Annotated in this window: 53 protein-coding genes and 1 tRNA gene (2 of these 54 running past the window's edge); 22 read left to right on the top strand and 32 right to left on the bottom strand. The window is 61.9% G+C overall.

The genetic code is table 11. From position 1 onward, the window contains the following. From J1G37_RS15460 to deoR, 5 genes are all read right to left on the bottom strand, one after another. On the bottom strand, positions 1–483 hold the beginning of the coding sequence (locus J1G37_RS15460) for a sugar-binding domain-containing protein (protein ID WP_207043039.1). The gene continues 492 nt to the left of window position 1, outside the view; the window shows 483 of its 975 coding nt (coding positions 1–483); its start codon is at positions 481–483; its stop codon lies beyond the left edge, outside the window. Beyond that, positions 480–2,000: an FGGY-family carbohydrate kinase gene (locus J1G37_RS15455; RefSeq protein WP_207043038.1), complete on the bottom strand. Its 1,521-nt coding sequence runs from the start codon at positions 1,998–2,000 to the stop codon at positions 480–482. Before J1G37_RS15455 ends, J1G37_RS15460 begins: the two co-directional genes overlap by 4 nt. Before the next feature lie 91 nt (positions 2,001–2,091). After that, positions 2,092–3,108 (bottom strand): galactitol-1-phosphate 5-dehydrogenase, encoded by a 1,017-nt coding sequence (locus J1G37_RS15450; RefSeq protein ID WP_347402347.1) that lies wholly within the window; start codon positions 3,106–3,108, stop codon positions 2,092–2,094. Positions 3,109–3,153: 45 nt separating this feature from the next. Then, positions 3,154–4,128: a substrate-binding domain-containing protein gene (locus tag J1G37_RS15445; RefSeq protein WP_207043036.1), complete on the bottom strand. Its 975-nt coding sequence runs from the start codon at positions 4,126–4,128 to the stop codon at positions 3,154–3,156. Between the two features lie 154 nt (positions 4,129–4,282). Further along, positions 4,283–5,041, bottom strand: a complete 759-nt coding sequence (gene deoR / locus J1G37_RS15440) for a DNA-binding transcriptional repressor DeoR (protein WP_207043034.1) — start codon at positions 5,039–5,041, stop codon at positions 4,283–4,285. 142 nt (positions 5,042–5,183) lie between these two features. Here deoR and deoC point away from each other — a divergent pair, with 142 nt between their 5' ends. Next, on the top strand, positions 5,184–5,864 hold the full coding sequence (gene deoC / locus J1G37_RS15435) for a deoxyribose-phosphate aldolase (protein ID WP_207043032.1): 681 nt from the start codon (positions 5,184–5,186) through the stop codon (positions 5,862–5,864). Positions 5,865–5,902: 38 nt separating this feature from the next. Here deoC and J1G37_RS15430 read toward each other — a convergent pair whose 3' ends face one another. After that, positions 5,903–6,370 (bottom strand): hypothetical protein, encoded by a 468-nt coding sequence (locus J1G37_RS15430; RefSeq protein WP_242551600.1) that lies wholly within the window; start codon positions 6,368–6,370, stop codon positions 5,903–5,905. Positions 6,371–6,591: 221 nt separating this feature from the next. On the opposite strand from J1G37_RS15430, the gene J1G37_RS15425 reads away from it, so the two are divergent. The 3 genes from J1G37_RS15425 to J1G37_RS15415 all read left to right on the top strand — a co-directional run bounded on the left by J1G37_RS15425 (position 6,592) and on the right by J1G37_RS15415 (position 7,984). Next, positions 6,592–6,678: transfer RNA gene (locus tag J1G37_RS15425), tRNA-Leu, on the top strand. A 339-nt stretch (positions 6,679–7,017) separates the two neighbouring features. Then, positions 7,018–7,608 carry a hypothetical protein gene (locus J1G37_RS15420; RefSeq protein ID WP_207043030.1) on the top strand — a complete coding sequence of 197 codons (591 nt, stop codon included), beginning with the start codon at positions 7,018–7,020 and terminating at the stop codon, positions 7,606–7,608. Next, entirely contained in the window at positions 7,601–7,984 is a 384-nt protein-coding gene (locus J1G37_RS15415) for a fimbrial protein (protein WP_207043028.1), read from the top strand. Before J1G37_RS15420 ends, J1G37_RS15415 begins: the two co-directional genes overlap by 8 nt. Positions 7,985–8,066: 82 nt before the next feature. Here the strand turns inward: J1G37_RS15415 and J1G37_RS15410 are convergent, their stop codons facing one another. Beyond that, complete coding sequence (locus J1G37_RS15410; RefSeq protein WP_207043027.1) at positions 8,067–8,669, bottom strand: hypothetical protein; 603 nt, start codon at positions 8,667–8,669, stop codon at positions 8,067–8,069. Positions 8,670–8,741: 72 nt separating this feature from the next. Further along, positions 8,742–9,164 carry a homoprotocatechuate degradation operon regulator HpaR gene (hpaR, locus tag J1G37_RS15405; protein WP_207043026.1) on the bottom strand — a complete coding sequence of 141 codons (423 nt, stop codon included), beginning with the start codon at positions 9,162–9,164 and terminating at the stop codon, positions 8,742–8,744. A gap of 206 nt (positions 9,165–9,370) precedes the next feature. On the opposite strand from hpaR (J1G37_RS15405), the gene J1G37_RS15400 reads away from it, so the two are divergent. Next, positions 9,371–10,627, top strand: a complete 1,257-nt coding sequence (locus J1G37_RS15400; RefSeq protein ID WP_207043025.1) for an OprD family porin — start codon at positions 9,371–9,373, stop codon at positions 10,625–10,627. 147 nt (positions 10,628–10,774) lie between these two features. On the opposite strand, the gene hpaA is transcribed toward J1G37_RS15400, so the two are convergent. Beyond that, positions 10,775–11,677, bottom strand: a complete 903-nt coding sequence (gene hpaA / locus J1G37_RS15395) for a 4-hydroxyphenylacetate catabolism regulatory protein HpaA (RefSeq protein ID WP_207043024.1) — start codon at positions 11,675–11,677, stop codon at positions 10,775–10,777. A 176-nt stretch (positions 11,678–11,853) separates the two neighbouring features. Between hpaA and J1G37_RS15390 the strand changes: the two genes are divergently transcribed. From J1G37_RS15390 to hpaI, 8 genes are all read left to right on the top strand, one after another. Continuing rightward, a complete protein-coding gene (locus J1G37_RS15390) occupies positions 11,854–12,528 on the top strand; it encodes a fumarylacetoacetate hydrolase family protein (RefSeq protein ID WP_207043023.1) in 675 nt (224 codons plus the stop codon). Then, entirely contained in the window at positions 12,525–13,325 is an 801-nt protein-coding gene (locus J1G37_RS15385) for a fumarylacetoacetate hydrolase family protein (protein WP_207043019.1), read from the top strand. Before J1G37_RS15390 ends, J1G37_RS15385 begins: the two co-directional genes overlap by 4 nt. Positions 13,326–13,330: 5 nt before the next feature. Then, positions 13,331–14,791 (top strand): 5-carboxymethyl-2-hydroxymuconate semialdehyde dehydrogenase, encoded by a 1,461-nt coding sequence (gene hpaE, locus J1G37_RS15380; RefSeq protein ID WP_207043016.1) that lies wholly within the window; start codon positions 13,331–13,333, stop codon positions 14,789–14,791. Between the two features lie 84 nt (positions 14,792–14,875). Next, positions 14,876–15,799: a 3,4-dihydroxyphenylacetate 2,3-dioxygenase gene (gene hpaD, locus J1G37_RS15375; RefSeq protein ID WP_207043014.1), complete on the top strand. Its 924-nt coding sequence runs from the start codon at positions 14,876–14,878 to the stop codon at positions 15,797–15,799. A gap of 16 nt (positions 15,800–15,815) precedes the next feature. Beyond that, a complete protein-coding gene (locus J1G37_RS15370; RefSeq protein WP_207043013.1) occupies positions 15,816–16,226 on the top strand; it encodes a 5-carboxymethyl-2-hydroxymuconate Delta-isomerase in 411 nt (136 codons plus the stop codon). Positions 16,227–16,282: 56 nt separating this feature from the next. Further along, positions 16,283–17,587, top strand: coding sequence for an MFS transporter (locus J1G37_RS15365; RefSeq protein ID WP_207043011.1), 1,305 nt, complete (start codon positions 16,283–16,285; stop codon positions 17,585–17,587). Positions 17,588–17,599: 12 nt separating this feature from the next. Further along, positions 17,600–18,403 (top strand): 2-oxo-hept-4-ene-1,7-dioate hydratase, encoded by an 804-nt coding sequence (hpaH, locus tag J1G37_RS15360; protein ID WP_207043009.1) that lies wholly within the window; start codon positions 17,600–17,602, stop codon positions 18,401–18,403. Positions 18,404–18,416: 13 nt separating this feature from the next. Further along, positions 18,417–19,220 (top strand): 4-hydroxy-2-oxoheptanedioate aldolase, encoded by an 804-nt coding sequence (gene hpaI / locus J1G37_RS15355; RefSeq protein ID WP_207043007.1) that lies wholly within the window; start codon positions 18,417–18,419, stop codon positions 19,218–19,220. 56 nt (positions 19,221–19,276) lie between these two features. Here the strand turns inward: hpaI and hpaR (J1G37_RS15350) are convergent, their stop codons facing one another. After that, entirely contained in the window at positions 19,277–19,699 is a 423-nt protein-coding gene (gene hpaR / locus J1G37_RS15350) for a homoprotocatechuate degradation operon regulator HpaR (RefSeq protein WP_207043006.1), read from the bottom strand. A gap of 225 nt (positions 19,700–19,924) precedes the next feature. Here hpaR (J1G37_RS15350) and J1G37_RS15345 point away from each other — a divergent pair, with 225 nt between their 5' ends. Both J1G37_RS15345 and J1G37_RS15340 read left to right on the top strand, forming a co-directional pair. Next, on the top strand, positions 19,925–21,223 hold the full coding sequence (locus tag J1G37_RS15345; protein ID WP_207043005.1) for an FAD-binding oxidoreductase: 1,299 nt from the start codon (positions 19,925–19,927) through the stop codon (positions 21,221–21,223). Positions 21,224–21,257: 34 nt separating this feature from the next. Continuing rightward, positions 21,258–21,623 carry a cupin domain-containing protein gene (locus tag J1G37_RS15340; protein ID WP_207043003.1) on the top strand — a complete coding sequence of 122 codons (366 nt, stop codon included), beginning with the start codon at positions 21,258–21,260 and terminating at the stop codon, positions 21,621–21,623. Between the two features lie 53 nt (positions 21,624–21,676). Here J1G37_RS15340 and J1G37_RS15335 read toward each other — a convergent pair whose 3' ends face one another. The 5 genes from J1G37_RS15335 to J1G37_RS15315 all read right to left on the bottom strand — a co-directional run bounded on the left by J1G37_RS15335 (position 21,677) and on the right by J1G37_RS15315 (position 26,763). Further along, positions 21,677–22,273 (bottom strand): TetR/AcrR family transcriptional regulator, encoded by a 597-nt coding sequence (locus tag J1G37_RS15335; RefSeq protein ID WP_207043001.1) that lies wholly within the window; start codon positions 22,271–22,273, stop codon positions 21,677–21,679. Between the two features lie 27 nt (positions 22,274–22,300). After that, a complete protein-coding gene (locus J1G37_RS15330) occupies positions 22,301–23,521 on the bottom strand; it encodes a multidrug effflux MFS transporter (protein WP_207043000.1) in 1,221 nt (406 codons plus the stop codon). Positions 23,522–23,617: 96 nt separating this feature from the next. Further along, positions 23,618–24,583: a transcriptional regulator FeaR gene (gene feaR / locus J1G37_RS15325; protein WP_207042999.1), complete on the bottom strand. Its 966-nt coding sequence runs from the start codon at positions 24,581–24,583 to the stop codon at positions 23,618–23,620. A 115-nt stretch (positions 24,584–24,698) separates the two neighbouring features. Further along, complete coding sequence (locus J1G37_RS15320; RefSeq protein ID WP_207042998.1) at positions 24,699–25,283, bottom strand: DUF3156 family protein; 585 nt, start codon at positions 25,281–25,283, stop codon at positions 24,699–24,701. After that, a complete protein-coding gene (locus tag J1G37_RS15315; protein WP_207042997.1) occupies positions 25,264–26,763 on the bottom strand; it encodes an APC family permease in 1,500 nt (499 codons plus the stop codon). Before J1G37_RS15315 ends, J1G37_RS15320 begins: the two co-directional genes overlap by 20 nt. Before the next feature lie 273 nt (positions 26,764–27,036). Between J1G37_RS15315 and J1G37_RS15310 the strand changes: the two genes are divergently transcribed. Further along, positions 27,037–28,365: a hypothetical protein gene (locus J1G37_RS15310; protein WP_207042996.1), complete on the top strand. Its 1,329-nt coding sequence runs from the start codon at positions 27,037–27,039 to the stop codon at positions 28,363–28,365. 39 nt (positions 28,366–28,404) lie between these two features. Here J1G37_RS15310 and J1G37_RS15305 read toward each other — a convergent pair whose 3' ends face one another. Both J1G37_RS15305 and J1G37_RS15300 read right to left on the bottom strand, forming a co-directional pair. Continuing rightward, complete coding sequence (locus tag J1G37_RS15305) at positions 28,405–29,355, bottom strand: p-hydroxyphenylacetate 3-hydroxylase reductase component (RefSeq protein WP_207042995.1); 951 nt, start codon at positions 29,353–29,355, stop codon at positions 28,405–28,407. Positions 29,356–29,423: 68 nt separating this feature from the next. Beyond that, complete coding sequence (locus tag J1G37_RS15300) at positions 29,424–30,593, bottom strand: p-hydroxyphenylacetate 3-hydroxylase oxygenase component (RefSeq protein ID WP_207042985.1); 1,170 nt, start codon at positions 30,591–30,593, stop codon at positions 29,424–29,426. A 306-nt stretch (positions 30,594–30,899) separates the two neighbouring features. On the opposite strand from J1G37_RS15300, the gene J1G37_RS15295 reads away from it, so the two are divergent. Together J1G37_RS15295 and J1G37_RS15290 are read left to right on the top strand one after the other, a co-directional pair. Continuing rightward, positions 30,900–32,387, top strand: coding sequence for an aldehyde dehydrogenase family protein (locus tag J1G37_RS15295; RefSeq protein ID WP_207042982.1), 1,488 nt, complete (start codon positions 30,900–30,902; stop codon positions 32,385–32,387). 116 nt (positions 32,388–32,503) lie between these two features. Next, positions 32,504–32,740: a hypothetical protein gene (locus tag J1G37_RS15290; RefSeq protein WP_207042980.1), complete on the top strand. Its 237-nt coding sequence runs from the start codon at positions 32,504–32,506 to the stop codon at positions 32,738–32,740. Between the two features lie 19 nt (positions 32,741–32,759). Here J1G37_RS15290 and J1G37_RS15285 read toward each other — a convergent pair whose 3' ends face one another. From J1G37_RS15285 to J1G37_RS15245, 9 genes are all read right to left on the bottom strand, one after another. After that, the gene (locus J1G37_RS15285; protein WP_207042978.1) at positions 32,760–34,178 is read right to left on the bottom strand and encodes an aldehyde dehydrogenase family protein; all 1,419 of its coding nucleotides are present in this window, start codon (positions 34,176–34,178) and stop codon (positions 32,760–32,762) included. Positions 34,179–34,192: 14 nt separating this feature from the next. After that, positions 34,193–35,500, bottom strand: a complete 1,308-nt coding sequence (locus tag J1G37_RS15280) for an aminotransferase class III-fold pyridoxal phosphate-dependent enzyme (RefSeq protein ID WP_207042977.1) — start codon at positions 35,498–35,500, stop codon at positions 34,193–34,195. Further along, a complete protein-coding gene (locus tag J1G37_RS15275) occupies positions 35,497–37,014 on the bottom strand; it encodes a serine hydrolase domain-containing protein (RefSeq protein ID WP_207042976.1) in 1,518 nt (505 codons plus the stop codon). Before J1G37_RS15275 ends, J1G37_RS15280 begins: the two co-directional genes overlap by 4 nt. 67 nt (positions 37,015–37,081) lie before the next feature. Next, positions 37,082–38,362 (bottom strand): OprD family porin, encoded by a 1,281-nt coding sequence (locus tag J1G37_RS15270; protein ID WP_124524632.1) that lies wholly within the window; start codon positions 38,360–38,362, stop codon positions 37,082–37,084. A 128-nt stretch (positions 38,363–38,490) separates the two neighbouring features. Continuing rightward, entirely contained in the window at positions 38,491–40,122 is a 1,632-nt protein-coding gene (locus J1G37_RS15265; protein WP_207042975.1) for an ABC transporter ATP-binding protein, read from the bottom strand. Positions 40,123–40,124: 2 nt separating this feature from the next. Then, positions 40,125–40,994: an ABC transporter permease gene (locus J1G37_RS15260; RefSeq protein ID WP_207042974.1), complete on the bottom strand. Its 870-nt coding sequence runs from the start codon at positions 40,992–40,994 to the stop codon at positions 40,125–40,127. Further along, the gene (locus J1G37_RS15255; RefSeq protein ID WP_207042973.1) at positions 40,991–41,932 is read right to left on the bottom strand and encodes an ABC transporter permease; all 942 of its coding nucleotides are present in this window, start codon (positions 41,930–41,932) and stop codon (positions 40,991–40,993) included. The genes J1G37_RS15260 and J1G37_RS15255 overlap by 4 nt, the downstream gene beginning before the upstream one ends. An 11-nt stretch (positions 41,933–41,943) precedes the next feature. Further along, positions 41,944–43,512, bottom strand: coding sequence for an ABC transporter substrate-binding protein (locus J1G37_RS15250; protein ID WP_207042972.1), 1,569 nt, complete (start codon positions 43,510–43,512; stop codon positions 41,944–41,946). A gap of 126 nt (positions 43,513–43,638) precedes the next feature. After that, positions 43,639–44,505 (bottom strand): alpha/beta hydrolase, encoded by an 867-nt coding sequence (locus J1G37_RS15245; protein ID WP_207042971.1) that lies wholly within the window; start codon positions 44,503–44,505, stop codon positions 43,639–43,641. A 131-nt stretch (positions 44,506–44,636) separates the two neighbouring features. Here J1G37_RS15245 and J1G37_RS15240 point away from each other — a divergent pair, with 131 nt between their 5' ends. Then, on the top strand, positions 44,637–45,515 hold the full coding sequence (locus J1G37_RS15240) for a LysR family transcriptional regulator (RefSeq protein WP_017734261.1): 879 nt from the start codon (positions 44,637–44,639) through the stop codon (positions 45,513–45,515). 9 nt (positions 45,516–45,524) lie between these two features. Here the strand turns inward: J1G37_RS15240 and J1G37_RS15235 are convergent, their stop codons facing one another. Then, the gene (locus tag J1G37_RS15235) at positions 45,525–45,962 is read right to left on the bottom strand and encodes a hypothetical protein (RefSeq protein WP_207042969.1); all 438 of its coding nucleotides are present in this window, start codon (positions 45,960–45,962) and stop codon (positions 45,525–45,527) included. A gap of 137 nt (positions 45,963–46,099) precedes the next feature. On the opposite strand from J1G37_RS15235, the gene J1G37_RS15230 reads away from it, so the two are divergent. Continuing rightward, complete coding sequence (locus tag J1G37_RS15230) at positions 46,100–46,378, top strand: hypothetical protein (protein ID WP_207042966.1); 279 nt, start codon at positions 46,100–46,102, stop codon at positions 46,376–46,378. Here J1G37_RS15230 and J1G37_RS15225 read toward each other — a convergent pair whose 3' ends face one another. The 4 genes from J1G37_RS15225 to J1G37_RS15210 form a co-directional block, all read right to left on the bottom strand. Then, positions 46,379–46,750 (bottom strand): hypothetical protein, encoded by a 372-nt coding sequence (locus J1G37_RS15225; protein ID WP_207042964.1) that lies wholly within the window; start codon positions 46,748–46,750, stop codon positions 46,379–46,381. It lies immediately after the preceding gene. Between the two features lie 179 nt (positions 46,751–46,929). Beyond that, on the bottom strand, positions 46,930–48,315 hold the full coding sequence (locus tag J1G37_RS15220) for an efflux transporter outer membrane subunit (protein WP_207042962.1): 1,386 nt from the start codon (positions 48,313–48,315) through the stop codon (positions 46,930–46,932). Continuing rightward, the gene (locus tag J1G37_RS15215) at positions 48,312–51,428 is read right to left on the bottom strand and encodes an efflux RND transporter permease subunit (protein WP_207042961.1); all 3,117 of its coding nucleotides are present in this window, start codon (positions 51,426–51,428) and stop codon (positions 48,312–48,314) included. The genes J1G37_RS15220 and J1G37_RS15215 overlap by 4 nt, the downstream gene beginning before the upstream one ends. 2 nt (positions 51,429–51,430) lie before the next feature. Beyond that, complete coding sequence (locus J1G37_RS15210; RefSeq protein ID WP_207042960.1) at positions 51,431–52,600, bottom strand: efflux RND transporter periplasmic adaptor subunit; 1,170 nt, start codon at positions 52,598–52,600, stop codon at positions 51,431–51,433. Positions 52,601–52,714: 114 nt separating this feature from the next. Between J1G37_RS15210 and baeS the strand changes: the two genes are divergently transcribed. Together baeS and J1G37_RS15200 are read left to right on the top strand one after the other, a co-directional pair. Further along, positions 52,715–54,136, top strand: a complete 1,422-nt coding sequence (baeS, locus tag J1G37_RS15205; protein WP_207042958.1) for a sensor histidine kinase efflux regulator BaeS — start codon at positions 52,715–52,717, stop codon at positions 54,134–54,136. Positions 54,137–54,139: 3 nt separating this feature from the next. Beyond that, the gene (locus tag J1G37_RS15200; RefSeq protein WP_207042956.1) at positions 54,140–54,802 is read left to right on the top strand and encodes a response regulator; all 663 of its coding nucleotides are present in this window, start codon (positions 54,140–54,142) and stop codon (positions 54,800–54,802) included. 136 nt (positions 54,803–54,938) lie between these two features. Here J1G37_RS15200 and treS read toward each other — a convergent pair whose 3' ends face one another. After that, positions 54,939–56,742, bottom strand: partial view of a maltose alpha-D-glucosyltransferase gene (treS, locus tag J1G37_RS15195; protein WP_207042954.1) — the 3' portion only. It continues 263 nt past the right edge of the window; 1,804 of the gene's 2,067 nt are visible here — the last part of the coding sequence; its start codon lies beyond the right edge, outside the window; its stop codon occupies positions 54,939–54,941.

Genomic DNA, 56,742 nt, shown 5'->3' with positions numbered 1-56,742 from the left:
GTTGGGCTCGCCTGAGGAGCGCGTATTGATCGCGCCATTGAGCAACACCACATTGACCCCTTCGTTCCAGCGCGGCACCAGCCACTGGGCCATCTTGGTCAGGGTGCGGCCCCAGGAAACGCCGATCAGCGCGGGCTGGGGTTGCAGGTTGCACAGGTAGCGCGCCGCGGCTTGGGTAACCACGTTGAGGGCGTCGTCGTCCTCAACGTCCAGCACCAGGGTTTCCCGCAGGCCGAAGCGGCGCTGCAACGCCACCTCAAGCGCAGGCACACGCGCAGAATGGGCGACGATATCGATGCGCACCACGCCGCAATCCCGCGCCTCGCGCAGTAAGCGGCTGACTTGCCAGCGGGTCAGGCCGGTTTCTTTGGAAATCTCGCTCTGGGTCTTTTCCAGGTCGAAGTACAGCTTGGCGACCTGCACCATCAAGTCGTCGCGCTGGGAGTCGCCGGTGAGCTTGGGTGATAGCGATTCGGCGCTCATGCTGCCGGCCTTACGCCGAGCACACGGTTGGCGGGCGGCTTGCAGCTGATGGGCGCCACGCTGTCGGTGGCGGCGCGATAACGGCCGAGCAGTTCGATGTACTGCTCGTGGGCATAGGGGTCGGGTTCGATCAGGCGGCCGACGGTGGTAAAAGCGGTGGCGGCTTGCTGCAAGTCAGTGAACTCGCCGAGGGCGCATGCCGCCGCGGCGGCGGTGCCGATCAGCGTGAGGTTGTCGTGGGGCACCATCTCAAAGGGCACACCAGTAGCGTCGACGGTGGCCTGCAACCACAGCGGGTTCTTCTGGAACCCACCGGCGGCGACCACACGGGTGATCTCGATGCCTTCGCTGCGCCAAGTGTGAAAAATATTCGCCGAGCCCAGCGCGATGGCTTCCACCGAGGCGCGGTAGAGGTCGTGCCGGTCATGATTGAGGGACAAGCCCATGATCGCGCCGCGCATATCCGGTGAACGATAAGGCGTGCGGTTGCCCATCCAGTAATCGAGTACCAGCAGGCCGGTGGAGCCCGGTTGCAACGCACCCGCCTGGCGGATCAATTGCTGATGGCCGGCGTCATCCAGGCCGAACATCTTTTGTGCCAGCCAATTGAGGATCGAACCGGCCGAGACCTGCCCGCCTTCCATCAGCCATTGGCCGTCCAGCAACGCGTCGGGATAGGGCCCCCAGATACCGGGTACATCGATGCGCTTGGGGGTATGCATCAATTGCACCACCGACGTGCCACCGATAAACAGCAATTCGCCAGCGCCGGTGGTACCGGCACTGAGCATGGCCATATGGGCGTCAATGCCGCCTTGCGCCACCAGCGTGTCACGGCTCAGCCCCAGGTGATTGGCCGCATCAGAGGTCAGGGGGCCGATGCGCCCGCCGACCTTGATCACTTCCGGCGGCAGCTTTTGCGCCAGTTCCGGGATGCCCAATTCGGCATACAGCTCCACGGGAAAGCGTTGTTGCAGCGTGTCGTAGTTCCATTTGCAGCTGGCGTTGAGTTGGGAAGCCACCCAGCGCCCGGTGAGCTGGAAGTTGATCCAGTCCACCGCTTCGCAGATCCGCGCGGCACGCCGATACACCTCAGGCTCGTGCTCGGCCAGCCACATGGCCTTGGGCACCAGCCACTCCACCGCGTCGCCGCCCTGGTTCATCATCGGGTGGCTGATGTGCGCGGTGCGCGCCGACTCGACGGCGGCACGACAGTCCATCCATAACAGCGCCGGGGCCAGGGGTTGGCCATCCGCTTGTGCAGCGACCACCGTTGAAGCGGTGGTGGCGACGCACACCGCCGCCACTTGGGGATGCCCGGCCTGGCTCATCAGCTGCCGGCACGCCTTGCCCAATGCCGACCACCAGTCGGCGGGCGCCTGCTCGGCCCAGCCCAGCTGCGGGTATTGCGTGGTGTAGGGCGCCTCGGCCACCTGCACCAGTTTGTGGCTGTGCAGGTCGTATAACCCGGCCCGCACGCCACCTGTTCCGAAATCCAGTCCCAACAACAAGGTCATCGGTCGTCCTCCTGCGTCTTGTGCTGCCGACGCTTTTTGTTTTAAACCCTGCAACGGCGGGCGTTGCAGGGCGGGGCCAAGCAAGCGTGGGTCAAGGGCGGAAAATCACCTTGGCTGCCACTTCGCTACGGTCGGCGTAACGCTGGAACATCGACGGCAATTCGGTCAGCGGCAGGTCGTGGGTGATCATGAATTTCCACTGCAAGTCACCCGAGGCCAGCTTGTCGATGGAGGCGGTCCACTCATCCCCCGGGAACGGTGCAGAGAACGAGTTCCAGGCGCCGTGCAGGGAGATTTCCTGGCGCAGAAAGTGCGAGAAGGTCGCGGTGCTCAACGGCACTTCACCGGCAGGAATACCGATAAACACCACGTGGCCGCCGGCCTTGGTCAATTGCACCGCCTGGTTGATCGAGCTGGGATGGCCCGCCGCTTCGATCACCAACTGGCAACGTGGCAGGTCAGCATCCGCAGCGCCACTGAGCAAGGTGTGGGTCGCACCGGCCTCGCGGGCCATGGCGAGTTTTTCTTCGGCAATATCGATGGCGACGATGTCCTTGGCGCCCATGATGCGCAGCCACTGGATCACAAACAGGCCAATCGGCCCGCAACCGACCACTGCGCCGCTCTGCCCGGCCTTGAAGTCCGACTTCCAGATGGCATGCAGGGCAATCGCCGCCGGGTCCACCAGGGACGCGGCAATCGGGTCCATGCCCACCGGCACCTTGATCAGGTTGCTCAGCGGTACGTTGACGTATTCAGCGTAGGCGCCATCGCGGCGGCTGCCAAAGTAGTCGTAACGCTCGCAACGGGACGGGAAGCCACGGGCGTACTGGTCGCTGGTCACATCGGGAATCATCGGTGGCACGGTCACCAGTTCACCGAGGGTGTAACCCTCGACGCCGCTGCCGATCTCTTCGATAAAGCCTGCGAACTCATGGCCGCAGATCAGCGGCATCACGTGGGCGCCTTTGCTCAACATGCGTGGGATGTCCGAGCCGCACACGCCGCAGGCAGCGACACGCACCAGGGCATGGCCAGGTTTTACGCCAGGTTTTGGAACGTCTTCGACCCGGATATCACCCGGTTTGTACATGACGGCAGCTTTCACAGTGAATTCCCCTGTTGGATAGGCAATGTAGGTGTTCAGCGCGACTCAGAGTGCGCCGGGACGGTATTCGCCGAAGGTGGCGTCGTGCTTGATCTCGGCCGCATCGGCCTTGGTCACGACTTTGGTACCGGCATCGACAAACGCCGGGATGGTCTTGCCGCTGATCAAGCCACGCGCCGCTTCAATCGCAACCTCGCCGAGGTAGCGTGGGTCGTTGAGGGCAGTGGCGACGTATTGATCGCCGTTCTGGATGGCGTTGATGGCTTCCGACAGGCCATCCACACCGGCGACCAGTACGTTTTTCTTGCCGCTTTCGTTGAGCACTTGCAGGGCGCCCATGGCCATGTCGTCGTTGTGGGCGATCACCGCCTTGAGGTCGGGGTGGGCTTGCAGCAGATCCTGCATCGCGGTCACTGCGTTGGCGCGCATGTATTCGCTGTAGGGGCCGTCGATGATCTTGAAGTCGGTACCGGCCAGCGCCGTATGGAAGCCTTTGCGGCGCTCTTTCATCACCGTGCCGCCGGCATCGCCCTGGATCTCGATGATCTTGCCGTTGACCACGCCTTTTTGTTTGAGGGCCGCCACCAGCGCCTTGCCGGACAGCTCGCCCATCTCGGCGTTGTTGCGCCCGATGGTGGCGGCGACGGGCGCGTTGATGGCGCGGTCCACGGCAATGACTGGCACTTTGGCGCGCTTGGCCGCTTCGAGGGAGGCGCCCACGGCATCCGGGTTGACGGCGTTGATGATCAGCACGTCGACCTTGCGGGTGAGCAAGTCCTGGATATCGTTGTTCTGCTTGCTGATGTCGCCGTTGGCATCGAGGAAAATCAGCTCGTCGCCGTCCCTGGCGGCGGCGGCTTTGGCGCCATCGCGTAGTTGCACATAGAAAGGGGATTGGAGGGTCACTTGGCTGAAACCGATCTTCAGGTCCTTGGCCTGGGTGTTCAACGCCAGCACCGAGGCCGCGACAGCCAAAGCAAGGGACAGCACATGAACAGGTTTACGGGCTATCTGTAGCATGGTGATTCCTATTTTTATTGTTGTCTGGATTCGGGCGCGACCTTCAGGGAGGCCGTGCTCACAAATGTGAACCGCGATCACATTTGAAAAACTATGCCTTGTGCCCGAAGGTGTCAAGGCTATTTTGTTAGAATCCAAACATACGATATAAAAATCACACCATCAGTGTTGCTCCGCCCTCCTGGATGATTTGCTGGTGGGCCTGGGACAAAGCCGGGTCGCTGACGACCCGCTGAAAATCCGCCAGCTCTGCAAAATGCGCCGCACGCACCTGATCGAATTTGCTGTGGTCGGCCACCAGCACACAGGTCTGCGCCCGCGCCATCACCCGCTGCTTCACGTCGACTTCATTGAGGTTGTAGCAGGTCACGCCATGGGCCGCGCTGACCCCGGCGGCGGAGATAAACGCCCAGGCGACGCGGATGCCATCGACAATCCCGGCCTCGGCGCGGCTTTCGAAGACGAGGTTGCGCCGATCGAGCATGCCGCCGCACACAATCACCGTGCACAGCGGCTTTTGCTGGAGCTTGAGCAGCACGTTCAGGGAGTTGCACAGCGCGGTGAACTCCAGGTCGTCGGGCAATGCATCGACGATAAACGGCGTGGTCGTGCCGCAATCGATGAAGATCGTATCGCCTGGGCGCACCAGGCTGGCGGCACGTTGGCCGATCTGGCGCTTCTCGGCGATATTGCGCAGGTCCTGCTCAGCCACCTGATAATCCGGCTCAGGCGCACCGCTGCGCGTGACGTGGCCACCCAGCAGGCGCAGGCCCTGGGCGTTGTCCACGAGGTCGCGGCGCAGGGTCATTTCCGACACCCCCAGCAACGCCGCCATATCCCGCAGGTGTACCGCGGCCTCGCCTTGCAGGGCGCGGTGCATGGCTTTGAATCGTTCGGTTTTCTTTGAATCCACTGCGCTTTCACCCTGATCGATTGCGGCCGAATGACAAAACGGCTCACAAAATCCATTTACAATGTTATTTATTTCACATTTAATGCATTCAACTTAACACAAACCGGCTTTTGCCAGCACCCTCTCCCACAGGACTTCTGCCATGCCCCAAGACGCCTCCTCCCTCGCCGCCTACATCGACCACACCTTATTAGCCGCCGACGCCTCCCAGGCGAGCATTCGCCTGCTGTGCGACGAGGCCCGTCAATATGGCTTCAAGTCCGTGTGCGTCAATAGTGCCAATGTGCCGCTGGCGGCCGAGTGCCTGGCGGGCGCGCCGTCGTTGGTGTGCGCCGTTGTGGGCTTCCCGCTTGGGGCAGGCCTCGGTGCCGCCAAGGCCCATGAAGCCCACCTGGCGATCCAGGCCGGTGCGCGGGAAATCGACATGGTGCTGAACATCGGCTGGTTAAAGGACGGCCTGCTGGACCTGGTGCGCGATGACATTGCCCAAGTGCTCAAGGCCTGTGGCGAAGTACCACTCAAAGTGATCCTGGAAACCGGCCTGCTCAACGATGAACAGAAGACCCAGGCCTGTGTGATCTGCCGGGAGTTGAACGTCGCCTTCGTCAAGACCTCCACCGGCTTCGGCCATGGTGGCGCGACATTGGCCGATGTGCGCCTGATGCGCGAAGTGGTTGGCCCGGTGATCGGCGTGAAAGCCTCCGGCGGCGTACGCGACGTGGCGACCGCCCACGCGATGATCGAAGCGGGCGCGACGCGACTGGGCAGCAGCTCCGGGATCGCGATTGTCAGCGGCGCGACGGCGGTGGCAGGCGCCTACTAAGACCTGGCTTGGAGCGAGCAGGCTCGCTCCAGCACGCGTTACTTCACCTTGCTGCTCAAGGTATCTACACTGCGCTTCAAGTCGTCCAGGCTGCGCTTGAGGCTGTCGATATCACTCTTTTGTCGCTCGATCGTGCTTTTTTGATCTGCCACCGTGCGCTTGAGATCCGATAACTGACTGTCACTGGCGTTGGAACTGGAGCCGTTCTTGCGCTTGAACTCGTCGAACTCGCGGCCTTGGGCATCCAGTTTGCTTTTCACGTTTTGCAGGTCGGTATCAGTACGCTTTTGGCTGGCTAGCAGGCCTTCGATGTCACCCACGGAGATGGCCGAGGTCTTCAGGACATACCCGTTCCCGCCCTCCTGCGAGGCGCCGGTCAGCCGGTCGCCGCTTGACGCACCAAACACCCCCCACTGCACCGTATCTGCCGCTTGCGCCGCACCCGCCAACATCCCCACAACACTTGCAGCAATCATCCAGGCACGCTTGCGAACACTGAGCATCATTGATTCCTTTCCAGACTGCCGAGATGGCATATCGCTATGACTGCACGATATGAATCTTGTTCCCGCACCGTAGGAATCCTCTGTTTCCCCTCGGAATATCCGCGTAGATCACTGATCTATCGAGGTTTTTCTTCTGCGCCTTGGTGCAATAAAGCTGCCCCTCGGCCTTGCACCGAAGCGCCTGGGCCTATATATTCCCAACCCTGCAACAACGCGCTACCGCCCGAATGGCGAAACTGGTAGACGCATGGGACTTAAAATCCCCCGCTCGTAAGGGCGTCCCGGTTCGATTCCGGGTTCGGGCACCATCTATATCAAGGGCTTGCGTGATTAACTTCATGCAGGCCCTTTGTGTTTCTGTTCCGCAATTTATGAATCTGTTCCGCAATTCCAGCCTTCCGGCGTCCTGCCGACTGAATACCAGACAAGCTGCAAACGGGAAAACCGGAGCGTCTCAGCGATCAAGGTAAATCTCTTTCAAACCATCGTACGTCGCGTTCTCGAGTGCTAATAGGCGAGTTGGATTCTTGCCGCCTTAACCCCAAAAACCAGTCACCCAGCAACAGATGCGCACGAACTCAGGATTGTCTGATGTTCGCGACCCCGAACGACTGTCAATCTTGGAAAAATCATCAAAACGAGCAGTTATGATTCCCTCGAAAATTTCAGCATTCGTAATGCACAACATCGCGATTACAACACTCTTGTGTTCGTCAGGCGCAATGGCGGCTTGCAAGTTCGATTATGGTCATAGCGAGCAGACGTTGAATTTCGGTGCCAGTTTGGGCAGTGAAAGTATGCCCGTCCCCCGAGATGCGCCCATTGGCACCGTTATCTTCACGCAGCGTCTCAGCGCGAGAGATCCGTATTTCAAATGCAATGCGACAACCAAGTATGGCCTCACCATGAACCCCGCCTTGGGCACACCTGCCTCCGACACTACTTACCCTCTGGGTAAAACAGGGCTTTCATTTCGTATAGGAACGGGTAAACCAGAATTGCCATACCTGCCTAATTCGGTGGATCTACTTCCAGGCGACTACCGCACCGGGATGGAAGCCTTCACACTTGAGATCATAAAAACCGAAGAACTAATATCAGAAACCCCAGTTCCAGCAGGCCTCCTCGGCAATTTTCAAACCACCGACCTGGTATTCATTAAATTTAACCTGATCAATCCTATCAATCTAAATGCCGCATCCTGTAAATCCCCTAATGTGTCAGTCCAAAATGGGTGATGACTATCGCATAATGGATTTCGACAATGCGGGTGATGCACCTCGCTCGGTTAAATTCAATATTGACCTCAACGAGTGCCAAACTGGAATCAAGAAAGTCAACTATGCCATCAAAGCCAATACCCATGTCATCGATGCTGGAACGGGCATGGTAGCACTTGACTCCAGCTCAACAGCCAAAGGGATAGGACTAAAACTAATGGATGAGACCGGGCAACCTATTGCGCTAGACACCCCTTATTCATTTAATGGATTCAACACCTCTGCCACTGGCTTTAAAATCCCGCTAGCCGCTGCTTACTATCGATTACCCAATGCCTATGTTGAGGCAGGGACCGCAAACTCATCAGTCACTTTCATAATGAGCTACCTATAGTGAGCAGTGCTTGAGGTCCAGCGCACTGTGAAAGTAGAAGCTCAACCCTATGGAGACTTCTATCAGGGGCATAAACGCAAGGCTAGAAAAGCTGCTTCATAAATTCCTGAGTCGTTACATCCAGCCCATAATCTTCACCGAATGCAACTTTAACCCCCTCATTTGCCCTTAGCAGCATCTCACTGTGCATACCAAGAGCAGCCTCTTGATGGTAATACTCGTACCGTTCCTGCACGTACTTATCCTTGTAGGCTTGCAGGCGTTCAGCTGCCAGGGCCTTGAGGTTCGGATCCGTCTCTTGGGCTAGCGCGCGCTCATCCTCTTGCAGACGCCGTGCAGTTATACCGAGCCGCAAATTTGCCTTACGAAAGCGCGTCTGGGTGCGTATGACGTTCAAGGCGCGAGTGGTGAACTCTATTGCCGCCTCTCTTTTCGTCTCGGCGCCCGACCAATCGGCAGATTGCATCTCAAGCAGGTCGGCCGTCAGCTCCTTCTCAGCATCTTCACCGCGCGCCAAGTAGCTGGACAGGTCTAGTTTCGGTTCCCGTTTAAACGCAAGCAAATGCCTGGACACCAGTGATGACGCTTTTGCCACGTTATCCCGGCTATGCAGTTCGCTCCATCTATAAGCGGCTGCTCCACATCCGAGAATGACCAGTAAAAGCATGACGATAGTTTTTTTCATGGATCCCTCCACGGCCCCCTTTAAAACCCGCCTCCTGGCGGTTTTTTCGTTTGATCGTCCCACACTGCCACATCAAGGCTTGATCTTTTTCAGCTCGCCCAGCAACTCAAGCAACTGCTGCATGTTGTCTTCGCCGAACTGACGCTGGATTTCCAGATAGCCGCGCTCCATGCCCTCGCTCATCGACAGGAAGCACTGATGCCCCTGCACCGTCAGGCTGAGAAAGATACGCCGCTGATCCTCGCTGGATTTGCGCCGTGTTACCAGACCATCGCGCTCAAGGCGTTTCAGGACGCCGCTCATGCTGGGTTTGAGAATGCACGCCTGGTTGGCCAGCTGATGGCTTTCCAGTTCGCCCTGCTGACGCAAGATGCGGATCACCCTCCATTGCTGCTCGGTCAGGTCGTGTTCGTTGAGCCCTGGACGGAAGAAGGCCATTGCGGCCTCGCGTGCCTGGAGCAATGTGAGGGTCAGAGAAGGTCTGGGATTGGCCATTTCGTGTGCGCGCTGTGGAAGAGCGGCCAGATTAAGGTCGACGGCCCTCGGGTGCAACAGCGCGGCAGATGGCATGTCGCTTCGACCCACACGAAGTGTCGCAGGAAGGCTTTGCTTTTTTGCATTATCGATAATATGTTAACGACACAAAAGGGCATCCATAGTCCCTGCCAACGATCCCAATAAAAACAACAAGGAATCACCCCATGCGCGTCAGCACCCGCAGTGCTTTGGCCTCATTGAGCCTGTGCACCACCGCCCTCCCGTTCCAGGCCTTTGCCGACTTTATCCAGGACAGCAAGGCCACGCTGGAAACCCGCAATTACTACTTCAACCGCGACTATCGCCAAGCCAACGCGCCGCAAAGCCAAGCCACCGAATGGGCCCAGGGCCTGGTGTTGCGTTACGAGTCCGGCTTTACCGACGGCACACTGGGGTTCGGCCTGGATGCGTTGGGCCAGTTGGGGCTCAAGCTTGACTCAAGCCCGGACCGCCATGGCACCGGCCTGTTGCCTTACGGCGCCAGTGGCCGGGCGCCCGACAGCTACAGCGAGCTGGGGCTGACCGGCAAAGTGCGCTTGTCGCAGACCGTGTTGAAAGTGGGCACCCTGCAACCGCAACTGCCGGTGGCCGCGTTCAACGACACGCGCCTGCTGCCCTCCACCTACAGCGGCGAACTCATCACCTCCAAGGAATTCGACGGTTTGACCGTGAACCTGGGCCGCCTGGAACAACAGAACCTGCGCGACTCCAGCAGCAACGATTCCATGAGTTACGCCGGCGTCAACACCCGCTATCTGGACCTTGCCGGCGGCAGTTATGCGCTGACCCCGACGCTCACCGCGAGCTATTACCATGCGCGCATGAAGGACATCTACAGCCAGGATTTCGCCGGTTTCACCCACGATATGCCCTTGGGCGGTGGGGTCAGCTTGCGCTCGGACCTACGCTATTTCGTCACCCGTGAAGACGGCGACCACCGCCTGCGCGCCGCCACCCGCGTGGATGGCGGGCGGATCAACAACCGGTTTTTCAACGGCATGGAAAGCTTGAGCATCGGCGGTCATCGACTCGGCGTGGGGTATCAGAACCTGTCGGGCCAAGGTGATTTCGCCTACCCGGGCCTTGACCCCTACTCCGTCAACCTGGTCACGATCAACGTCTTCACCAAAGCCGAAACCGACGCCTGGCAGCTGCGGTATGACTACAACTTCGCCGCCATGGGCCTGCCGGGGCTGACCTTCATGACCCGTTACGTCAGCGGCTCCCACATCGACACCAACCGCGTCAGTGGCGGCACCGAGCGCGAGCGCGACACGGACCTGAGCTACGTGGTGCAGAGTGGAACCTTCAAGAACCTGAACATCCGCCTGCGCAATGCGACGTTGCGCTCCGGCGGCGGCTTGACCACCGACATCGACGAAACCCGGCTGATCGTGGGCTACAACCTGTCGCTGTTCTAAAGACGTGGAAAGTGCAATCGATCCACCGTAAAGCGCATGTTCGTGCCGCATAAAATCCATCAGCATGGGTCTCTCTTTCTTCAGCCGCGCTCTGCGCGGTTTTTTTTCGCAGCCGTTGGATGAAGACGGAACAGACCGATGCTGACGCTAGCGCAAACCCGCCTGACGTTGCCGATACTCCCCCGGGGTCATGTGGGCGTAGCGCTGGAAAAAACGGCTGAAGTAAGCGGGGTCCTTGAAGCCCAGCTGGTAGCAGATTTCGTTGGCCGAACCCCGTGTAAACAGCAACAAACGCTTGGCTTCCTGCATGACGCGCTCAAGCACCAGGCGCTTGGAGGGCAAGTCGGCGATACGCCGGCACACGTCATTAAGCCTTGCCTCCGTAACACCTGCGGCCTGCGCATAACGCGCCAATGCCCAGTGCTCAAGGTAGTGGGCTTCGATCAGCTCATTGAAGCGATGGAATATCTGCAAATCCTCATGGCGCGCGGGCGTTGCCTCCAGGGAATTGGCGCACAGCCGCAACAGGCTGATCATGATCAAGCGCGTCAGGCTCAACAGCGCCGCGCTGTGACCTGCCGCCGTGTTGTTCATCTCGACGCGCAACTCTTCGAACAAAAACGCCAAGCGCCGCGCTTCGCCCTGATATTCGGGGGCCAGCCGATCCAGCGCAACACAGGCCGCCGCCAATTGCGGGCCCGGTGCCAATTGCGGGTCACTCTCGATCAATTGCCAGACCAGTTGCTGGCGCACCGTCAACACATGCCCGTCGCTGTCGGCTTCGGTGACGAACGAATGGGGGATCGTCGGCGGCGTGAGGAAAAACATCGGCCCCGACTCCAGGTATTGCTGGTCGTCAAGGTAGACACGCACCGCGCCGCTTTTGACGTAGTGCACCTGGAAAAATCGATCGTGCCGATGCACCGGCATATTGCGCCCGAAAAAGCCGGCGAGGTTGCCCAGCTTGTCGTAGTGCACCTCGCTGTCGCTGTAGCGCTGGTCGTAGACCTGCCCGATGTTGATGTTGGGGATCGGGTGACGATCATTCATCTGTCTGTACTCATTATTTTTATCGGTATCGCCTGCAGCGCCGCTCATGGTGCGCCTGCGAAAAGACTTTCGCCACCAGCGCAGGCCTTGACGATCGTTAACATCTTAATTATAACGTTAACACATTAACAATTGAGGCGAGGCCAACCGCGCCCCGTCCCTGCCAGGAGAAAAGCATGAGCCGTGCCTTGCATGACGCTGCGACCGGCACCCTGTTCGGTGTTGCACTGAACTACCAGGGTCTGGTTGATCAGCATCTCGCTCAATTCCACGAAGCGCCGTACAAGCAGCCGCCGGTCAAACCGGTGCTGTTCATCAAGACGCCCAATACGCGCAACGGCCATGATCAGGCAGTGATTTACCCTGCGGGTATCCAACACCTGCAACCCGGCCCGGCGCTGGGCGTGGTGATCGGCAAAGACGCCAGCCGCGTCAGTGAGGCGCAGGCCCTGGACTACGTGGCCGGCTACACCATCGTCAACGAGTTCAGCCTGCCGGAAGACAGCTACTACCGCCCGGCGGTCAAGGCCAAATGCCGTGATGGTTTTTGCGCGATTGGCCCGGAGCTGATTCCCCGCGACCAAGTTAAAAACCCCCACGACCTGAGCCTGAAGCTGTGGGTCAACGGCGAACTGCGCCAGGAAAACTCCACGGCAAACTTCGTGCGCAGCCTCCCGCAACTGATTGCCGAAATCACTGAATTCATGACCCTGCACGCCGGTGACGTATTGATCACCGGCACGCCGGAAGGCCGCGTCGACGTGCTGCCGGGTGACCGGGTCGAAGTGCAGATCAGCGGCCTGGGTAGCCTGGTCAATCACATCGTCGCCGAGCAGGAGGCCACTGTATGAGACACGCACGTATCCGTTTTGAAGGCGCCATTCATGCCGCAACCGTGGAAGGCGACGACAACACCCTGCACCTCGCCGACGGCCGCCGCATCCCGGCCAGCGCCGTCGAATGGTTGCCGCCTGCCACTGGCAGCATGTTCGCCCTGGGCTTGAACTACGCCGACCACGCAGCGGAACTGGCCTTCGCGCCGCCGACCGAACCCCTCGCCTTTGTGAAATCCGTGGGCACCTACACCGGCCACGAACAGATCACCTGGCGCCCGGACAACGTCGCCTACATGCACTACGAGTGCGAGTTGGTGGCAGTCATCGGTAAAGCCGCCCGCAACGTCAAGCGTGAGGATGCGCTGGACTACCTGGCCGGCTACACCCTATGCAACGACTACGCGATCCGCGATTACCTGGAAAACTACTACCGCCCCAACCTGCGCGTGAAAAACCGCGACGCCACCACCCCGGTCGGTCCGTGGATCGTTGACGTGGCCGACGTGCCCGACGCCTCCAACCTGAAGCTGCGCACCTGGATCAACGGCGAGCTGCGCCAGGAAGGCAGCACCAAAGACATGATTTTCGACATCCCCTACTTGATCGAATACCTGTCCAGCTTCATGACCCTGCAACCGGGCGACATGATCGCCACCGGCACCCCGGAAGGGCTCGCCGATGTGGTGCCGGGCGATGAAGTGATCGTGGAAGTCGAGGGCGTCGGCCGCCTGGTCAACCGGATTGTCAGCGAAGCCGAATTCTTCAAGCAGCAAACTCTCAAGAACAAAAAACTCGCTGAGCAAGAGGCGTGAACAGCATGATCAAGCACTGGATTAACGGCCGCGAAGTCGAAAGCAAAGACGTCTTCATCAACTACAACCCCGCCACCGGCGAGGCGATTGGTGAGGTGGCCAGCGGCGGTGCCGAAGAAGTCGCACAAGCCGTGGCCGCCGCCAAGGAAGCCTTCCCCAAGTGGGCCAATACCCCGGCGGCGCAACGCGCCAAGCTGATGCGCAAACTCGGCGAACTGATTGAGCAGAACGTGCCGCACCTGGCCGAACTGGAAACCCTGGACACCGGCTTGCCGATCCACCAGACCAAGAACGTGTTGATCCCACGCGCTTCCCACAACTTCGATTTCTTCGCCGAAGTGTGCACCCGCATGGACGGTCACACCTACCCGGTCGATGACCAGATGCTCAACTACACCCTGTACCAGCCGGTGGGTGTATGCGCCCTGGTGTCGCCGTGGAACGTGCCGTTCATGACGGCCACCTGGAAGACGGCGCCGTGCCTGGCGCTGGGCAATACCGCCGTGTTGAAAATGTCCGAGCTGTCACCGCTGACCGCCAATGAACTGGGGCGCCTGGCCGTCGAGGCCGGCATCCCCAATGGCGTGCTCAACATTATCCAGGGCTACGGCGCGACCGCCGGTGACGCGCTGGTGCGGCATCCCGATGTGCGCGCCATTTCCTTCACCGGTGGTACGGCCACCGGCAAGAAGATCATGCAGACCGCCGGGCTGAAAAAGTATTCGATGGAACTGGGCGGCAAATCGCCGGTAGTGATCTTCGAAGATGCCGACCTGGAGCGCGCGCTGGACGCGGCGCTGTTCACGATTTTCTCGTTGAATGGCGAACGCTGCACCGCCGGCAGCAGGGTGTTCATCCAGGAAAGCGTGTACCCGGCCTTTGTCGCCGAGTTCGCCGCGCGGGCCAAGCGCCTGATCGTCGGTGACCCGCAAGATCCGAAGACCCAAGTGGGCTCGATGATCACCCAGGCCCACTACGACAAGGTCACCGGCTATATCAAGATCGGCATCGAAGAAGGCGCCACCCTGCTGGCGGGCGGCCTTGAGCGCCCGGCCAACCTGCCCGCGCACCTGGCCAAGGGGCAGTTCATCCAGCCCACCGTGTTCGCTGATGTGAACAACAAGATGCGCATCGCCCAGGAAGAAATCTTCGGGCCAGTGGTGTGCCTGATCCCCTTCAAGGACGAAGCCGAAGCCTTGCAGCTGGCCAACGACACCGAATACGGCCTGGCCTCCTACATCTGGACCCAGGACATCGGCAAGGCCCATCGCCTGGCGCGTGGCATCGAGGCCGGCATGGTGTTCATCAACAGCCAGAACGTGCGTGACCTGCGTCAACCGTTCGGTGGCGTGAAAGGCTCGGGTACCGGTCGCGAAGGCGGCCAATACAGCTTCGAGGTGTTCGCCGAGATCAAGAACGTGTGCATCTCGATGGGCAGCCACCACATCCCGCGCTGGGGCGTGTAACCGGACCACCGTGTGCGGCGGGCTTCACTTATATTCGTCGAAGACCGCCGCACAAGCACCCAACAACAAGAAAGGAGCCTGATCATGGGCAAGCTGGCATTAGCCGCGAAGATTACCCACGTTCCGTCCATGTACCTCTCTGAGCTGCCCGGCCCACGCCAGGGCTTTCGCCAGGCGGCCATCGACGGCCACTATGAAATCGCCCGCCGCTGCCGCGAACTGGGGGTCGATACCATCGTGGTGTTCGACACGCACTGGCTGGTCAACGCCAATTACCACGTGCTGTGCGGCCCGCATTTCAAGGGCGTGTACACCAGCAATGAACTGCCGCACTTCATCAGCAACATGCCGTACGAGTTCCCCGGCAACACTGAACTGGGGCTGTTGCTCGCCGAAGCCTGCAACCGTTTCCAGGTCGAGACCATGGCGCACCATGCCACCACCCTCGGTCCGGAGTACGGCACGCTGGTGCCGATGCGCTACATGAACCAGAACCAGGACTTCAAGGTGATCTCGGTGTCCGCCCTGTGCACCTCGCACTATCTGGCGGACAGCGCGCGCCTGGGCTGGGCCATGCGCAAGGCCGTCGAAGACCACTACGACGGCACGGTGGCGTTCCTCGCCAGCGGCTCGCTGTCGCACCGCTTTGCGCAAAACGGCCAGGCGCCGGATTTTGCCACCAAGGTCTGGAGCCCCTTCCTGGAAACCCTCGATCACCGCGTGGTGAAAATGTGGGAGGACGGCGAGTGGCCGGAGTTCTGCGGGATGCTCCCGGAATACGCAGCCAAAGGCCACGGCGAAGGGTTCATGCATGACACCGCCATGCTCCTCGGCGCACTGGGCTGGAGTGATTATGACGGCAAGGCCGAAGTGCTGACGCCGTACTTCGGTTCCTCCGGCACAGGGCAGATCAACGTGGTGTTCCCTGTGACGCCGCAGGACGGCGCCAACATTCCCCCGGCGCAAGCGGCCAACCCTGGCGCGGTGTTATCCACCAGCCGCCTCTAAGCACAGGAGACTCGACATGCCGCACCTGGTGCTGCTTTACACCCCCGAGCTTGAGCAAGAGACCGACGTTTCTGCGCTCTGCCGTGCCCTGGCCGACACCATGCTGGAACAGCGCGACGAGGCCGGCAAAGCCGTGTTCCCCACCGGCGGCACTCGCGTGCTGGCCTACCCGGCGGCCCACAGCGCCGTCGCCGACGGCAAGGGCGACTACGGTTTTTGCTACGCCAACCTGCGCATGGGCAGCGGCCGCAGCCCAGCGGTGCACCAGGCCGTCGGCGACAGCTTGCTGGCGGTGCTGCGCGCCCATCTTGAGCCGATTCTCCAGCGCCGCCCGCTGGGCATCACCCTGCAAATCGATGAAAGCGCGGCGCAGGTCTACGACGCCAAGCACAGCAGCCTGCACCCGTTGTTCAACAAATCCAGCTGAGGGCGGCCCGCCGCCCTCCTCCCGTGCCTATCTCATATAAAAAGAAGTACAACATCATGAGCACAGCCAACACTGCCACACAGCCTTTGCGCCATTCGCAAGACAGCACCCACAGCACCATCACCTGGCGGCTCATGCCGCTGTTGCTGGTGTGCTACCTGTTTGCCCACCTGGACCGCATCAACATTGGCTTTGCCAAGATGCAGATGAGTGCCGACCTGCACTTCAGCAATACCGTGTACGGCTTTGGCGCCGGGCTGTTTTTCGTCGCCTATGCCTTGTTTGGCGTGCCCAGCAACCTGGCGCTGGACCGCTTCGGCCCGCGGCGCTGGATTGCTTGCCTGATGGTGGTGTGGGGGATTTTGTCCACCAGCATGCTGTTCGTGAACGATGCCGCTGGCTTCTACGTATTGCGCTTTTTGCTCGGTGTGGCGGAAGCGGGATTCTTCCCGGGCATCCTGGTGTTTCTCAATCGCTGGTACCCGGCGCGTCGGCGTGCCCAGGTCACCGCATTGTTTGCGATTGCCGTGCCCATGGCCGGGGTGATCGGCGGCCCATTGTCGGGCGGCATCCTCGAGGCCTTCCACGACTTCGGCGGCCTGCGGGGCTGGCAGTGGATGTTCCTGATCGAAGGCGCCCCGGTGGTGCTGCTGGGGCTGGTGGTCCTCAAATGCCTGCCTGACTCTTTTGAAAGCGTGAACTGGCTGACCGATGCACAAAAGGCTCAACTGCGTGAGCAACTGCACAGCGAAGAACAACGCAAAGCCATCACCTCGTTTGCCGGCATCCTCAAAGACTCCCAGGTCTGGGTGCTGGTGGCGGTGTATTTCGCCGTCATGCTCGCGGTGAATACCCTGGCGTTCTGGATGCCGTCGCTGATCCACGGTGCCGGTATCGGCAGCGATGGCAAAGTCGGCCTGCTGAGCGCCGTGCCGTACCTGGCAGGCTGCTTTTTCATGATCGCCTGCGGGCGCTCCTCGGACCGTCGCCGCGAGCGCCGCTGGCACTTGCTGGTGCCGCTGCTGATGTCCGCCAGCGGCATTGCCATCGCCGGCCTGCTGCCACAAAACCCGCTGCTGGTGATGACGGGCTTGATCATCGCCGGCATGGGCGCCAGCGCCGCGTTGCCGATGTTCTGGCAACTGCCACCGGCGTTCTTATCCAACTCGACCCAAGCGGCGGGCATCGCCCTGATCAGTTCCTTCGGCAGCATTGCGTCGTTCCTGGCGCCGTACCTGATCGGCTGGATGCGCGACAACACCCAAAGCGCCAGCCTGGCCCTGTATGTCCTCGCGGCCTTTATCACCTTGGGCGCCTTGCTGGTGCTGCGCACCCAGGCCGCCATCGTCAATCCACAGTAAGAGACCCTGAACATGCTTCCTTCCAGCGTGATACAGCAAGCCGCCGCACAACTGGACCAGGCCGAACGCACGGGCGAACAAGTGCGCCAGTTTTCCCTGGACCACCCCGACATCACCATCGAAGACGCCTATGCCATTCAACGGGCCTGGGTGGACCGCAAAATCAAGGACGGGCGCAAGCTCGTCGGCCACAAGATCGGCCTGACGTCGCGCGCGATGCAAGTCTCCTCGAACATCAGCGAACCGGATTACGGCGCGCTGCTGGACGACATGATCTTTGACGAAGGCACCGACATCCCGTTCAGCCGCTTTATCGTGCCACGGGTCGAAGTGGAGCTGGCCTTTATCCTCGGCAAGCCGTTGAAAGGCCCGAACTGCACGATTTTCGACGTGCTGGACGCGACCGAATGGGTCATCCCCGCCCTGGAGATCATCGACGCGCGCATCCAGCAAATCGATCCGCAGACCAAGGCCACCCGCAAAGTCTTCGACACCATCTCCGACAACGCAGCCAACGCCGGTGTGGTCATGGGCGGACGCGCCGTGCGCCCGACGGACATCGACCTGCGCAAAGTCCCCGCCGTGCTCTACCGCAACGGCGTGATCGAGGAATCCGGGGTGTCCGCCGCCGTGCTCAACCACCCGGCCAAAGGCGTGGCCTGGCTGGCGAACAAGCTGGCGCCGTATGACGTCACCTTGCAGCCCGGGCAGATCATCCTGGGCGGCTCGTTTACGCGTCCGGTGGCCGCCAATCCCGGCGATACCTTCCATGTCGACTACGACATGCTCGGTTCCATCTCCTGCCGTTTTGTCTGACGAGGAACCTGTCATGAATATGCCGGTAAATCTCTTCAAGCAACGCCTGGGCAGCGGCACCGCACAAATCGGCTTATGGTTGGGCCTGGCGGATGCGTATTGCGCGGAACTGGCGGCCAATGCCGGTTTCGATTGGCTGCTGATTGACGGCGAACACGCGCCCAACGACCTGCGCGGTATGTTGAGCCAGCTGCAAGCGGTGGCGGCCTACGCCAGCCAACCGGTGATTCGCCCGGTGATTGGCGATACGGCGCTGATAAAACAAGTGTTGGACCTTGGCGCACAGACGCTGTTGGTACCCATGGTGGAAAGCGCCGAACAGGCGCGCCAGTTGGTGCGCGCGATGCACTATCCGCCCCAGGGTGTGCGCGGTGTTGGCAGTGCGCTGGCGCGGGCTTCGCGCTGGAACAGCATCCCCGGTTACCTGGAGTTGGCCAACGCGCAGATGTGCCTGCTGGTGCAGATTGAAAACCCCGAAGGGCTGGCCAACCTTGACGCGATTGTTGCAGTGGAAGGCGTCGATGGGGTGTTTATCGGGCCTGCCGACCTCAGCGCCGCCATGGGCCATCGCGGCAACCCTGGCCATCCTGACGTGCAAGCCGCGATTGAGGACGCGATTGTGCGCATTCAGCGGGCGGGCAAAGCGGCTGGCATTCTCAGCGCCGACGAAACCCTGGCGCGCCGCTATATCGAACTGGGCGCGGCGTTTGTCGCGGTCGGTGTCGACACCACTGTGCTGATGCGCGGGCTGCAAACCCTGGCCGGTAAATTCAAGGATTCGCCGCTGCCAACCAGTGCTGCTGGCGGCGTCTACTAGGACTGGCACCGCCTTGCACCCAGACCGCTTTCATGTGAATGAAGCGGTCTTTTTGCCTAGCGCTTGATCGCCTTCAGTTCTGTGAGCAAGGCCAGCAAGGTCTGGAGTTTCTCGGCGCCGAAGCGTTCCTGCAAGCGCTGGTAATTTTGCTCCATGCAATCGCTCATCGAGGCAAAACACGCCTGGCCGCCTTCTGCCAGCGTCACCAAGACCCGGCGCTGGTCCTGCTCGGCCTTGCGCCGATGCACCAGGCCAGCCGCTTCCATGCGGCTCAGGACACCGGTCATGCTGGGTTTGAGAATGCAGGCCAGGTCGGCCAGGCGATTGGTTTCCAGTTCGCCCTGTTGAGTGAGGATGCGGATAACGCGCCACTGCTGTTCGGTCAGGCCATGTTCATTGAGTGAAGGCCGGAAAAAGCTCATGGCGACTTCGCGTGCTTGCAGCAGATTGAGGGTCAAGGACGGGCGGGGTTTGGTCATGCATCACAGCCAGCTATTTTGTTAATACGTTAATCAATTTATCACAGCTTGCTCAGCCTGTGGTTCTGCATCCGCCATCTGGCGCGGGCGATGGCACGCAGGTACAAAAGCGAAGGCAGGCACAGTCAAGACACCTACCGCTCGTTAGGCCCTTAATGTGCGCCATGGAACAGGGCTTGCTAACGCCTTGTCGTGACGTTTTTTTCAATCTATTCAGGCCGCGCCATGATCACTATCGAAACGCCAACCTATTACTCGGCCACCAAAAAATACAACCTCGCCTTCCCGACCCTGGAACAGGATATCGAAGCGCAAGTGGTGATCATTGGTGGCGGTTTTTCGGGCATCAATACCGCGCTGGAACTGGCCGAAAAAGGCATCACCAATATCGTGGTGCTGGAGGCGCGCTACCTGGGTTTCGGCGGTACCGGGCGCAACGGCGGCCAGATCATGGCGGGGATCGGCCACGACCTCGAAAAGATCAAAAGCAGTGTCGGCGAACAAGGCCTGCGCGAGATCTTTGAAATCAGCGAATTGGGCGCGGGCATCATCAAGGACCGCATCGCCAAATATGCCATCGATGCGGACTTCTGCCATGGCTATGGCTACATGGGCTTCAATGCTCGCCAGGCGAAAACCCTGCGGGCCTGGGAGAAGGACTTCAAGCGCATCAATACCCGCGATGAGATTCGCTTCATGGAAGGCAACGAGGTCAAGCAGATCATCGGCTCCGACGCCTACAGCAGCGCCCTGCTGCACATGGGCGGTGGCCATGTGCATTCCCTCAACTTGCTGCTGGGCGAAGCCAAGGCGGCGTCCGGCCTGGGTGTACGCATCTTTGAACACAGCCCGGCCCTCGAAGTGACCTACGGTGAACAGATCACCGTGCGCACCGGCCGTGGCTCGGTGAAGGCGCAGAAGTTGCTATGGGCGTGCGACAGCTTCCTCAACAAGCTGGAGCCGGAACTGCACAAGACCACGATCAACACCTACGCGTTCCAGATGATGACCGAGCCATTGCCTGAAGAACTGATCCAGCGCATCAGCCCGATTCGCGGCGCCTACAGCGATATCCGTCCCGTTATCGATTACTACCGCGTGACCAATGAGAACCGCCTGCTGTTCGGCGCGGCCACGCCGGTGATCGAGCATATTCCCAAAGACCTCAAGGCGTGGAATCGCCAACTGATGCTGAACATCTTCCCCTACCTCAAGGACGTGAAGATCGACCTCGCCTGGGGCGGGCCGATGGCGACGGGCGCCAACCTGTTCCCGCAAATCGGCACGCTGAGCGGCCGCCCGAACGCCTTCTACGTGCAGGGCTACGCCGGATTTGGCGTCACGCCGAGCCACATTATCTGCAAGGTGCTGGCCGAGGGCATGAGCGAAGGCTCGTCACGCTACAACCTCATCAGCTCCGTCAAGCACGCACAAATTCTCGGCAAGGATCACATCCGCCCCTTGATCCTCACGGCCGGCAAAAGCCTTCACCAACTCTCGGGCTACTTCAACGGTCGCCGTTGATTGACCCGCTCACACGACTCACTGGAGAACTGCCATGACCATTACCACGATCGAGCAACACATCAAGCTGTCGGCACTGGATGCCTGGGGCACCGTCGCCGACCTCGGCTCGACCATCCTCGAAGGCGAAGTCAACGCCTTCGGCAAGATGACCTTTGGCGCGCCCACCGACCCGGTCAGCAGCGCTTACTTCGGCACCACCAAGGGCAAGTTCCGCATGGAATACCCGTTCAACGAGCAAGCCACCGTGGTCACCGGGGAAGTGATCCTCACGGAAGAAGCCACCGGCAACAGCACGCGTTATGGCGTGGGTGACAGCTGGTTCGTGACCAAGGGCACTGCCGTGGTGTGGGAGATCGTCAGCGAAGAGTTCGTCAAGCACTACTTCGCTGTCGCTTGATCGCATTGCTGTAACGGGCTTATGACCACTGCCGATCTTCGGCAGTGGTTTTTTTATGCCTGCCCGGCGGCCAGGGCAATCGAATCGCCGAGGATTCGCCACAAGGCGGCGACGCGGCGGCGGTAGGTTTCTTCGTTACCGTAGATCAGCTCGACGTGCAGGCTGTCGATCAGCCCGATGTACGCGTCCTGGAATATCCCGAGATCGGTGGCGTTCAGCGCGGGGTACTTGGCCTTGAGGCTGATCCCGAACAGGTCTCGCATGCGCTCAAGGTAAGCTTCAAAACCTGCACTCACCTGCCCCTTCAATTCGGTAGGTGGAAAAAACGCCGTGCGCAGTAGAAAGCGCAGCGCCGCCGAAGACTCATAGCGCTGCGCAAGATGGTCGGTGTACAGCGTGTCGAGGCTGACCGAAGCGCTGGCAGCCACGGCAAACCGCTCCTCGAGGTACTGGCGTTCGGTGGTCAATGCCAACGCCAGCACCGCACTGAACAGGTCATCCTTGCTTTTGAAATGCGCATACAACGACGGCTTGCGCATGCCCGCCAGCACTGCGATGTCATTGAGTGAGGAGGCGTCGTAGCCCCGCTCGGCGAAATGCACCAGGGCGATGTCGCAAATTCTGCCCGCTGAAGGGCTGAGCACTTTCATGTGAATATCCTTGCCAGCAATCTTTTATCAATGATTTAACGCGGTGATCTGATCCGCCTTGCCTTGGCGCACGCTGATCCAGGTAAGCAACCCCACCACCGCGGCGCACAGCACCAGCAAGCCGCCCCACGCCGTGGCGCCGTGGTTACTCACCAGGCCGGTCAGGGGTGTGGCGCACGCCGAGATGCCCAGTTGAAAAGCCCCCAGCAACGCAGCGGTCGAACCCAGCGCGGAGGTTTGCGAAGACATCACCAGGGTCATCAGCGTGGTTTCGGCGATCCCCACGCCCAGCAACGCAAGCGCCACTCCGGCCACCAGCCAAGACAAACCCAAACCGGCAGCCGCGCTGATGCAGGCAATCAAAGCACCCGCGACGATGCAGCAGGCACCCGCCACCGCCATGCGTGCCAGACCGTATTGGCCGACCAGCTTCGCCGCCAACGACGCCCCGATGAGGATCGCAACACCGGTTGCGCCGAACAGGGTACCAAACTGGGCAGCGGGCAACCCGAAGTCGTTCTGGTAGATGAACGTCGCCCCACCGATGTAGGCGAACAGGAAGAAGAACACCGCTGACAAGGCCAGCGCCGGTTGCAGAAAACGCGAGTCCTGGGCAATGCGTGCGTACGTACGGATTGCCCGCTTGAAGTTCAGCGGCTCACGCTTGTTCGCGGGCAAGGTTTCCCGCAGCACCACCATGGAGTTCACCGCCACCAACGCGCCCAGGGCCGCCAGCACCACCATCACCGCACGCCAGCCAAAGTGCGCATCAATGTAGCCGCCCAGTGCCGGCGCGATAATCGGCGCCACGCCTTCGATGGTCATCAGCAAGCCAAACAGCTTGGCCGCCTGCACGCCTTGGGTGACATCACGCACCATGCTCATGATCACCACCAGGGTCAGCGCGCTGCCTAGCCCTTGAATGAAGCGCGCCAGCAGCAGCCAGTCCAGCGTCGGTGCCGCACCGGCCACCAGCGCGCTCACGCTGAACAACACCAGCCCGGCGATCAACGGGCGCCTGCGCCCCCATGCATCGACGACAGGGCCGAACAGCAATTGGCCGAGGCCCATCGCCAACAGGAACACCGTCAACGTCAGCTGGATACTTGCCACGCTGGCCGAATACTCCACCGCCATCTCCGGCAAGCTGGGCAGATACATGTCGACGGCCGACGGGCCGAGGGCACCAATGGCACCCAAGGCCACGGCAAATTTCAACGAAGGACTGTTTGAATTAATCGATTTCATCATAAGCTCACGACTTGCAACCTACCGGTCGGTAGGGTGAAGTCGTGAGGTTAGCCAATGCCTTGGCGAAAGGTCAAGTCGTTAATCAATTAACAGTCAGGCGGCACCCGCTAACACGCCCGATAGCGCCTGCGCGCGGAAATCCTTGGGCGATTGTTCGAAGTGCTTTTTGAAGGAACGGCTGAAGTGCGCGGAATCGGTGAACCCCCACTTATAGGCAATCGAGGTGATCGACTCCGCACGCAGGAATGGATTGGCCAGGTCCGTGGCGCTGCGCTCCAGCCTGGCGCGCTGGATGTAACGGCACACACTGTCGCCCTCTTCCTCGAACAGCCGGTAGAGATGCCTGACGGAAATTTTCAGGCGCCCCGCCAGGCACGCGGGTGTCAGGTTGGTCTGGGCCAGGGACTCATCGATGACCTTCTGCACGTAGCTGCGCAGGTTCACGCCGCCGAGCACCGCAGCATCGTTGGCCTTCTCCTCGGCCTGTTCAAACCCGGAAGCCAACAGCAGGATAAACGCGCTCTGCAAGGCCTCACCCTCGGCCGCCGCACTGTCGGTGCCGTCGCTGCCCTTGCACGCCTGGTCCATCAACAAATGCAGCATGCGCCCGCACGCCTTGGTCGACGAAATCTTGCCAAAGATCGGCGAGACGCCTTTGAGCTGGCGCTGCACCTGCGCGCGCGACAATGACAGCGACACATGCTCGATCAGGCCATGGGGGGCAATCGCGCAAGGGCCGACCGAATCCATCAGCATCAGGTCGCCGGGCGCCAACTGGATGGTCACGCTGCCCTGGGTGATGTGGGAGTAACCGGTGCGCTGGCTGACCAGGAAACAGTGTTCGTCGTTGTCGCAATCGGCACGATCACCGTAACGCACGATATTGCCGGCGTTGGTGCGCATATTGGCCAGTGACAATCCGCCATGGGACCAGGTAGAAATATCACCAATAAACAACGAACGATTGAACGCCAGTTGGGTTTCGAAACGACCACACAATGCCTGCATGGTGGTGGTCCACTGGTCTAGCCCGTCCCAGGCAGCCTGATGGATGCTCATGAATACCTCCGCACGCGATGCTTATTTTTGTGCACCAATAGTTAACATGTTATCTATAGGCGCACAACTGTAGATCTATGCAAAGTACATAAGCACAAGCCATGCCACTCAAGGCTTAAAGCGTCTTGAGCACCTGGTGTAGAGCCAAAATGCTCTGCTGCAACAGGCGGATTTGTTCAATACTCAACGAAATATAGCGGCGAAAAGCCGGCATGCGATTGACCACCTCGCTGCCGCCCATATGCTCCAACGCCACGTTCCAGCCGCCGTGGGTGTATTCAAGGGTGAGCTGCTTGAAATCCAGCGGCATCAACGCCGCGCGCAACGCCGGGTTGGCGCTCAGCTCATGGGTCAGCCGATCGGCAAAGTCCTGCGGCCCTTTGCGGCGGCGGCAGACCAACCCCGTGCGGGTAATGGCCCCCGTGTGGTGCACTTGGTAACACCCCTCGCTCCACGGTGAGGCGGGCGTGTGGAAGCGAAACTCCGTGAGCACCACATGCATCAGCAACTGCGCTTCGGCGCGCTCATGCACCTCGATGAGCGGCCCCTCTGGGCTGAACTGAAACTGCGCGCGCACCGGGGCCGAACACTCAAACGAGGGCTGGCCCAGGTTGCGCCGCACACGCTCAAGCGTCGCCCCCGGACGATACCCCGTCGGCGCACGCTGGGCGCCGAACAGCTCAGACAGCCTTGCAAGCATGGTCGAGCACCTCGGACGGTTGAATACCAGGCTCCATGGCAAACTCCTTGGCCAATACGTCCTCCACCCGCGCCGGCTTGAAGGGGTTGACCTTCTGCACCACCAGCGTCCAGAACAAGGCGTACACGGCGGTGCCGCCCAACATCACGCCAAACGGAATGTACACGTCCGCCGGGTTCATGCCGGGCGGCGTGATAAACCACATGCCCAACAAAATCCCCGCGCTGGAAACGATCTGCGGCAGCGGAAAGAACGGCGAGCGATAGGCCCGTGGCAGGTCCGGGCGGCGGATGCGCAGGATCACCACCGACAGCGTGACCAACAAATAAGCGGTGCTCCAGGCACACACGGCCGCCAGTACCAGGTGCAGGATGTTGTCCACGTTACCGCCCAGGTACCAGGCATGCAGGCACGGAATCAGCATCGCCACGAGAATGCACAGCAGCGGCGTCTTGAAACGCGGATGCAAATAGGTGAACACCTTCGGCAACGCACCGTCCACCGCCATGCCATACAGGATGCGCGGCACGCCGGCCATCAAGGTGTTGATGGTGGCAGCGCCGGCAAACAAGAAGCCGATGCCCAGCCACACCGGGCCGATATCGCCCATGACCTGGGCGGCGAACTTGGGAATCGCCATCGGCGTATCCAGCAAGTGCAGGCCGGTCGCCGGGTCCAGCACCAGGTTTTCCACCTGGCGCTTCATCGCCGCGCCATAAATGAACATGCACGATGCCACGCCCACCAGGCCCAGGAGCATCGCCTTGGGCATGGTCGAGGCGGATCTGCGCAAGTCCGGCGCCAGCGGCGTGACAAACTCACAGCCGACAAACATGAACATGGCCATGCCCACCAGCGACAGGATCGTCATCGCATCGCTGCCCACCAGAGACTCGCCAAACCAGCCGTCCAGCTCCACCGCCGGCGCGGCGATCAACCCCAGCACGCCAAACACCATCAGCGTGGTCCACATGCCAAAGGTCAGGATGATTTCCGCACGGCCAAACACGCTGACACCAAAGGCGTTGAGAATGCCGAAGCTGATCACGAACGCCACACCCAGCAACCACGACCCACCGGCCGACTCGGCCAGGGTGTTGAGGTGTTCGAAGTTCACCAGTGCCATGACCCCGGACAGGATGGTTTCGGCGGTGCCCGCGAACACATGCACGATCAGGTAGGCGGACAACGTGCCGGTGATCGCAAAAAAACGCCCCATGCCACAGTTGATGTAGTCATACACCGAGCCGGTGGTGGGCAAGATCGCTGCCGCTTCGGCAAACGTGGTGGCCTGGGCCAGCATCATCACCACCGCGATCACCATCGCCACGGCAAAGGCTTTGCCGCCAATGCCAAAGCCCATGGTGGCCGTAAGGATGACCGGGCTGGCCATGATCAGGCCGACCGTACTGGCCAGTGCGGTAGGAAACCCCACCGATCCGCGATTCAAGTGCTCAGTGAGCTTAGGGTTGCTCGACATTTTCTAATGTCCCTGACGTTAAGTTGGCGTAAGTAGCGACAGGCTGATCCTTTCTACAGGAGGCTGGCGTCGCCGCACACCCTCACTGTGCGCCCCTGCTCCCTGAGCGTCTTGCCCACGGCTGCCGCCGGATTTGTTGCAGCCTGCCAACCGCGTGCAGCTGGCGAGCTGAGTCAAATGGCTGGCACGGTGGTGAAAGACGCCTGCCCCTCCACCACCCCATTAATGGCGCGCTTGACCTACAACCGCACATCAACAACAGGGGCAATAACCATGGGGCACACCTCGACTACCCGTTCACTTTCAATCGCCGTGGCGCTGGGACTGGCCAGCGCTGCGTGCGCCCAGGCCGCACAGGCCTATGAGCTGTATGCCGACAGCGATACCCATATCAACGGCAATTTCCTTGCCGTCTATGGCTTGTTCAACAGCCGCAAGAACTACGACGACACGACCGGCGGTTCCACCTGGCGCGAAGGGTTCATCAAATATGGCTTAAGCCTCGACCGTACGCTAGGCAGCTACGGCAGCGTGTATGGCACGGCCAACCTGGTCAGCTCAGGCACCTGGGGTGACGGCGATGCCGCGGGCCTGAGCAACGGCAGCGAACGCACCACCAAATTCGACGAAGCCTTCGCCGGCTGGCGCTCAGGCGATTTGTTCCCGGCCTTGGGCAAGGACGGCGTGGACCTGTCCTTCGGCCGGCAGATCATCCAGTTGGGCAACGGTTTTATCATCAACGATGACGGCCTGAATTTCGGCAAAGGCCCGGCGGACGGTGAGTTGAATCGCGGCGGCGCCTACTACCTCGCCGCCCGCCACGCCTTCGATGAAACCGCAGTCCTGCGCCTGGGTGGCAAGGACGGATTGCACGGCAGTGTCATGTGGATCAAGTCGGACAACCGCGCCCAGGCCAAGACCGAGATGGCCGCAGGCACCCTGGACTACACCGGCGCCCCCGGCACCCTGGGCCTGACCTACATCCATGGCATCGACGTGGATAAGCGCTACGCCAGCGACTTCCAGCAGCAACGCAAAGGCATGGACATCTACAGCCTACGCGGCAGCGGTGACGCCGGCATCCAAAATGCCCACTTCGGTTTTGAATACGCCTGGCAAGACAAGGACGCCGGCGCCGAGAAAGCCTTGTATGCCGAAGCGGGCTACACCTTCGCCGATACCCTGTGGAGCCCTGACATCACCTACCGCTACAGCCGCTACTCCGAAGGCTGGGACTCCATGTTCAACGGCTACAGCACCGGCTATGGCACCTGGTTCCAGGGCGAAGTGGCCGCCAACTACGCGGGGCCTTTCAATAGCAACACCGCGATCCAGCATGTGGCGCTCAAGGTGCACCCGCTGGAGAACCTCACGGTGGGCACGTTGTTTTTTGATTATTCAACCACCCACAAGCGGGGCAATCTCGACTTGAGCGGCCGCGAGCTGGATGTGTTTGCGGAGTGGGCGGTCAACGAGCACTTGATCATTACCCCGCTTGTTGGCCTCTATAAGCCCAAGCAGGATGAAAACACCGGAGGCAATCAAGTCGGCGGCAACGGCACCAACCTGTACAGCCAGGTGACGGTGGCCGTACCGTTCTGATCCAGGTAGGGCAACCACCGGGGTTGCCCTGCCCTAGCCTCAGTTGGCAATCACTGCCTTGAGCACGGCCTTGAACGACTCGATCTGCTCGTCCGAAAACTGCCCAAACACCTTGTCCTGCTGTTCCCGCGCGATGGTCCACAGCGACTCCGTTTCATCGACCCCTTTGACGGTCAGCCGCACACGCTCGTTATCATCCACCACCAGGCCCTTGCGCTTGAGATTGGCCACCGCCTCCTCGATTTCACGCACCGGCATCGCCACTTCACGCTGCAACTGGTTGAGGTCCAGGCCGGCGTCATTTTCCAGCACCATCAACATCCGCGCTTCACTGGTACGCAACCCGGTAGACAACTGCCGCGGCTGGTAGCTGGCCTGATACGCCCGCAACGCCTGGGTCATCAGGTAGTAGAGGTTATGGCTCAGGCGCCCCTGAAAATGGCTGCTCGGCGGCTGGCCCTCGTCGCGTTTGGTCATGCGCGTGTGCGGCAGCACCATCGAGTAGACGCCCTGGTGATACAGCAGGGGCGAACGGCCGAAATCGTCAAACGCCACTACCTTGCCGATCATGATCCAGTGGTCGCCACCGTCGACCTGCTGGAATTTTTCACAGTGAAAACGCGCCGAGCAATCCGCAAATACCGGCGCACCGCCCTCCCCCGGTTCAAATTCAATTTCGGCGAAACGGTCATCCTTGGGCCGGGCAAAATTGTTCGACAAATCGATCTGATCCGCCGCCAGCACGTTGACGGCAAAGTGGCTCGCCTCTTCAAACACCTCGTAGCTGTTGGAGCGCTTGTCGATGCTCCACAAGATCAGCGGCGGGTCCAGGGACACCGAGTTGAAGCTGTTGGCCGTCACGCCGACTTTACGGCCGTCGGCGGTCGCCGCCGTCACCACCGTGACACCGGTGGCGAAGTTGCCCAAGGCACGGCGAAACGCGCGCGCGTCGAATGGGTTGGCGGGTTGCGATGCAAGGACTTCAGACATGAAAAACTCCCGGGCTGACCCACAGACCAGCCCTGCTTGTTGTTATGGGAATAGCGCTACGGCGGGGATCAGACCATCGAAGGATCGGGCTCAAGCCCCATCAACTCGCGCCCGAGGATCTGCGCGCACACGTCATAGTCGGTGTAGGCATGCGCACCGGTGAGGTGGGAATCGCGGAACAGGCGTTGCAGCTCGTTGCTTTCAAACCAGGCGCCACCGCCGGCCGCTTCCATCAAGCGGTCCACGGCCTGGATACACATCTTGGTCGCGTAACCCTGATTGGTCCGCCAGAACGCCAGGGTTTCACGGCTCGGGTAGCGGTGCTGCTCGCTGTACCAGGCGATCTCGTTCCAGCTTTTTTCCAGCAAGGCACGCGCCGCTGCCACCTGGTGGGTAGACTCGGCCAGGCGCATCAACGCCGGCGTGGCGGCCCCCACCGCAGCGCCGGTGTAGGCGCGCACGCGGGTTTTGGTTTTTTCGCGGAACACTTCCAGCATGCGCTCGGCAATCCCCAGGCTGACGGTGGAAAAACCGCTGGCAAAATACGGCCGGTACGGTGCGAAGAAGATCTTGCTGTCCGGGTACAGCCCGAAGCCTGCGGACTTGCCTTCCATCATGTCCTTGGCTTTCTGGATGCGGTGCTCAGGCACAAAGGCATCCTTGACGATCAACGTCTTGCTGCCGCTACCGCGCATCCCGACTGCATACCAGTCATCGCGGATCGCGTAATCGCTGCGCGGCAACACGGCAAAGCAATAGTCCTGGCTGCCCTCGGCGTTTTTGCGGCGAAAGCCCATGATTGCCCACTCGGCGTGATCGCACCCCGAACTCCAGCCCATTTCGCCGCTGAAGGTCACCCCGCCATCGACTTCCTCGGTGCGGCCGAAGGGCGCGATGCTGCTGCTGGCGGTGGCATCCGGGTCAGCGCCCCACACCTCGTCCTGCAACGTCGACGGGAACATCGCCAACTGATGGCTATGCGTGCACAGCAGGCTCATCGCCCAGGCGGTACTGGCGCAGGACGCGGCCAGCAGCGCGATGCAATCGGCAAACTCAGGAAGGGAAATCTCCAGGCCACCGTACTTGCGCGGCTGCAACGCGTGGTGCATGCCGATGCTTTTGAGCAAGGCGATATTCTCGGCGGGCACACTGCGATCTTTCTCGGCCGCAAAGGCGTTGGCAGCGATGGCCGGCAACACGGCCTTGAGGTCTTCAAACAGAGGATTGGGCTTTTTCATGGCGGGGCTCTTTATTATTGGAGGTGAGCGCCTCCCGTGCCGAGCAGCCACGGTTCTCAGGTAAACCGTGGCTTCTGGCCGGGAACAGGCAAAAGTACCGGGCCAGTATGCGTCGGGCAAAAGCCGTGGAAAATGCACGTTCCACGTAGAAGGTTGTACTTTTCATAGCGTGCAAGCTGGCAGGCTCAGTCATGCCCGTGACACGCACAGTCAAGATAAATGGCGGCGCCCAGCGTACTTTTCCTTGCCAATGCCCGCGCCTAAACAGCGGCACTGTCACCTGCTGGATTATTGGAGCCTGCCCCCATGAGCGATATCCCACTGCTTCCCCGCGTCAGCCAGTTTCTCGGGCGTGATCACGGCTTGTACATCGATGGCGGCTATGTCGCCAGCAGCGGCCACGCCAAACTCAAGGTCATCAACCCGGCCAATGGTGAAGCCATCGCCCAGGTCAGCGATGCGGCCCAAAACGATGTGGATCGTGCCGTCGAATCCGCCAACCGGGGTTTCAAGATCTGGTCCAACACCAGCCCGGCAGCCCGCGCGGCGGTGTTGTTCAAGCTCGCCGACCTGTTGGAGCAACACCGCGAGGAACTGGCGCAGATCGAAACCTGCCAATCCGGCAAACTCATTCACATTGCCCGCGCGTTCGAGGTCGACCAGGCCGCCCACTTCCTGCGCTACTACGCCGGCTGGGCGACGAAAATCACCGGCGAAACCATCACCCCATCGCTGCCCTCCTTCGCCGGCGAACGCTACACCGCCTTTACCCTGCGCGAACCGGTCGGCGTGGTGGTGGGCATTGTGCCGTGGAACTTCTCCACCATGATCGCCATCTGGAAACTGGCCTCGGCCCTGACCACCGGTTGCAGCGTGATCATCAAGCCAAGCGAATTCACCCCGCTGACGATCCTGCGCATCGCCGAACTGGCCAGCGAAGCCGGCCTGCCACCCGGGGCCTTGAACGTGCTGACCGGCAACGGCGCTGTCGGCAAAGCGCTGATCGAGCATCCGGGCACCGATAAAGTCTCGTTCACCGGCTCCGTGCCCACCGGGATTGCCGTGGGCAAAGGGGCGATGGACGCCAAGCTGACCCGCGCCACCCTGGAGCTGGGTGGCAAGAACTCGGCGGCCTTCCTGCGCGACATCGACCTGGATACAGCCGCCGACGGCATCATGGAGGCCGGCTTCCTGCACTCCGGCCAGATCTGCGCCGCCGCCGAGCGTTTTTTTGCCCACCGCTCGCAGATCGAACCCCTGATGGAAAAACTCGCCCAGCGCCTGGCCACCTTGAAAATCGGCTCGCCGCTGGATGAAACCACCCAGTTCGGCCCAGTCACCAACAAGCAACACCAACAGAAGCTCGCCAGCTTTTTTGCCACGGCACGCGCGCAAAACAACCGGATTGTCTACGGCGGCAACCTGATCGACGGACCCGGCTGCTACGTCGAACCGACGATCATCCTCGCCAACGACGTCAACGACAGCCTGCTCAACGAAGAAACCTTCGGCCCCATCGCGACGTTCTTCCCGTACGACACCGAAGAAGAACTGCTGCACCTGATGAACAACACGCCCTACGGCCTCAGCGCCAGCCTGTGGACCAACGACCTGTCCAAGGCCCTGCGCCTGGTGCCGCAAATCCAGGCCGGTACGGTGTGGGTCAACATGCACACCCTGCTCGACCCGGCGGTGCCCTTTGGCGGCATCAAGTCATCGGGGATCGGCCGCGAGTTTGGCGCGGCATTTATCGACGATTACACGGAGCTGAAATCGGTGATGATTCGCTACTGAGTTGAAAGTACCGATTTGCAAGCGCACGGGCGCCTACGTGATACTTGCGCGATGAAACTCAACGACCCTATAAAAACCACTCGCCAGCAGACTGCTCCAGAGAAGAGGTTTCCCTGATGCCGTCGGCACTCGATAACCCGGCGGCGCAAAACCAGAGCTTCTGGAAAAAGGCCTCGGGTTATGCCCTCCTGGGCCTGCTGGTGGTGTTTTCCAACGGCACCGACCTGACTTGTCTTGCCGAGGGGTTATCGAACCGAAAGCGGGTCTTCAGTCCTGGCTTCATTGCTGTGTGCGTATTTGTGGCCTTGGTTGAGCTGATCCTGCTGAACCACTTCTACGGCACACGCCACTGAACGTCGACCCGCGTTGTCGCTAGTACCCAAACAGCGACTTGCTCTCCAGGTACTCGTCAAACCCCAACTCACCCCATTCACGGCCATTGCCCGACTGCCTGTAGCCACCAAACGGCGCGGCCTGGTCGGCCCGTGCGCCGTTGAGGTGGACCATGCCGGTGCGCAGTTGTCGCGCCACCGCGCGGCTGCGTTCCAGGCTCAACGAGGTGACATAGCCCGACAAGCCATACGGGCTGTCATTGGCGATCGCAATCGCTTCGGCTTCGCTGTCGTACGGCATGATCGCCAGCACCGGGCCGAAGATTTCTTCGCGCGCGACCAGCATGGCCGGCGTGACGTCGGCAAATACCGTCGGCTTCACGTAGTAACCGCGCTCCACCCCTTGGGGCCGTCCCAACCCGCCGGCGACCAGCCGCGACCCTTCGGCGATGGCGGCGGCGATCATCGCCTGGACCCGCTCGAACTGCATGACGTTCGCCACCGGGCCAATGGCCGTGAGCGGGTTGCTGTCGTCATGACACACCTGGGCCAGCACTTCCTGGGCAATCGCGATCACTGCCCCTTGCTGCTCGCGCGGCACCAGCAGGCGCGTCGGGGCATTGCACGACTGGCCGCTGTTGCGCATACAGCCCAACACTGCGTGGCGTACGGCACTTGGCAGGAATGCATCATCGAGGAGGATATTCGCCGACTTGCCGCCCAATTCCTGGGACACGCGCTTCACCGTGTCCGCCGCCGCCTTGGCCACCGCGACGCCAGCCCGGGTGGAACCGGTGAAGGACACCATGTCCACATCAGCATGGCTCGCCAGCGCCGCGCCCACCCCGGGCCCGTCGCCGTGGACCAGGTTGAACACGCCCTTCGGCACTCCCGCCTCGTGCAGCACTTGCGCGATGATCTGCGCGGACAACGGCGCACGCTCACTGGGTTTGAGCACCACGGTGCAACCCACCGCCAACGCCGGCGCCAGCTTGCAGGTGAGTTGGTTCAACGGCCAGTTCCACGGCGTGATCAGCGCGCACACGCCGATCGGCTCGCGCACCACCAGTGTGTTGCCCAGGCGCCGCTCGAAGCGGTAGTCGCGCAACACGTCCAGCGCCTGCACCAGATGGCCGAGGCCAGCCGGCACATGGGCACTGCGGGCCAGGGACAGCGGCGCGCCCATCTCCAGGTGCACCGCTTCGATCAACGCTTCGCTGTGGCGCTTGTAGGCTTCGATGATGGCTTGCAGCAGATCGATGCGCGTCTGCAACGAGGTCGCTGCGAACTCAGGGAAAGCTCGCCTGGCGGCACTGACGGCGCGGTCTACATCCTCGCCATCGCCGAGCATCACGCGGCCAATCAGCTGCTCGGTGGACGGGTTCACCACCGTTTCGACGCTGCTGCCGTGGGGTTTTACCCAGGCACCGTCTATGTAGCACTCAAACAGATCCGACATGCCCTGCACTCCCTTCAAGACACTTGATGCAAGGCGCCCGCCAAGGTGTCGAACACCTGGGCGATCTCCTGCGGGCTGATCACCAGCGGCGGCGAAATCACGATGGTGTCGCCCGAGCCGCGCACCAGCACGCCGTTATCGAAGCACCATTGCGCAACCTCGCTGCCCCGTGCGCCGGCCGCACCGGGGCGCGGTTCCAGTTCGACGGCGCAGAGCAGGCCGAGGGTGCGCACGTCCTGCACCGGGCCCACCCCGCGCAGGGCCAGCGCCGCCGTCTGCCAAAGCCCGCTGACGGCGTTGACATGTTGATTGATGCCCAACTCGCGATGCACTTCGATGGTTGCCAACCCAGCCGCACACGCCAGCGGATGCGCCGAATAGGTGTAGCCATGCATCAGTTCGATCACATTGGCGGGGCCAGCCATGAACGCTTCATACACCGCCGCGCTCACCAGCACGCCCCCCATGGGCACGGCGCCGTTGGTCAGGCCTTTGGCGGTGGTGATCAAGTCCGGGGTCACGCCAAAGGCTTGCGCCGCAAAGCTGTCGCCCACGCGACCAAAGCCGGTGATCACTTCGTCGAAAATCAACAGCACACCGTGGCGCGTGCAGATCTCCCGCAAGCGCTGCAAATAGCCCTGGGGCGGCGGGTACACGCCACCGGAACCGGTCACCGGCTCGACGATCACGGCGGCGACGGTGCTGGGGTCCTGGATGTCGAGCAATTGCGTCAGCGCATCGGCATAACTGGCGCCGTGCTCAGGCTGGCCAGCGCTGAAACGCATGCTCGCGTCGTACGGCAGCGGCAGGTGAGACACCTCCCCCAGCAGCGGGCCAAAGTCGCGTTTCTGCCGACCAATGCCAGACACCGACAGCCCACCGAAGCCCATGCCGTGATACCCCTTGGCCCGCCCGATCAGCTTCGTGCGGCGGCAATCGCCCCGCGCCTGGTGATACGCGCGGGCGATCTTCAACGCCGTGTCCACCGCTTCGGAACCCGAGTTGGTGAAGAACACCTGCGCCATGCCCGCCGGGCTGATCTCGATCAACCGCTCGGCCATCTCCAGCGCCTGGGGGTGGCTCATCTTGAAGGACGAGACAAAGTCCAGGCGCCCCGCCGCTTCGCGAATCGCTTCGACAATTTTCGGCTGGCCATGCCCGGCATTCACGCACCACAGCCCGGCCATCGCATCCAGCACGCGGCGCCCGTCGGTGGTGGTGTAGTGCATGCCGTCGGCACTGGCGAACATCATCGGTTGTTGCTGGAACTGGCGCATCGGGGTGAACGGCGCCCAAAAGGCCGGGTTGGAAATGGTGGTCATAGGTGCTCCTGCAAAACGGTGGTCTGATGGCCGATCAGCGTCGGGCGCTGCAACGGGCCGGCGTTAACGTTGACGCAGCGGTCCACCGACAAGGTGCCGCCCTCGATCCGGCACGTGACCTGGTCACAAAACGCCGTCTCGACAAACTGCCAGGTCATGTTCAGCACGCCGTCTTCACTCCAGCGCGCCTGCGCCACGACGGGGGTGAGTTCCGGTTGGTATTGGTGATGCAGATAGTGGCCGGTCATGCCTGTCTGGCTTTCGATGGCATCCACCAGCCCGGCACGGATGCAATGGGTGCCACGGGGGTCGCTGAGGTAGAAATCGCAATAGTCAGGGCCGAACGTCAGACGCACTTGGCTGACCTGGTCTTCATTGGCCTGCATCACGAACGTGCCGCTTAACTCCGCCTGGCGTGGCGAACTCGACGCCCCCGTCAGGGACGGCCGCCGCTGGTTGGCCAGCAGTCGCGCCAATTCGCCATCCGCCATGCCATCGGTGGGCACGCCCAGCGCGGGCAGCAGGTGTTCCCAGAGCAGGCTGTGCAGGCGCCGCTCGCCCAGGGGCAAGCCGGCGGTAAACGCGAGCACTGCGTTATGCCGGGGCAAGACGATGCACTGCTGGCCGAACACACCGGAGGCGTAATAACCGCCGTGCAAGGTCATCCACCACTGGTAGCCGTAGCCTTCGCGGCGCGTGACGGCAGCGTCGCTGGATTCATCGCGGCCCAGGTAACGCTTGCCGTCGAAGGCGCCCATCCACACATCATCGACGTGCCCACGGGTGGCTTCGGCCACCCATTGCGCGGACAACAGTTGCTGCCCTTGCCATTGGCCTTGCTGCAAATGCAGTACGCCAAACTTGAGCAAATCTTCGGTGCTGCAACTCAAGCCATTGCCACCGGTGTTGAAGCCGCCAGGGGCGTGGTCCCACTCAATCGGCCCCATGCCCATGGGTTGGAAAATACGCGTGTTGCATAGTTCGAACGCGGTCTGGCCACTGACCACGCTGACGATGGCCGAAAGCATGAAACTCGACGCGCTGCTGTAGATAAACCGATGCCCCGGCGCGTCTTCCACCGGTTCATTGAGGAACAACTTGACCCAACTGTCACTGCGCCCACGCCAGGCGCCACCGGAGATGCCTTGGCGATGCCCGGTGCGCATGGTCAGCAGATCGCGCACGGTCATGGCCGCCAGGTTGGCGCTGATGGAAGCCGGGCAATCGGCAGGGAAAAAATCCACCACCTTGGCGTCCAGCGACAGCACACCGTCATCCACCAACAGCCCGACGGCCATGGCCACCCAGCTTTTGGTCGCCGAATGCTGGACGTGCAGGCGCTCGGCGCGATACGGCGCCCAGAACGCCTCGGCCACCACCGCACCGTCGCGGTAAAGCATAAAACTGTGCAACTCCAGGCCCGCAGCGTTCACCGCTTCGATGAAATCACTGACGCCCCGCGCCGATACACGTTGTTGGCTGGGCAGTGCCCGGCGCAACGGCAAACTTGTCATTTGATCTATCCCTTAATGTGCACTGCTTGGGCGTGCAACAGGCTGACCCTGTTGCACGCCATGACGGCTACCAGAGCGCCACGGTGTAACCCAGGATCACGCGGTTTTCGTTGGTGTCACGGGCGAAGTTGCTGGTGGCGCTGGCGTTCTGCCAACGCAGCGACACGTCCTTGAACGTGCCGCTCTGCACCACGTAGCCCAGGCTCAAGTCGCGCTCCCACTCTCGCCCTTCGCCGTTGAAGCCGATGACCTTGGCGTTGTCGCCCTTGGCGTACCGCGTGGAGAACAGCAGGCCCGGCAGGCCCAGCGAGGCGAAGTCATAGTCGTAGCGGGCATGCCACACGCGCTCGCCGGTCTGGGAGAAGTTGGCCAGCTGGTACTCGGTGAACAGGTAGGTGTTGGTGCCGTCCACGTAGGTGAACGGTGTCGAACCGTACTGCGCCTGGTAACCGCCGCTGAGGTTGTGGCCGTCCAGGCTGTAGCCGATGCGGGTACTCAACGCACGGTTGTCCACCTTGCCGGCCAGGGCGGCGGCGTCTTCGCTGGCGTTGAAGTAGCGGATGTCGGTCTTGAAGGTGCCGGGGCCCCACTTGAAGCTGTTTTTCACCCCCAGGTAGTGCTGCTGGTAGAGGCTTTCCAGTTGCGCGTATTGGTAGGTCAGCGCGGTGTTCGGCGTGAGCTTGTACTCGCCGCCGGCGTAGCGGAACTCGTCGCTTTTCGCGCTGCTTTTGTAGGCGCCGTATTGGCTGGTGAGGCCCATGTCTTCGTAGTGCGTGGAGTCGCGCTGCTTGACCTGGTCCAGTTGGCCGGCGCTCAAGGTCAGGTTGTCGATGTCTTTGGACGTGACGGCCGTGCCGCTGAAACTCTGCGGGAACAGGCGGCTGAGGTTGGGTTGCAGGGTCGGCAGGTCGGGCACCATGTAGCCCACGCGCAGCTCGCTTTTGGCCAGGCGCGCCTTGCCGGTGATCCCCAGTTTTGAGTAGTTGTCGTGGGCACGCCGCGCATAGCTCGGCGAGCCCGGTTCGGCCACGCTGGAACGTGCAAGCAGGCCGGTGCCGGAGTTGTCCGGGCTGGAATCGAGCTTCACGCCAAGCATGCCGACCGCGTCCAGGCCAAACCCCACCGTGCCTTCGGTAAACCCCGATTGAACGTTGAGGATAAAACCCTGCGCCCATTCGGCACGCTTGTTCTGCCCGCTGTCTTCGCGGTAATCGCGGTTGAAGTAATAGTTCTTCAATTCCAGCGCAGCCTTGCTGTCGGCGATGAAGTCGGCGTGGGCCAGCAAGGGCATGAAACCGGCGCCCATGACGCTGGCCCCGGTGACGACTTTAGTGATGCGGTTATTCATGTGCGGGTTCCTGGCAGACAGGTTGAGTGGGGTTGTTTTTGTTTTCTTCGGCCATGGCTTCGCCCGCCTCGTCAATCAGCGACCGACGAGGGATGGGGTACAACGCATGGCCTGGGGTGCAGCAGTACCTAAATCACACTGGCGCGCAGGCGATAACTGCCATCTGCACGTTTCTCCAAGGGGCTAGCCGCCGCCAGCAAGCGGCGGGTGTACGGGTGTTGCGGGCTGTCGAAGATCGTGTCACGGGGGCCCATTTCGACCACCTCGCCCTGGTTCATCACCGCCACCCGATGGGCAATGCGCTCCACCGCCGAGAGGTCGTGGGAGATAAACAGGCAGGCGAAGCCGTATTGGCGTTGCAGGCGCTCGAACAGTTCGAGGATCTGCTTCTGGATCGTCATGTCCAGCGCGGAAATCGGCTCGTCGGCGATCACCAGTTTTGGCCAGCGCACCAACGCGCGGCCGATCGCCACGCGCTGGCGTTGACCGCCCGAGAGTTGGTGGGCGAAGCGCTCGCGGAACTGCTCGGGCAAGCCCACGTCCACCAGGGTGTCGGTGACGCGCTGACGTTTTTGCGCAGCGCTCAGGGCCGGCTCATGGCGCAACGGTTCGGCGAGGATCTGGCCGACGGTCATGCGCGGATCGAGGGACGAATACGGGTCCTGGAAAATCATCTGGCATTGCAGGCGATGCACGCGGTTGGCAGCCTTGAGGATATCCACGCCCTGGAACAGGATCGCCCCGGCGCACGGGTTGACCAAGCCGACCACCGCTCGCCCGAGGGTGGTCTTGCCCGAGCCGCTGCCCCCGACCAGGGCCAGGGTTTCACCCGGCGCAATGCTCAGGTTCACCGAATGCACCACGCGCTTGGGCACGCTGCGCCCCCAGAAACTGCGCGGGCCCGGGTGTTCGATACACACATCGCGCACCTGCAACAACGCCGCATCCGCCGCCGGCAAGGGCACCAGCTCGCCGCGCCGGGGCAGTGCTTCGAGCAACTGGCGGGTGTATTCGGCCTTGGGCGCGAAGAGGATATCTTCGATACGCCCCTGCTCCACCGCCTTACCCGCGCGCATCACCACCACTTTGTGGGCATAGCGCGCCACCAGCGACAGGTCGTGGCTGATAAACAGAATCGCCGTGCCCTGTTCGCGGGTCAGCTCCAGCATCAACTCGATCACGTCCAGTTGGGCCAGGCAGTCCAGCGCCGTGGTCGGTTCGTCGGCGATCAACAGCGCCGGGCGCAGCAGCATCACCGAGGCGAGCATGATGCGTTGGCGCATACCGCCGGAAAACTGGTGCGGATAAGACGCCAGGCATTTTTCCGCGTCCTTGATGCCGATGCGTTGCAGCATGGCGATGCAGCGCTCGCGGATCGTCGCCGCATCCAGCGCGGTGTGCAGCTTGAGTGCCTCGCTCATCTGCCGGCCAATGGTCAGCGCCGGGTTGAGAGAGACCATCGGTTCCTGGAACACCATGCCGATCCGCGCGCCGCGCACTTCACGCATGGCCTTGGCATTGTTGCTGTCCAGCGGCTCGCCCTGGAAGGTGATGCGCCCGCCGCACACTTGCATCGGCGCCGGCAGCAAGCCAATCGCAGCGCGGGCGGCCATGGTCTTGCCGCTGCCGGACTCGCCCACCAGGGCAACGATTTCGCCGGGGGCCAGGGTAAAGCTGAAATCATCGACCGCCAGCGGGCCGTCCACACCGACACGAATCTGTAGATTTTCAACGGCCAACAAAGGCACGGGTACGCTCATGCTCATTTCCTCATGCGCGGGTCGAGACGATCGCGCAAGGCATCGCCGAACAGATTGATCGCCAGCAACGTCAGGCTGATAAAGATGCCCGGGAAGATCCCCAGCCACGGCGCGTTGGAGATATAGGTGCGGCTCGCCGAGAGCATGCTGCCCCAGGTCGCGGCCGGTGGCGGTACGCCCAGGCCGAGAAAGCTCAGCGCGCTCTCCGAAAGCAACGCCCAGCCGAACATGCTGGTGGCCAGCACACACAACGGCGCCAGGCAGTTGGGCGTGATGTGGCGGAACATGGTGTACAGCTCGGAGTTGCCGATCACCCGCGACGCCTCGATAAACTCCAGCTCACGCAACGACAGCACACTGCCGCGCACCACCCGCACCACCGACGGTGTGTAGGCAATGCCGAGGGCGAGCACGATGCCGTACTGGCTGGCCCCGACAATCGCCATGATGCCCAGGGCCATGAGGATGCCGGGGAACGCGAGCAACGCATCGTTGAGCATCATCAGGATGCGGTCGGTCCAGCCGCGCAGGTAACCGGCGAGCATGCCGATCAACGTGCCGCAGACCACCGCCACGCTCACCGACAGCAGGCTGATCCACAGGCTGGTGCGCGCGCCAATGATCAAGCGGCTGAACACGTCACGGCCAAATTCATCGGTGCCCAGCCAATGCGCGGCATCTGGTGCGTGCAGGCGTGAGAGCAAGTCGAGCTTGAGCGGGTCGTACGGTGTCCACACCACGCCGAGCAGGGCCAGCAACACCAGGGCTGCGAGCAAGCCGCCGCCAATCAGGGCATTCAGCGGTGGGTAGCGCCGACGTCGGCGCGGCGCGATTGCCGTTACGCCGGGCAAGGCAGGCGTCTTCAGGTTCATAGCTTCACCCTTGGATCGAACAGCGGATACAGCAGGTCCACCAACAGGTTGACCAACACATAGATGCAGGTGATCAGCAATAGGCAGCCCTGCAACACCGGGTAGTCGCGGGAGAAGATCGCGTCGACCATCAGCCGGCCGATGCCGGGCAAGGTGAACACGGTTTCCAGCACCGCAATGCCGCCGAGCAGGTTGCCGAGGATCAGGCCGATCAGGGTCCAGGTCGGCGCGAAGGCATTGCGCAAAGCGTGTTTCCACAGCACCGCGCCCTCCGACAAACCCTTGGCCCGGGCATGGGCGATGTATTCCAGGCGTAGCACTTCAATGGTGCTGGCCCGTGCCATGCGGGCAATCGCGCCGAACTCCACCAGGGTCAGGGTGACGATTGGCAGCACCACATACGTCAGCGCCTTCATAGGATCAGTGCCAAAGCCGACATAACCAATCACCGGCAACCAACCCAACTGGATGCCGAACACGTAGAGCAGCAACAAGCCCAGCCAGAAACTCGGCACCGACAGCAACAGCGTTGCCGTCGCCACCAGGCCCAGGTCCATCGCGCTGTTTTGCTTCCAGGCCGCGAGCAGCCCCACCGGCACCGCCAACAACGTCGCCAGCAACACCGCCACCAACACCACCGTGGCGCTGACGCTGAAGCGCTCCACCAGCAAATCCAACACCGGCTGGCGGCTGCTGATGGACACCCCGAGGTCGCCACTGAGCACCGACTTGATCCAGATCAGGTACTGGGTCACCACCGAGTGGTCCAGCCCCAGGCTACTGCGCATGTCGGCCAGGCTTTGCGGGTCGGCCATGTCGCCGAGCATGAGCAAGGCCGGGTCGCCGGGGATCAGGCGGATCAAGGCAAACACAATCACCGAGATCAGCAACAGGGTCGGCACTGCCATGCCGAGCCTGTGTGAGATGAATCGAAACATAGCGCTACGCCTTACTTGGAAGTGTCGGCCAGCTTCACGCCCCACAGGCGCGGCTTGGCAACAGGCCAGGAACGATAACCCTCGACACGCTTGCCCATGGCGCCGATGGCCGTGCCGTTGTAGATGACCACCATCGGTACATCCTTGAGCATCAGCGTGTGCAGTTGGTCGAACAGGGGCCGGCGCTTGGCGGGGTCGACTTCGCGCTGGGCCTCACGCAGGATCGCCAGGGCCTGGGGGTTGTCCCAGACTTTGCGCGGTTCCTTGTCTTTGTCGCCGATCACCGATTCGTAGCTTTGCGCGGCGTCGAAACGCCCCGAGTAAGAGAACGCCATCATCTGGTAGCTGCCGGTCTGGTAGCGCTCCAGCTGCGTGCCCCACTCCAGGGTTTCCATCTCGATGTTCACGCCGGCCGCCTGGACCATGGCTTGGCTGAGCAGGCCCAGGTCAAACATCTGCGGGTAGCGCTTGTTGACCAGCATGCGGATTTTTTCGCCGCTGTAACCGGCCTCTTTCAGCAGGCGCCGGGCCTCGTCGAGGTTGTAGGTATAACCCTGGTGCGCGGTGGCGTCGTAGTAAGGGCTGGCGGTGGGAATTACCGAGTTGTTGACCACCGACAAACCGTCGGACAACGCCGCGACCATCTGCGCGTAATCCAGAGACAACGCCACCGCACGGCGGATGCGCACATCCTTGAGCAGCGGGTCGCGGGTCTGGAACAGCAGGCCGCTGATGGTCATGATCGGGCTGACTTGCACTTGCAGATTCTTGACCTGCTTGAGTTGCGCAGCGTCCATCGCCGTGACATCCGGCAGCAGGTCCACGCCACCCGACAGCAACGCGGCCTTGGCCGAGGCCGAATCCGGGATCACTTCAAAGCGCACCTTGTCGACAAACGCCTGCTTGTTGCCGGTGTAGCCGTCTGCCGTGGCCTCGGCGCGTGGGCTGTAGTCCTTGAAGCGATCAAGTTCGACGTACTGGCCCTTCTGCCATTTGCCCAGGGTGAACGGCCCGGTGCCAATCGGTGTACGCCAGCTGCCATCGGCGGCCAGGGAGTCCGGGTGCAGGATGCCGCTGCCGGCACAATCCGGACGGGCCATGGCGGCGAGGAACAAGCCGTTGGCCTGGTCCAGGGTGAACACCACGGTGTTTGCGTCGGGGGCGGCGACATCGACGATCTTGGCCGCACCACGCCCGTCGAACTCCGCCAGGCAACGCCACTGGGTCTTGGGGTCGAGGTAACGCTGCCAGGTCCATTGCACGTCCTTGGCGGTCAGCACCTGGCCATTCTGGAAGTGCACGCCATCGCGCAGGGTGAAGGTGTAGCGCAGGCCATCCGCCGACACGTCGACCGCACTGGCGAGCATCGGCGCGATGCTGGTGTCTTCGCGGTACGCCACCAGGCCTTCGACGATGTGCATCATCACCGCGTCGGTATTGTCGTCGCGGTTGACGCCCGGGTCGGTGCTGCGGATATCACCATTGAGGCCAACGCTGATGACCTTGTCCTGGGCGACGGCCATGGAAAGCGTGCACGCCGAGAGCGCGACGGCCAGTGCCGTCTTTACGTAGTTGTTCACGGGAGAAAGACTCCTTGAAGAAATGTTCCGGTCGTTGGCGTGGGCCAAGGCAGGACCGGCATCAGAATGAGTGAATCCTTGGTTATTGTTATACGGTCTGTTCTGAGTGCAGCGTGCAGCGGTGAATCAGCCCAGGCTGCGCTTGTGGCGCAACACCTTGGCGAAAAAGTCCTGGGCTGCCGGCATGGCCTTGATGCCCTGGTGCGCGACGTTGGGCAACAGGTCGAACTGCACCTGTACGCCAGCGGCTTCAAAGCTGGCCTGCAAACTGGCCAGGCGTTCCGGGCGCGTACGCCCCGCCGTGTTGGCCCCGGCCATGTAGTGTTTGCCGCCTTCGCGGTGGGTGATTTCCCAGGTTTCCAGGTCGGCGTCGCCGACCACCATATGCACCGGCAACTGCTGCAAGGCCGGCAGGTTCAGCGGTTTGCCAAAGCGCGCGGCAAAGTCGCGCACGCCGACCCACCAGTCCTGGTCGGCATCGAGCAAGGTCACCGAGCCCGGCGCACCGATGGAGGCGGCCCAGAGTTTTTCCGGGTGCAGGTAGCAGAAGCGATGGGTGAATTGCCCGCCACCGGAATAACCGAACAGCGCGAACGTATCGAAGCGCCGGCGGTAACGCTCGCCGACGTTGGCGATCATGTCGAGCAGGATCTGGTCGTAGCGGATATCGCCTTCGACCATCTGCTTGTAGCCATCGCCATTGCCATCCCCCAGCACACCGACCGGGAACAGTGGCGACAGGATCACACAATCGTTCCAGCGGCCAAACTCCGCGAAGCCATTGCGGTAGATCTCCATGGCGCGGGTCGAGCCGTGCAGCGACACCACCAGGTCGATGGGCCGGGTGGCGTCTTCGATGGTTTCGGGCACATAGAGGGTGTAGGCAAAACGGCTGTCCTGGGCGTGGGAATACACCGTGGTCGCGCCGAGGTGGTAGACGTTCTTGGCAGCGCGCAGGGCTGCGTCTTCAAGGCTGGTATCTGCATTGCTCATGGGGTTTATTCGCCGAGTCAGTTCGGATTTGAGTATTGGCTGGGCGCTATAAAAAGAAAAACTAATTAAACTTTAGCCTGAGTAAACAAAACCTTTACAATGCAGCCACACCCACGACCACGGGCCTTCCCATGAGCAGCATTCGCTTCTTCAAGACCTTTATCGCCGTCGCCGAGTACGGCAGCTTTGCCGCGGCCGCCGACCGCGTGGCCCTCACCAATGCCGCGGTCGGCCAGCAAATGCGTGCCCTCGAGGAGGAAATGCGCCGCCCGCTGTTCGACCGCAGCCAGCGGCAGATCAAGCTCAGCCGCGACGGCGTGCTGTTGCTGCCCAAGGCCAAGCGCCTGCTAGCGGACTACGAGCAGATGATCGCCGAAGCGCCCGATGGCGAGGCCATGGAGGGTGAAGTGTCGATTGGCGGGATTACCTCGGGCATGGGCCTGCTTGCCAATTGCCTGGTGCAGCTGAAAAAGCTGCACCCGCGCATCTCGGTCAACCTGATGACCGCGCGTTCCGACGAAGTGGTCAACCTGGTCCACGCCGCCAAGCTCGACGCCGCTTTGCTGATCGAGACGGCGCGGCAAAACTTCGACGGCCTGAGCTGGACCCTGCTCTACAACGAACCCATCGTCATGCTCGCGAATGCCACGCAGACCGCCGGGATCAACGACGCGGTGGAGTTGCTGCGCACCCAGCCGTTCATTCGGTATGACCGCTCCACCGCCGTGGGCCGCAAGGTGCAGTCGATCATCAAGAGTGAGTCGGTGGAGCCGCTGGAGATCCTCGAGCTGAACTCGATCATCGGCATTGCCGATCTGGTGCGCCAGCAAGTCGGGGTGGCAATCGTGCCGTTGCTGAAGAACTTTGACTGGCACAAAGACCCCAGCCTGCGCGTCCTGCCGCTGCCGGGCGACTTGGCGGTACGGCGGGTGGGGATTCTGGAGCAAGGCACCAAAAGTGCGATTACCGGGGAGATTCGCAAGCTGCTGATGGCGGCCGTGGCGAAGTGAGGCATGGCGTCAGGCCGTGGTGCTGACCAGCGTGCCCGAAGTATCCCCGCCCTCGGCAGTGACCGCCTGCAACAGCGCCGCCGTAGCGGTTTGCAAGGCAGCCGAGGTCGCGCTCACCTGGGATTGCGCCGCCGCCACTGCCGCGACCTTGGCCTCTTCGCTCTGCTTGCTGGACTGGGCTTTCTGCACCGCTTGCTGCTGTTCTTGCAGTTGCTTTTGCAGTTCTTCGATCTGTTTTTTCAGGGCCTTGACGGTATCGGACTCTTCCGAGGTCGAAGTGGTTGCCGCGCCTGCGCCTGCGCCACCGGCCTTTTTGCTGTCGGTGCCGGCGCTGGTGCTGGAGGCTTCGCTGGTGGCGGTGTCCGTCGCCGTGGTGTCAGTGCTGCTGGCACTGCTTACAGCGGGAGTGGTTGCTGCGCTAGGGGTGCTGGCGATAGTGACGTTCATGGCAAGTTCTCGAGTGCAATTGGCGAACTTTATACTCCGCGTAGCCATCATTACGCCAGCTTCGCCGGGCTAAACTTGGTATCAAAAAAGCTATAATATGCCGCGCTCAGTTACACACCCCAAGGAAGAAACAACAGATGAGCAAGACCGCTTACTGGCTACGTCTTGTGGCCTCGCTCCCGGTATATGTCCTGTCCATCATGATGTGGATTCAAACCCCAAGGACGATTGCCGACGCCGTACGCCTTTGGCGCCGGGGCTATTTGACGTCCTACGAGCATGGCCTGGCGATCGGCCACATTATCGGTGGCGTGCTGGTCGCGGCGGTGGCCTACGGCATCTGGCGCCTGGCGCGCTACCTGCGCACGGGCTACTTCAAGAAGCAGCCCAAACCTGCGCCCACGCCGTGGCCGTGATCAGGGGGCTTTGCTTGACGGTTTTGAGGTAATCATCCCGAAGCAGCGCATCTCCATCTGCTTGCCGTATTTCTCAATGACCGCCATGCGAGCTTCCTTGGTGCTTTCAATCGGGTAGTCCTGGACCTGACGCATAAACACAACGCGTATGCTTTTTTCCATATCAGTGGTGCCGCTCCCCTGCCAAGGCGGTTCGGTGTTTTCCTGGCGCCCCCACATGGCGGCAATGCCGTCAGCCTCCCAAGTGCGGCAGTACTGGCGCTCCTGCACAGTCATGATGATCTTGTCGCCCTCGCTGTGCCACGCCCAGGCGCCGGGACTCGCGAACACGGCGCTCAGCGCCAAGGCAGGGGTGAACAACCTGCGCAGCATAGTGTGATCCCTCACGGCTTGACGACCGAGGCACTTTTCCCCGACTCGATGTCGCGAATGTCGTAGCTCCAGTTCGCCGCGAACAGCGCGCCAATCTTTTGCAAGTTTGCCAGCATCGTCTCATTCCCTTGAAAAAGGCCATGATCCTAGTGGCATTCCTACAGCGGATCAACGCAGGCTTACTGCCACCCTCCCCCCATGACCTTGTACAACGTCACCCGATTGCTCTGTTCAGCCAGGCGCAAGGTGATCAGGTCCTGCTCGGCGCTGTACAGCGAGCGCTGGGAATCCAGGGCCTCCAGGTAGCTTTGCGAACCGGCGCGATAGAGTGCATCGGACAGCTCGAAACTTTTCTGGCTGGCATCGGTAAACGCCTGCTGCGCGGCGAGGCGCTGGTCAAGGGTGCTGCGCACTGCCAGCGCATCGGCGACTTCCTTGAACGCGGTTTGCAGAGTTTGTTGATAGGTCTGCACCTGGATCTCCTTCTCGACCTTGGCCGCATCCAGCGTGGCGCGGTTACTGCCGGCATCGAAAATCGGCAGGCTGATGCTCGGCGCAAACGTCCAGGCGCCACTGCCAGCCTTGAACAACCCGGACAAGGCCGAACTGGCAGAACCCGCATTGGCCGTCAGGCTGATGGTGGGGAAAAACGCCGCCCGCGCTGCACCAATGTCGATATTCGCCGATTGCAGGCTGTGTTCCGCCGCCAGCACATCCGGCCGACGCTGCAACAGGCTCGACGGCAATTCACCCGGTACTTGCACCAGAGCAGCGGCAGACTCCAGGTGCGTGCCCGGCAGCAGCGCGTCGGGAATATCGCTGCCGACCAACAGGCGCAACGCGTTGCGGTCCTGCAGGATCTGGCTCTGATACTCCGCGACGTCGCCGCGTGCCGACTCGACGGTGGTTTGCGCCTGGGCCACCGCCAGTGCGGCAGAACCGCCGAGGGCGTGGCTGCGCTGGGTCAGCTCAAAGGTGGCCTGCTGGCTGGTCAAGGTGTCCTGGGCCAGTTGCAAACGCTCGTTGTCTGCCGCAAGGGTCAACCAGGCCGTCGCCACTTCGGCGACCAGGCTGATCTGCGTGCTGCGCCGGGTTTCGGTCAGCGCCAGATAGGCTTGCAGGGCTTCATCCTGCAGGTTCTGCACGCGGCCAAACACATCCACTTCATAACTGCTCAGGCCCAATTGCGCGCTGTAGTCATGGCTGGTCGAGGCCATACCGCTGCTCGACAGCGACCCCGGCGTGCGGCTGTGGGTGCCGCTCACGCCCGCATCGATACTCGGCAACGCCGCCGCACGCTGGATGCGGTATTGCGCCTGGGCCTTTTCGATATTCAGGCTGGCCAGCCGCAGATCGCGGTTGTTGGCCAACGCCAGGGTCTGCAATTGAGCCAAACGGCTGTCGGTAAAGAACTGCTGCCATTGGATATCCGCCGCGACATCACCGTTGACGCCGGCTTGCCACTGCACGGGGATCGGTGCTTCGGGCCGCTCGTACTGCGGCGCCAGATTGACGCAACCACTCAGCGCCAGGGCGGCCAGCAAGGGCCAGTGAAACTTGATCATGCGTCACCTGTAGAGGCAGATGGAGTGGACACGCGACCGAAACGGCGGCGGATCATCACGAAGAACAGCGGGACAAAAAAGATCCCCAACAGCGTGGCGCTGAACATGCCGCCCAACACGCCCGTGCCGATGGCCTGCCGCCCAGCGGAACCGGCACCGCTGCTCAAGGCCAGGGGCAGCACGCCGAACATAAACGCCAGGGACGTCATCAGGATCGGTCGCAGGCGTTGGCGCACGGCCATCAACGTCGCCTCGCGCAGACTTGCGCCCTGCTCTTGCAGGTGCTTGGCAAACTCGACGATCAGGATCGCGTTCTTCGCCGACAGGCCCACGGTGGTCAACAGCCCGACCTGGAAGTACACGTCATTGCTCAAGCCGCCGACTTTGGTCGCCAACACCGCGCCGACCACCCCCAGCGGCACCACCAGGATCACCGAAAACGGCACTGACCAACTCTCGTACAACGCCGCCAGGCAGAGGAATACAAACAGCACCGAGACCGCGTACAGCAACGGCGCCTGTGAACCGGACAACCGCAGCTGGTACGACTGCCCGGTCCACTCATAACCAATGCCTGCCGGCAGTTGCTTGACGATGGCTTCTACCGCGTCCATCGCCGCGCCGGAACTCACGCCCGGCGCCGGGTCGCCCACCACTTCCAGGGACGCACTGCCGTTGTAGCGCTCCAACAGTGGCGAGCCGTAGCTCCACGCGCTGCTGGCGAAGGACGAAAACGGCACCATCTCGCCCAGGCTGTTGCGCACGAACCAGTGGCTCAGGTCCGCCGCCTGCATGCGCGATTCGGCGGCGCCCTGCACATACACCTTCTTCACCCGGCCCTGGTTGAGGAAGTCATTCACATAACTGCCGCCCAACGCCGTGGACAAGGTGCTGTTGATATCGCTGGTGCTCAGGCTCAAGGCCCCGGCCTTGCGGTCGTCGATGCTCACCTTGAGCTGCGGCGTGTCGTCCAGGCCGTTGCTGCGCACGCCGAGCAAGCGCGGATCTTGCTTGGCCAACTCGATAAATTGCTCGCGTGCCGCCACCAACGCATCGTGGCCAAGGCCGCCGAGGTCTTTGAGCTGCAAATCGAACCCCGAACTCTGGCCCAGGCCGCGCACCGCGGGTGGCTGCATGACGAACACGTCGGCATCACCAATGCTTTGCAACGCCAGCGTCGCCCGCTGAGCAATCAAGGCCGCATCCTGGCCGCTCGCCGAGCGCTCGCTCCAGTCCTTGAGGCGGATAAACGCGCGCGCGGTGTTCTGGCTGTTGCCGCCCATGCCCAGGCCGGTGATGCTGATCATCGCCTCGACTTCCGGCTGCTTGAGCAGGTAGTCCTCGAACTGCGTCATCACCGCCTGGGTGCGGCTGTCGGTGGCGCCCACCGGCAATTGGATTTGCGCCATCAGGATGCCCTGGTCTTCATCCGGCAGGAACGAAGTGGACAGGCTCGCGTACCCCGCCGCCATCGCCGCCACCACCAGCCCATAGATCAACAGGCTGCGGCGCCCGCGTTGCAACACGCCGCCCACCAGGCGTTCATAGGCAAGGGAACTGCGCTCGAAGCTGCGGTTGAACCAGCCGAAAAAACCGCCCTGGGCATGGCTGGGTTTCAGCAGCGTGGCGCACAACGCTGGCGTGAGGGTCATCGCCACCAGCACCGACAGCACCATGGCCGAGACAATGGTCACGGAAAACTGTCGGTAGATGATCCCGGTCGAGCCGCCAAAAAACGCCATGGGGATAAACACCGCGCTCAGCACCAATGCGATACCGACCAAGGCGCTGGTGATCTCCGCCATCGACTTGCGCGTGGCCTCCAGGGGCGACAGCCCTTCTTCGCTCATCACCCGCTCGACGTTTTCCACCACCACGATCGCATCGTCCACCAACAGGCCGATGGCCAAGACCATGGCGAACATGGTCAGGGTGTTGATCGAGTAGCCAAACAGCGCGAGCACGCCAAAGGTGCCAAGCAGTACCACCGGCACGGTAATCGCCGGGATCAGCGTGGCGCGAAAGTTCTGCAGGAACAGGAACATGATCAGCACCACCAGCACGATGGCCTCACCGAGGGACTTGACCACTTCCTCGATAGACAGGCTCACGAACGGCGTGGTGTCGTAGGCGATCACGTTTTTCAGTTGCATTTCAGTGGGGTAGAACGGCTCCAGCTCCGCCAGCTTGGCCTTGACCGCCTCGCCCACGCTCAGTGCATTCGCACCCGCTGCCAGTTGCACGCCCATGGCCGCCGCTGGCTTGCCGTTGAGCGCCGAGTTGACGTCATAGCTTTCGCTGCCCAGTTCCACCGTGGCCACATCGCCCAGCAGGACCACCGCGCCGTCGCTGCTGGACTTGACCACCACATTGCGAAATTCCTCGGCAGTTTGCAGCTTGCTGCGCGCGGTGATGGTGGCGTTGAGTTGCTGGCCTTTGACCGCCGGTAACGCGCCGAGCTGACCGGCCGATACTTCGGTATTTTGCGCTTCAAGGGCGCTGCTCACGTCAGACGGCATCAGCGCGTACTTTTCCAACAGCGCCGGGTCCAACCAGATGCGCATGGCGTAGCCCGAGCCGAGGGTTTGCACCTCGCCCACGCCGTCGAGGCGGCTGATGGAATCAAGCAAGGTGCTGGAGATGTAATCGCCGATCTGCGTGCCGGTGACGCTGGGATTGTCCGAGGCCAGCGCGGCGATCATCAGGAAGTCCGAGCCGCCCTTGGTCACCGTCAAGCCTTCGCTTTGCACCGACTGCGGCAACCGTGACTCGGCCTGTTGCAGCTTGTTCTGCACCTGCATTTGCGCCACATCCGGGTCGGTGCCGGCGCCAAAGGTCAGGTTGATGCTGGCGCTGCCCGCCGAGCTGCTGGAGGACGACATATAAGTCAGGTTGTCGAGGCCGGTGAGCGCCTGCTCGATGACCTGGGTCACCGAGTCTTCGACGGTCTTGGCCGACGCGCCGGTGTAGGTCGCGGAGATGCGCACCGTCGGCGGCGCGATGTCCGGGTACTGCTCCAGCGGCAACTGGCTGATGGACAGCGCACCGCCGAGCATGATCACGATGGCAATCACCCAGGCAAAAATCGGTCGATCAATAAAAAAACGCGCCATGCTCAACCCTCCTGCGCCAGTGCGCCGGCAACAGCGGCCTTGGTTTGCACCACGGCGCCGACGCGGACTTTTTGCCCGCCTTCGACGATCACCTGGTCACCGGCCTGCAACCCGGCCGTCACCCACCATTGATTGCCCACGGCACGGTCAACCGTCAGCACCCGTTGCTCGACCTTGCCATCCACCACCAGTAATACCGAGGTCACGCCGCTGGCGCTGCGGGTCACCGCCTGTTGTGGGATGAGGATCGCCTGTTCGTCGCGGGCCTGTTCCAGCACACCGCGCACGTACATGCCCGGCAACAGCAAGTGTTCGGGGTTGGCGAACACTGCACGCAAGGTCACGGTGCCGGTGCTCTGGTTGACGCTGACGCCGCTGAAGGTCAGGCGGCCTTCGTGGTTGTAGGTGCTGCCATCATCCAGCTTGAGGCTGATGCGCGCTTCGCCGTTGGCGTTGGCCTGCAACACGCCGCTGGCCAGGTCGCGCTTGAGGCCGAGCAGTTCGGTGGTCGACTGCACGACATCGACGTACAGCGGGTCGAGTTGCTGCACGGTGGTCAGCGCGGTGTCCTGGTTGGCCACGACCAATGCGCCAGGGGTCACGGTGGAGGTTTCGATGCGCCCGCCCACCGGCGAGCTGATGCGCGTGTAACCGAGGTTGATGCGCGCGGTGGCCACGTCGGCCTCGGCCACTTGTACGTCGGCGGTAGCGGTCAGCAGCGTGGCTTGGGAGTCTTCGTGGGTTTGCTGGCTGATGGCGTCAATCTTCACCAGCTGCGCGTTGCGTGTGGCGGTGGTTTGCGCCGACTTGAGGGTGGCGCGCGCCTTGCTCAAGGTGGCCTCGGCCTGGGCCAGCGCCGTCTTGTAGGGCGCCGCGTCCAGCTGATACAGCGCTTGCCCGGCCTTGACCTCGGCGCCTTCGACAAACAGGCGCTGCTGCACGATGCCGCCGACCTGCGGGCGGATCTCGGCGACCATAAAGGCCTGGGTGCGCCCGGCCAGTTCGGTGGTCAGCACTTGGGCTTTCGGTTGTACGGTAAGCACCGTGACCTCTGGTGCGACAGCCTGTGGCGTCGGGTCGCCGGCCGAACAGCCACCGAGCACGGCAAGAATAATCAGGGAAAGGACAACGGCGGCGGTTACCAGGTATTTGGCGAAGAATTTGCTGCTCATATGTGCCTCTGCAAGACGGGGTGGCGCAAGCCTTACCCTTATGCTGCGAGGCAAATGTGCAGGAAAATTGAAGATTGCCCGCCCGGGTTGAATCTTTCGCGCCTGGGGGCCTAAATGGGCGGGTGTCTTTTTATCGACGGCCCTGTGTGCATGAAGCTGAGTATCTCCACCAAGTTGTTTATTGCCGTGCTGGCCGGTGTGTTGCTGGTCATCCTGAGCATGGGCGTGGCCACCAGTTGGAGTTTTGGCCGGGGCTTTCTTGGCTATATCAATGAACAGGCGCTGGAGCGCATGGCCCCGGTGGTACCGCGCCTGGCGGCCGCCTACGAGCGTGAGGGCGGTTGGGAGTTCTTTCGCAACCAACCGGACCGCTGGTTTGAAGTGATGCGCCCCGAGCCGGGTGAAAAGCAGGCGGTGCGCGACTTGAAGACGCCGCAGATCTCCGACCTGACCGGCGCCCTGTTCCGCATCGCCCTGCTGGATAAAGACAAAAAACGCGTGACCGGCTACCCCGCCATTGGCGACGACGCCCTGGCCCTGCCGATTGTGGTGGCCGGTGTAACCGTCGGCTGGCTCGCCGTGACGCCGTTCCAGAGCGTGACTGAAGCCGGCGGCGAGCGTTTCCAGCAATACCAGTTGCGTACCAGCCTGGTGATGGGCGTGTTCTCGCTGCTGATGGCCATGCTAATTGCCTGGTGGATCGCCCGCACGTTGCTGGAGCCGGTCAAGCGCGTGGCCGCCGCCACCCACCGCCTGGCGAGCGGTGACTACAGTAGCCGCGTGGCCGTGGCGTCCAACGATGAAGTCGGCCAATTGGCCCGCGACTTCAACCAGTTGGCCTACACCCTGGAGCGCAACGAACAGATGCGCCGCGAGTTCATGGCCGATGTCTCCCACGAGCTGCGCACGCCGCTGTCGGTGCTGCGGGGCGAGTTGGAGGCGATTGAAGACGGCGTGCGCAGCCTGGACCAGAACGCGATGAAATCGCTGCAAGGCGAAGTCAGCATGCTGAGCAAATTGGTGGATGACCTGTATGAGCTGTCGCTGGCGGACGTCGGCGCCCTGACCTATCGCAAGGCGCCGTGCGGGCTGAACGGGTTGCTGGAACACAGCGTGGCGATGTTCCAGGAGCGCCTCAATGCCCGGCGGTTACGCGTGGAGTTGGAGCTGCCGAGCCAGCCGCTGGAGTTGGTCGCGGACGCTGATCGCTTGCAGCAGTTGTTCTCCAACCTGCTGGAGAACGCCGTGCGCTACACCGACCCAGGCGGCGTGGTGCGGATCAGCGCCGCTGTAGAGCGCGATGAGTTGCGCATCGAATTCATGGACTCCGGCCCCGGCGTCTCGGCCAATCAGCTGCCCCGCCTGTTCGAGCGTTTCTACCGGGGCGAATCCTCGCGCAACCGCGAAAGCGGCGGCGCCGGGTTGGGATTGGCGATCTGTCGCAGCATCGCCCTCGCCCACGGCGGCAGCCTCAGCGCCGACCACTCGCCGCTGGGCGGCCTGTGGCTGACCCTGCGCCTGCCCCGCAGCGTATAAGCCATGGACATACTGATCGTCGAAGACGAACCCAAACTCGCCGCCCTGATGCAGGACTACCTGAACGCCGCCGGCTACACCACGCAGTGCCTGGACAACGGCCTGCACGTGGTGCCCGCCGTGCGCGCCCACGCGCCCAAGCTGATCCTGCTCGACCTGATGCTGCCCGGCCGCGACGGCATCCAACTGTGCCAGGACCTGCGGGGGGTCAGCGCCGTTCCGATCATCATGATCACCGCTCGCGTGGAAGAAGTGGACCGCCTGCTCGGCCTGGAACTGGGGGCCGACGACTACATCTGCAAGCCCTTCAGCCCACGGGAGGTGGTGGCCAGGGTCAAGGCGATCCTGCGCCGTGGCCCGCAACTGCTGACCAGTACCGCACCGCGCTTGGTGATCGACGAAGCGCACTACCTGGCAACCCTCGACGGCGTGGCGCTGGACCTGACGCCGTTGGAACTGCGCTTGCTCAACACCTTCGCCCGTGCGCCGGGCCGGGTGTTCTCCCGCGATCAGTTGCTGGACAAGATTTACTCCGACCACCGCGTGGTGACCGACCGCACGGTGGACAGCCATATCCGCAACCTGCGGCGCAAGCTGGAGCAGGTGTGCCCGGGGGAAACGCCGATTGAGTCGTTGTATGGCGTGGGGTATCGCTTCCAACTCTAGGAACACCCCCAATTCAACTGTGGAACCAGGCCTCTGTGGGAGCTGGCTTGCCTGCGATAGCATCACCTCGGTGCACCTGATGTACGGAGGTGTCTGCATCGCAGGCAAGCCAGCTCCCACAGTTGAACGTGTTCAATCACAGCATCGGGGTGGTGCTGACTACCCGTAATGCCAAGCCTTCGTACGCATCCAGAGTGATGGTGAATTCCCCCTCTGCCGTCAGGTCGCCTTCAACCCGCTCATTGATAATGTCCACCACCGGCCCCGGCGCAATGTCGGGCAAGTGCAGGGTTTCGGTAATCGGCGTGGCGCCAAAGTTCAGCGCGGTGATTTGCGTGCCCTTCCCCGCTGGCAGTTCGTGAACCATGATCAGCAGCCCGGGATTCTGCACATCCGGCACGAGGACCTGGCGGCTCGCCGCAATATCATAGGCACGGCGCACCGCGAGGATTTTTTGCAGCTGCGAGGCAAAGGACTGCGGGTCCAGCAGTTGGCTGTTGAGGCTGCCATACAGGCTTTGCGCGCGCGGCATCTGCCCGGCGGACAGTTCGGCCTCGGGGTTGAGGTCCACCAAATCATAGGCGCCGCGATGAATCCAGCGCGTGTCACCATCGCCCATCAAATGCGCCACGCTATCCGCCGCCAAAGGCAGCGCGCCCACCAGGTCCCAGCCCGACAAGGCAAACACCCCCGGCTGCATGGCGTTGTACATCACCAACAACAGGTGGATCTGGCGGATCTGCTGGATATCCGCCGACGTGATCGCCGCCAGGTCACGAATGCCCAACGCCGCCGTGATGATGCTGGCCGTGGTGCAGGCCACGCCGTTGGTGACGAACTTGAGGTTATACGGCGCCTGCTCGCCCGCCAGGCGTTCGTACATCTGCTCGCGGATGTGCTCGCGCAGGCTGTTGCCGGGAAAGGTCTGGCCCTGGTACTGATAGCTGTCATGGGCGTGCAGGGTCCAGAAGTGCACCAGTTCCAGGGTCAGCTCGTCGTGATTTTGCAGGGCATGGATCAACGAACCGGGGTCGATGCCCAGGCTGTGCATCTGGCGCAGCATCAAGCGCAGGAATTCGGTGTCGCCCATCAGCAAGGCATGCTGGTACGCCGGGCGCGTGATGAAGTCGTAGGACAGGTCCGCGCCGCCGTGGGACATTGCGGCGATGTCGTCCACGGTCAGGTTCAACTCCTGGAAGCTGAAGCCACCCGCCTTGCGAATCGCCCCACCCAGCAGTTGGTTGCCGGTGATCGACAGCGGGTGGCTTTCCGACCAGGCCGTGCCGTCCAGCTTGCGTTCCACGCCGAGGAAGCCGTTGGCATCCAGGCGCAGGATCTTCGCGCCCATCACATCGATGGCGTGCAAGGCGTCGCCGATGATCATCTGCTGCGCGGCGAAGCTGGGGTCTAGCCAGTTCAGTGACGGCTGACCGGCCTTGAAGTAATGCAGGTACACCCAGCGGCGCGGCTTGCCGTCCACGCCGAGGACGACCGGCGTGGCGCTCCAGTCGGTTTCCTTGACGCCGGGCTCGAAGAAGATCACCCGCTGCAACTGGCCGACGATGTAGTGCTTGTCACGCAGGGCATCGACCTGCAGCGGACTTAGGTTGCGTGCGTCATCGCCCTCGGCGACGTCGGGCAGCAGCGGCCAGTCTTCTTCGCGGATCTCCACCATGTGGTACAGGCCGGGATAGTCCTCGTAGGCCATCTCGGCCAGGCGGAAGTCCGCGCCCTTGCCGGTGTGGGACGGGATCACATCGTCGATGATCACCGCATTGTGTGCGGCGGCCATGCGCGTCAACGCCTGCAACTGCGCCTCGGTGCCCAGTTGCGGGTCGATGTCGAAGCTGATGCGGTCGAAATTGCCGTCGATGGTCGGCGTGTGCTGGGTGCCGCTGAGGCCACCGGACTTTTTCAGCGGGCCGTTATGGATGCCCTGG

Origin of the sequence: Pseudomonas sp. Marseille-Q1929, from assembly GCF_017316265.1 — a bacterium.
In the GTDB taxonomy this organism is placed as follows: domain Bacteria; phylum Pseudomonadota; class Gammaproteobacteria; order Pseudomonadales; family Pseudomonadaceae; genus Aquipseudomonas.
The sequence above is the reverse complement of the archived record's forward strand: the minus strand, read 5'-3'. Positions and strand labels throughout refer to the sequence as shown.

Coding starts and splice junctions, on each gene's coding strand:
- J1G37_RS15270 (WP_124524632.1), bottom strand. CDS start 38,362: ATGAATAACCGCATCACTAAAGTCGTCACCGGGGCCAGCGTCATGGGC.
- J1G37_RS15215 (WP_207042961.1), bottom strand. CDS start 51,428: ATGGCGCGTTTTTTTATTGATCGACCGATTTTTGCCTGGGTGATTGCC.
- deoC (WP_207043032.1), top strand. CDS start 5,184: ATGCCCCAAGACGCCTCCTCCCTCGCCGCCTACATCGACCACACCTTA.
- J1G37_RS15335 (WP_207043001.1), bottom strand. CDS start 22,273: ATGAAAGTGCTCAGCCCTTCAGCGGGCAGAATTTGCGACATCGCCCTG.
- J1G37_RS15265 (WP_207042975.1), bottom strand. CDS start 40,122: ATGAGCGTACCCGTGCCTTTGTTGGCCGTTGAAAATCTACAGATTCGT.
- hpaR (WP_207043026.1), bottom strand. CDS start 9,164: ATGGCCAATCCCAGACCTTCTCTGACCCTCACATTGCTCCAGGCACGC.
- J1G37_RS15365 (WP_207043011.1), top strand. CDS start 16,283: ATGAGCACAGCCAACACTGCCACACAGCCTTTGCGCCATTCGCAAGAC.
- J1G37_RS15385 (WP_207043019.1), top strand. CDS start 12,525: ATGAGACACGCACGTATCCGTTTTGAAGGCGCCATTCATGCCGCAACC.
- J1G37_RS15410 (WP_207043027.1), bottom strand. CDS start 8,669: ATGAAAAAAACTATCGTCATGCTTTTACTGGTCATTCTCGGATGTGGA.
- J1G37_RS15330 (WP_207043000.1), bottom strand. CDS start 23,521: ATGAAATCGATTAATTCAAACAGTCCTTCGTTGAAATTTGCCGTGGCC.
- hpaH (WP_207043009.1), top strand. CDS start 17,600: ATGCTTCCTTCCAGCGTGATACAGCAAGCCGCCGCACAACTGGACCAG.
- hpaA (WP_207043024.1), bottom strand. CDS start 11,677: ATGAATGATCGTCACCCGATCCCCAACATCAACATCGGGCAGGTCTAC.
- J1G37_RS15295 (WP_207042982.1), top strand. CDS start 30,900: ATGAGCGATATCCCACTGCTTCCCCGCGTCAGCCAGTTTCTCGGGCGT.
- hpaI (WP_207043007.1), top strand. CDS start 18,417: ATGAATATGCCGGTAAATCTCTTCAAGCAACGCCTGGGCAGCGGCACC.
- J1G37_RS15290 (WP_207042980.1), top strand. CDS start 32,504: ATGCCGTCGGCACTCGATAACCCGGCGGCGCAAAACCAGAGCTTCTGG.
- J1G37_RS15255 (WP_207042973.1), bottom strand. CDS start 41,932: ATGTTTCGATTCATCTCACACAGGCTCGGCATGGCAGTGCCGACCCTG.
- J1G37_RS15305 (WP_207042995.1), bottom strand. CDS start 29,355: ATGTCTGAAGTCCTTGCATCGCAACCCGCCAACCCATTCGACGCGCGC.
- J1G37_RS15220 (WP_207042962.1), bottom strand. CDS start 48,315: ATGATCAAGTTTCACTGGCCCTTGCTGGCCGCCCTGGCGCTGAGTGGT.
- J1G37_RS15415 (WP_207043028.1), top strand. CDS start 7,601: ATGGGTGATGACTATCGCATAATGGATTTCGACAATGCGGGTGATGCA.
- J1G37_RS15370 (WP_207043013.1), top strand. CDS start 15,816: ATGCCGCACCTGGTGCTGCTTTACACCCCCGAGCTTGAGCAAGAGACC.
- J1G37_RS15230 (WP_207042966.1), top strand. CDS start 46,100: ATGAGCAAGACCGCTTACTGGCTACGTCTTGTGGCCTCGCTCCCGGTA.
- J1G37_RS15340 (WP_207043003.1), top strand. CDS start 21,258: ATGACCATTACCACGATCGAGCAACACATCAAGCTGTCGGCACTGGAT.
- J1G37_RS15210 (WP_207042960.1), bottom strand. CDS start 52,600: ATGAGCAGCAAATTCTTCGCCAAATACCTGGTAACCGCCGCCGTTGTC.
- J1G37_RS15235 (WP_207042969.1), bottom strand. CDS start 45,962: ATGAACGTCACTATCGCCAGCACCCCTAGCGCAGCAACCACTCCCGCT.
- J1G37_RS15200 (WP_207042956.1), top strand. CDS start 54,140: ATGGACATACTGATCGTCGAAGACGAACCCAAACTCGCCGCCCTGATG.
- J1G37_RS15280 (WP_207042977.1), bottom strand. CDS start 35,500: ATGACCACCATTTCCAACCCGGCCTTTTGGGCGCCGTTCACCCCGATG.
- J1G37_RS15315 (WP_207042997.1), bottom strand. CDS start 26,763: ATGTCGAGCAACCCTAAGCTCACTGAGCACTTGAATCGCGGATCGGTG.
- hpaD (WP_207043014.1), top strand. CDS start 14,876: ATGGGCAAGCTGGCATTAGCCGCGAAGATTACCCACGTTCCGTCCATG.
- J1G37_RS15225 (WP_207042964.1), bottom strand. CDS start 46,750: ATGCTGCGCAGGTTGTTCACCCCTGCCTTGGCGCTGAGCGCCGTGTTC.
- J1G37_RS15240 (WP_017734261.1), top strand. CDS start 44,637: ATGAGCAGCATTCGCTTCTTCAAGACCTTTATCGCCGTCGCCGAGTAC.
- hpaE (WP_207043016.1), top strand. CDS start 13,331: ATGATCAAGCACTGGATTAACGGCCGCGAAGTCGAAAGCAAAGACGTC.
- J1G37_RS15455 (WP_207043038.1), bottom strand. CDS start 2,000: ATGACCTTGTTGTTGGGACTGGATTTCGGAACAGGTGGCGTGCGGGCC.
- hpaR (WP_207043006.1), bottom strand. CDS start 19,699: ATGACCAAACCCCGCCCGTCCTTGACCCTCAATCTGCTGCAAGCACGC.
- J1G37_RS15400 (WP_207043025.1), top strand. CDS start 9,371: ATGCGCGTCAGCACCCGCAGTGCTTTGGCCTCATTGAGCCTGTGCACC.
- J1G37_RS15420 (WP_207043030.1), top strand. CDS start 7,018: ATGATTCCCTCGAAAATTTCAGCATTCGTAATGCACAACATCGCGATT.
- feaR (WP_207042999.1), bottom strand. CDS start 24,583: ATGAGCATCCATCAGGCTGCCTGGGACGGGCTAGACCAGTGGACCACC.
- J1G37_RS15275 (WP_207042976.1), bottom strand. CDS start 37,014: ATGACAAGTTTGCCGTTGCGCCGGGCACTGCCCAGCCAACAACGTGTA.
- J1G37_RS15390 (WP_207043023.1), top strand. CDS start 11,854: ATGAGCCGTGCCTTGCATGACGCTGCGACCGGCACCCTGTTCGGTGTT.
- J1G37_RS15445 (WP_207043036.1), bottom strand. CDS start 4,128: ATGCTACAGATAGCCCGTAAACCTGTTCATGTGCTGTCCCTTGCTTTG.
- J1G37_RS15430 (WP_242551600.1), bottom strand. CDS start 6,370: ATGATGCTCAGTGTTCGCAAGCGTGCCTGGATGATTGCTGCAAGTGTT.
- J1G37_RS15245 (WP_207042971.1), bottom strand. CDS start 44,505: ATGAGCAATGCAGATACCAGCCTTGAAGACGCAGCCCTGCGCGCTGCC.
- J1G37_RS15320 (WP_207042998.1), bottom strand. CDS start 25,283: ATGCTTGCAAGGCTGTCTGAGCTGTTCGGCGCCCAGCGTGCGCCGACG.
- J1G37_RS15260 (WP_207042974.1), bottom strand. CDS start 40,994: ATGAACCTGAAGACGCCTGCCTTGCCCGGCGTAACGGCAATCGCGCCG.
- J1G37_RS15310 (WP_207042996.1), top strand. CDS start 27,037: ATGGGGCACACCTCGACTACCCGTTCACTTTCAATCGCCGTGGCGCTG.
- J1G37_RS15345 (WP_207043005.1), top strand. CDS start 19,925: ATGATCACTATCGAAACGCCAACCTATTACTCGGCCACCAAAAAATAC.
- J1G37_RS15285 (WP_207042978.1), bottom strand. CDS start 34,178: ATGTCGGATCTGTTTGAGTGCTACATAGACGGTGCCTGGGTAAAACCC.
- baeS (WP_207042958.1), top strand. CDS start 52,715: ATGGGCGGGTGTCTTTTTATCGACGGCCCTGTGTGCATGAAGCTGAGT.
- J1G37_RS15300 (WP_207042985.1), bottom strand. CDS start 30,593: ATGAAAAAGCCCAATCCTCTGTTTGAAGACCTCAAGGCCGTGTTGCCG.